Annotated in this window: 47 protein-coding genes, 2 pseudogenes and 1 other annotated feature (1 of these 50 running past the window's edge); of the genes and pseudogenes, 27 read left to right on the top strand and 22 right to left on the bottom strand. The window is 65.1% G+C overall.

Going from position 1 to position 57,671, the window contains the following annotated elements:
- Together FHS96_RS25975 and FHS96_RS25970 are read right to left on the bottom strand one after the other, a co-directional pair.
- A protein-coding gene (locus FHS96_RS25975; protein WP_429598737.1) for a TonB-dependent receptor crosses the window boundary here: on the bottom strand, positions 1 to 1,968 show its 5' portion. Its footprint begins 465 nt before the window's first position; 1,968 of the gene's 2,433 nt are visible here — the first part of the coding sequence; the start codon lies at positions 1,966 to 1,968; the stop codon falls past the left edge of the window.
- Positions 1,969 to 2,319: 351 nt separating this feature from the next.
- Positions 2,320 to 3,042: a dienelactone hydrolase family protein gene (locus FHS96_RS25970; RefSeq protein WP_429598955.1), complete on the bottom strand. Its 723-nt coding sequence runs from the start codon at positions 3,040 to 3,042 to the stop codon at positions 2,320 to 2,322.
- A gap of 379 nt (positions 3,043 to 3,421) precedes the next feature.
- On the opposite strand from FHS96_RS25970, the gene FHS96_RS25965 reads away from it, so the two are divergent.
- The 3 genes from FHS96_RS25965 (at position 3,422) to FHS96_RS25955 (ending at position 8,514) form a co-directional block, all read left to right on the top strand.
- Positions 3,422 to 6,340, top strand: a complete 2,919-nt coding sequence (locus FHS96_RS25965; RefSeq protein ID WP_429598735.1) for a TonB-dependent receptor — start codon at positions 3,422 to 3,424, stop codon at positions 6,338 to 6,340.
- 465 nt (positions 6,341 to 6,805) lie between these two features.
- Entirely contained in the window at positions 6,806 to 7,762 is a 957-nt protein-coding gene (gene epsC, locus FHS96_RS25960) for a serine O-acetyltransferase EpsC (protein ID WP_429598733.1), read from the top strand.
- 47 nt (positions 7,763 to 7,809) lie between these two features.
- Positions 7,810 to 8,514 (top strand): gamma-glutamyl-gamma-aminobutyrate hydrolase family protein, encoded by a 705-nt coding sequence (locus tag FHS96_RS25955; RefSeq protein ID WP_429598731.1) that lies wholly within the window; start codon positions 7,810 to 7,812, stop codon positions 8,512 to 8,514.
- A 33-nt stretch (positions 8,515 to 8,547) separates the two neighbouring features.
- Here FHS96_RS25955 and FHS96_RS25950 read toward each other — a convergent pair whose 3' ends face one another.
- Positions 8,548 to 9,456: a TauD/TfdA dioxygenase family protein gene (locus FHS96_RS25950; protein ID WP_429598729.1), complete on the bottom strand. Its 909-nt coding sequence runs from the start codon at positions 9,454 to 9,456 to the stop codon at positions 8,548 to 8,550.
- Positions 9,453 to 10,397 (bottom strand): LysR substrate-binding domain-containing protein, encoded by a 945-nt coding sequence (locus FHS96_RS25945; RefSeq protein ID WP_429598953.1) that lies wholly within the window; start codon positions 10,395 to 10,397, stop codon positions 9,453 to 9,455. Before FHS96_RS25945 ends, FHS96_RS25950 begins: the two co-directional genes overlap by 4 nt.
- Before the next feature lie 100 nt (positions 10,398 to 10,497).
- Here FHS96_RS25945 and betC point away from each other — a divergent pair, with 100 nt between their 5' ends.
- The 4 genes from betC to FHS96_RS25925 are packed head-to-tail and all read left to right on the top strand — an operon-like array spanning position 10,498 to position 16,830.
- Positions 10,498 to 12,012, top strand: a complete 1,515-nt coding sequence (gene betC, locus FHS96_RS25940) for a choline-sulfatase (protein WP_429598727.1) — start codon at positions 10,498 to 10,500, stop codon at positions 12,010 to 12,012.
- 32 nt (positions 12,013 to 12,044) lie between these two features.
- Positions 12,045 to 14,372, top strand: a complete 2,328-nt coding sequence (locus FHS96_RS25935) for a TonB-dependent receptor (RefSeq protein ID WP_429598725.1) — start codon at positions 12,045 to 12,047, stop codon at positions 14,370 to 14,372.
- Between the two features lie 4 nt (positions 14,373 to 14,376).
- On the top strand, positions 14,377 to 15,558 hold the full coding sequence (locus tag FHS96_RS25930; RefSeq protein ID WP_429598723.1) for an MFS transporter: 1,182 nt from the start codon (positions 14,377 to 14,379) through the stop codon (positions 15,556 to 15,558).
- Between the two features lie 42 nt (positions 15,559 to 15,600).
- Positions 15,601 to 16,830 carry a threonine synthase gene (locus FHS96_RS25925; protein WP_429598721.1) on the top strand — a complete coding sequence of 410 codons (1,230 nt, stop codon included), beginning with the start codon at positions 15,601 to 15,603 and terminating at the stop codon, positions 16,828 to 16,830.
- Between the two features lie 6 nt (positions 16,831 to 16,836).
- Here FHS96_RS25925 and FHS96_RS25920 read toward each other — a convergent pair whose 3' ends face one another.
- Both FHS96_RS25920 and FHS96_RS25915 read right to left on the bottom strand, forming a co-directional pair.
- Positions 16,837 to 16,962: a hypothetical protein gene (locus FHS96_RS25920; RefSeq protein ID WP_429598719.1), complete on the bottom strand. Its 126-nt coding sequence runs from the start codon at positions 16,960 to 16,962 to the stop codon at positions 16,837 to 16,839.
- Between the two features lie 426 nt (positions 16,963 to 17,388).
- Positions 17,389 to 17,571 carry a DUF3606 domain-containing protein gene (locus FHS96_RS25915; RefSeq protein ID WP_429598717.1) on the bottom strand — a complete coding sequence of 61 codons (183 nt, stop codon included), beginning with the start codon at positions 17,569 to 17,571 and terminating at the stop codon, positions 17,389 to 17,391.
- A gap of 1,546 nt (positions 17,572 to 19,117) precedes the next feature.
- Here FHS96_RS25915 and FHS96_RS25910 point away from each other — a divergent pair.
- A complete protein-coding gene (locus FHS96_RS25910) occupies positions 19,118 to 19,675 on the top strand; it encodes an ester cyclase (protein WP_429598715.1) in 558 nt (185 codons plus the stop codon).
- 38 nt (positions 19,676 to 19,713) lie between these two features.
- Here FHS96_RS25910 and FHS96_RS25905 read toward each other — a convergent pair whose 3' ends face one another.
- The 3 genes from FHS96_RS25905 to FHS96_RS25895 all read right to left on the bottom strand — a co-directional run bounded on the left by FHS96_RS25905 (position 19,714) and on the right by FHS96_RS25895 (position 22,291).
- Positions 19,714 to 19,998, bottom strand: a complete 285-nt coding sequence (locus tag FHS96_RS25905) for a hypothetical protein (RefSeq protein WP_429598713.1) — start codon at positions 19,996 to 19,998, stop codon at positions 19,714 to 19,716.
- Between the two features lie 105 nt (positions 19,999 to 20,103).
- Positions 20,104 to 21,332, bottom strand: a protein-coding gene (locus FHS96_RS25900) for an IS3 family transposase (RefSeq protein ID WP_429598711.1) whose coding sequence is annotated in 2 segments (ribosomal slippage) — positions 20,104 to 21,044 and positions 21,044 to 21,332 — 1,230 coding nt in all. Because the reading frame shifts where the segments join, the coding sequence is not laid out codon by codon here.
- Positions 20,937 to 21,051 (bottom strand) — a sequence feature (AL1L pseudoknot). It overlaps the preceding gene by 115 nt.
- Before the next feature lie 461 nt (positions 21,333 to 21,793).
- Positions 21,794 to 22,291: a nuclear transport factor 2 family protein gene (locus tag FHS96_RS25895; RefSeq protein WP_429598709.1), complete on the bottom strand. Its 498-nt coding sequence runs from the start codon at positions 22,289 to 22,291 to the stop codon at positions 21,794 to 21,796.
- A gap of 560 nt (positions 22,292 to 22,851) precedes the next feature.
- Between FHS96_RS25895 and FHS96_RS25890 the strand changes: the two are divergent.
- Positions 22,852 to 23,629, top strand: a pseudogene (locus FHS96_RS25890) (IS5 family transposase).
- Positions 23,630 to 23,635: 6 nt separating this feature from the next.
- On the opposite strand, the gene FHS96_RS25885 reads toward FHS96_RS25890, so the two are convergent.
- A complete protein-coding gene (locus FHS96_RS25885) occupies positions 23,636 to 24,559 on the bottom strand; it encodes a nucleotidyltransferase and HEPN domain-containing protein (RefSeq protein WP_429598707.1) in 924 nt (307 codons plus the stop codon).
- Positions 24,560 to 24,862: 303 nt separating this feature from the next.
- Between FHS96_RS25885 and FHS96_RS25880 the strand changes: the two genes are divergently transcribed.
- The 8 genes from FHS96_RS25880 (at position 24,863) to FHS96_RS25845 (ending at position 34,326) form a co-directional block, all read left to right on the top strand.
- The gene (locus FHS96_RS25880) at positions 24,863 to 25,612 is read left to right on the top strand and encodes a helix-turn-helix transcriptional regulator (protein ID WP_429598705.1); all 750 of its coding nucleotides are present in this window, start codon (positions 24,863 to 24,865) and stop codon (positions 25,610 to 25,612) included.
- A gap of 87 nt (positions 25,613 to 25,699) precedes the next feature.
- Entirely contained in the window at positions 25,700 to 26,317 is a 618-nt protein-coding gene (locus FHS96_RS25875) for an acyl-homoserine-lactone synthase (protein WP_429598703.1), read from the top strand.
- Between the two features lie 229 nt (positions 26,318 to 26,546).
- Positions 26,547 to 27,146, top strand: a complete 600-nt coding sequence (locus FHS96_RS25870; RefSeq protein WP_429598701.1) for a GntR family transcriptional regulator — start codon at positions 26,547 to 26,549, stop codon at positions 27,144 to 27,146.
- A gap of 323 nt (positions 27,147 to 27,469) precedes the next feature.
- Positions 27,470 to 27,679 (top strand): hypothetical protein, encoded by a 210-nt coding sequence (locus tag FHS96_RS25865; protein WP_429598699.1) that lies wholly within the window; start codon positions 27,470 to 27,472, stop codon positions 27,677 to 27,679.
- A 319-nt stretch (positions 27,680 to 27,998) separates the two neighbouring features.
- Positions 27,999 to 28,514: an RNA polymerase sigma factor gene (locus FHS96_RS25860; RefSeq protein ID WP_429598697.1), complete on the top strand. Its 516-nt coding sequence runs from the start codon at positions 27,999 to 28,001 to the stop codon at positions 28,512 to 28,514.
- Between the two features lie 2 nt (positions 28,515 to 28,516).
- Complete coding sequence (locus tag FHS96_RS25855) at positions 28,517 to 29,512, top strand: FecR family protein (RefSeq protein WP_429598695.1); 996 nt, start codon at positions 28,517 to 28,519, stop codon at positions 29,510 to 29,512.
- 108 nt (positions 29,513 to 29,620) lie between these two features.
- Positions 29,621 to 32,185 (top strand): TonB-dependent receptor domain-containing protein, encoded by a 2,565-nt coding sequence (locus FHS96_RS25850; protein WP_429598693.1) that lies wholly within the window; start codon positions 29,621 to 29,623, stop codon positions 32,183 to 32,185.
- Complete coding sequence (locus FHS96_RS25845; protein ID WP_429598691.1) at positions 32,182 to 34,326, top strand: Atxe2 family lasso peptide isopeptidase; 2,145 nt, start codon at positions 32,182 to 32,184, stop codon at positions 34,324 to 34,326. The genes FHS96_RS25850 and FHS96_RS25845 overlap by 4 nt, the downstream gene beginning before the upstream one ends.
- On the opposite strand, the gene FHS96_RS25840 is transcribed toward FHS96_RS25845, so the two are convergent.
- The 4 genes from FHS96_RS25840 to FHS96_RS25825 form a co-directional block, all read right to left on the bottom strand.
- Positions 34,276 to 35,988: an asparagine synthase-related protein gene (locus FHS96_RS25840; protein ID WP_429598689.1), complete on the bottom strand. Its 1,713-nt coding sequence runs from the start codon at positions 35,986 to 35,988 to the stop codon at positions 34,276 to 34,278. The genes FHS96_RS25845 and FHS96_RS25840 overlap by 51 nt on opposite strands.
- Positions 35,988 to 36,569 (bottom strand): lasso peptide biosynthesis B2 protein, encoded by a 582-nt coding sequence (locus tag FHS96_RS25835; protein WP_429598687.1) that lies wholly within the window; start codon positions 36,567 to 36,569, stop codon positions 35,988 to 35,990. The genes FHS96_RS25840 and FHS96_RS25835 overlap by 1 nt, the downstream gene beginning before the upstream one ends.
- Before the next feature lie 114 nt (positions 36,570 to 36,683).
- On the bottom strand, positions 36,684 to 36,815 hold the full coding sequence (locus FHS96_RS25830; RefSeq protein ID WP_429598685.1) for a benenodin family lasso peptide: 132 nt from the start codon (positions 36,813 to 36,815) through the stop codon (positions 36,684 to 36,686).
- A gap of 273 nt (positions 36,816 to 37,088) precedes the next feature.
- Entirely contained in the window at positions 37,089 to 38,102 is a 1,014-nt protein-coding gene (locus FHS96_RS25825; RefSeq protein ID WP_429598683.1) for a hypothetical protein, read from the bottom strand.
- Positions 38,103 to 38,948: 846 nt separating this feature from the next.
- Between FHS96_RS25825 and FHS96_RS25820 the strand changes: the two genes are divergently transcribed.
- Genes FHS96_RS25820 through FHS96_RS25810 form a run of 3 tightly spaced genes read left to right on the top strand, consistent with a single transcriptional unit; the run spans position 38,949 to position 40,785 of the window.
- Entirely contained in the window at positions 38,949 to 39,359 is a 411-nt protein-coding gene (locus FHS96_RS25820) for a DUF6841 family protein (protein ID WP_429598681.1), read from the top strand.
- On the top strand, positions 39,332 to 39,985 hold the full coding sequence (locus FHS96_RS25815; RefSeq protein ID WP_429598679.1) for a hypothetical protein: 654 nt from the start codon (positions 39,332 to 39,334) through the stop codon (positions 39,983 to 39,985). Before FHS96_RS25820 ends, FHS96_RS25815 begins: the two co-directional genes overlap by 28 nt.
- Positions 39,986 to 40,026: 41 nt before the next feature.
- On the top strand, positions 40,027 to 40,785 hold the full coding sequence (locus FHS96_RS25810) for a GNAT family N-acetyltransferase (RefSeq protein WP_429598677.1): 759 nt from the start codon (positions 40,027 to 40,029) through the stop codon (positions 40,783 to 40,785).
- 273 nt (positions 40,786 to 41,058) lie between these two features.
- Here the strand turns inward: FHS96_RS25810 and FHS96_RS25805 are convergent, their stop codons facing one another.
- Positions 41,059 to 41,532: an NmrA family NAD(P)-binding protein gene (locus FHS96_RS25805; RefSeq protein WP_488168732.1), complete on the bottom strand. Its 474-nt coding sequence runs from the start codon at positions 41,530 to 41,532 to the stop codon at positions 41,059 to 41,061.
- Positions 41,533 to 42,176: 644 nt separating this feature from the next.
- On the opposite strand from FHS96_RS25805, the gene FHS96_RS25795 reads away from it, so the two are divergent.
- Together FHS96_RS25795 and FHS96_RS25790 are read left to right on the top strand one after the other, a co-directional pair.
- Positions 42,177 to 44,825, top strand: a complete 2,649-nt coding sequence (locus FHS96_RS25795; RefSeq protein ID WP_429598673.1) for a TonB-dependent receptor — start codon at positions 42,177 to 42,179, stop codon at positions 44,823 to 44,825.
- A 52-nt stretch (positions 44,826 to 44,877) separates the two neighbouring features.
- Positions 44,878 to 45,825, top strand: a complete 948-nt coding sequence (locus FHS96_RS25790; protein WP_429598671.1) for a dihydrodipicolinate synthase family protein — start codon at positions 44,878 to 44,880, stop codon at positions 45,823 to 45,825.
- A gap of 161 nt (positions 45,826 to 45,986) precedes the next feature.
- Here the strand turns inward: FHS96_RS25790 and FHS96_RS25785 are convergent, their stop codons facing one another.
- Both FHS96_RS25785 and FHS96_RS25780 read right to left on the bottom strand, forming a co-directional pair.
- The gene (locus tag FHS96_RS25785) at positions 45,987 to 48,845 is read right to left on the bottom strand and encodes a glycoside hydrolase family 2 TIM barrel-domain containing protein (RefSeq protein ID WP_429598669.1); all 2,859 of its coding nucleotides are present in this window, start codon (positions 48,843 to 48,845) and stop codon (positions 45,987 to 45,989) included.
- Positions 48,846 to 48,932: 87 nt separating this feature from the next.
- Positions 48,933 to 49,802 (bottom strand): SMP-30/gluconolactonase/LRE family protein, encoded by an 870-nt coding sequence (locus FHS96_RS25780; protein ID WP_429598667.1) that lies wholly within the window; start codon positions 49,800 to 49,802, stop codon positions 48,933 to 48,935.
- Between the two features lie 82 nt (positions 49,803 to 49,884).
- Here FHS96_RS25780 and FHS96_RS25775 point away from each other — a divergent pair, with 82 nt between their 5' ends.
- The 3 genes from FHS96_RS25775 to FHS96_RS25765 are packed head-to-tail and all read left to right on the top strand — an operon-like array spanning position 49,885 to position 52,774.
- Positions 49,885 to 51,129, top strand: a complete 1,245-nt coding sequence (locus FHS96_RS25775) for an MFS transporter (protein WP_429598665.1) — start codon at positions 49,885 to 49,887, stop codon at positions 51,127 to 51,129.
- Positions 51,126 to 52,040, top strand: a complete 915-nt coding sequence (locus FHS96_RS25770; RefSeq protein WP_429598663.1) for a 2-dehydro-3-deoxygalactonokinase — start codon at positions 51,126 to 51,128, stop codon at positions 52,038 to 52,040. Before FHS96_RS25775 ends, FHS96_RS25770 begins: the two co-directional genes overlap by 4 nt.
- Positions 52,037 to 52,774 carry an SDR family NAD(P)-dependent oxidoreductase gene (locus FHS96_RS25765; protein ID WP_429598661.1) on the top strand — a complete coding sequence of 246 codons (738 nt, stop codon included), beginning with the start codon at positions 52,037 to 52,039 and terminating at the stop codon, positions 52,772 to 52,774. The genes FHS96_RS25770 and FHS96_RS25765 overlap by 4 nt, the downstream gene beginning before the upstream one ends.
- A gap of 7 nt (positions 52,775 to 52,781) precedes the next feature.
- Here FHS96_RS25765 and FHS96_RS25760 read toward each other — a convergent pair whose 3' ends face one another.
- Positions 52,782 to 53,615, bottom strand: coding sequence for an IclR family transcriptional regulator (locus tag FHS96_RS25760; RefSeq protein WP_429598659.1), 834 nt, complete (start codon positions 53,613 to 53,615; stop codon positions 52,782 to 52,784).
- 111 nt (positions 53,616 to 53,726) lie between these two features.
- Here FHS96_RS25760 and FHS96_RS25755 point away from each other — a divergent pair, with 111 nt between their 5' ends.
- A complete protein-coding gene (locus FHS96_RS25755; RefSeq protein ID WP_429598657.1) occupies positions 53,727 to 54,902 on the top strand; it encodes a mandelate racemase/muconate lactonizing enzyme family protein in 1,176 nt (391 codons plus the stop codon).
- Between the two features lie 266 nt (positions 54,903 to 55,168).
- On the opposite strand, the gene FHS96_RS25750 is transcribed toward FHS96_RS25755, so the two are convergent.
- From FHS96_RS25750 to FHS96_RS25735, 4 genes and pseudogenes are all read right to left on the bottom strand, one after another.
- Entirely contained in the window at positions 55,169 to 55,549 is a 381-nt protein-coding gene (locus FHS96_RS25750) for a hypothetical protein (protein WP_429598655.1), read from the bottom strand.
- A gap of 143 nt (positions 55,550 to 55,692) precedes the next feature.
- Positions 55,693 to 56,016: a type II toxin-antitoxin system PemK/MazF family toxin gene (locus FHS96_RS25745; protein WP_429598653.1), complete on the bottom strand. Its 324-nt coding sequence runs from the start codon at positions 56,014 to 56,016 to the stop codon at positions 55,693 to 55,695.
- The gene (locus FHS96_RS25740; protein ID WP_429598651.1) at positions 56,013 to 56,240 is read right to left on the bottom strand and encodes an antitoxin MazE family protein; all 228 of its coding nucleotides are present in this window, start codon (positions 56,238 to 56,240) and stop codon (positions 56,013 to 56,015) included. Before FHS96_RS25740 ends, FHS96_RS25745 begins: the two co-directional genes overlap by 4 nt.
- 64 nt (positions 56,241 to 56,304) lie before the next feature.
- Positions 56,305 to 56,724 (bottom strand): annotated as a pseudogene (locus FHS96_RS25735) (hypothetical protein); the annotation flags it as partial.
- Positions 56,725 to 56,801: 77 nt separating this feature from the next.
- Here FHS96_RS25735 and FHS96_RS25730 point away from each other — a divergent pair.
- Positions 56,802 to 57,550, top strand: a protein-coding gene (locus FHS96_RS25730) for an IS5 family transposase (protein ID WP_429598649.1) whose coding sequence is annotated in 2 segments (ribosomal slippage) — positions 56,802 to 57,135 and positions 57,135 to 57,550 — 750 coding nt in all. Because the reading frame shifts where the segments join, the coding sequence is not laid out codon by codon here.
- The last annotated feature ends 121 nt before the right edge of the window (positions 57,551 to 57,671 follow it).

Genomic DNA, 57,671 nt, shown 5'->3' with positions numbered 1-57,671 from the left:
TGCGTTGAAGCGAAGCTCGACGCCCTTGATCTCGGCGGCGCCGGCATTGCGGAACAGCACCGTCGCGTTCGCCGGCAACGGGTCGATCTGCGTCGGCACGTTCACGACGAGATTGGTGTAGTCGTAATAGAAGGCGGCGAGATCCACCGTCAGCCGGCGGCCGAACCAGGCGGTCTTCAGGCCAAGCTCATAAGCATCGATCTTCTCCGGGTTGAGCACGAAGATCTGGTTGGCGCGCAACGTCGCGGGACGGGCGCCGGTCGCCGCCAGCGGCAGGCTCACCGATCCGCTGGACGTGCTCGGAATGGTGACGTTGCCGGTGCTGGTGTAGCCGCCCGGCAGCACGCCGTGTGCAAAGCGGAAATAGACGCGCGCCTGCTGGCTGAAGATATATTCGGGCGTGACGTCATAGGTCCACGCGTTGGTCTTCTGCGTCGCGCGCTCAGTGTAGATCAGGTCGCGCGGGCCATAATCATCGATGTTTATCTGCGGCAGGTTCGGAATGAAGGTCGCCGCGTTGCCGACAATGTTCGCAGCGCCATATTGCCAGTCGAAGCTGCTCTTCTCGGTAGACCAGCGCGCGCCGCCGCTGATCCGGAACGCATCGCTGACCTTGAAGCCTACATTGGCGAAAAAGGCGAGGTTCTCGATCCTGTGCTTGTACCAGGTGTCGGTGAATTGCGGCCCGGTGCCCCAGGCATTGCTGGTCGCGGTTGCGCTGCCCGGATCGCCGCGGACATAGCTCGCGACGACGGCGCGGTTCTCGAGCGCACCCTTGAACGCGTAAAGTCCGCCAAGCCAGGTGAAGCGCTGCTCCGAGGGGGAGGCGATGCGCAACTCCTCGCTGACCTGCCAGCTCTCGCCCTCGGTGTTCGACTGGCTGAACGGCCCGCCATTCGAATAGAAACGGCTGTTCTCCGGGATCGCGACCCCGCCCGATTCCTGGCTCAGCTTGTTCTGCTCATAGGCGGTGATCGAGGTGATCGTCGCGAAATCGCCGTCCCAGTTGATCTTCGCATTGGCGCCGCGCGCCTCGAGCTTTTCGGGCTTCAAGTCGGCCGCATAGGTGTCCCGCCATCCGCCGGTCGGGAATCCGTTAGGGTAGACCGATCGCCACGCCTGCGTCGAATTGGTGGTGACGGTGGAGGCGACATAGTTGGTGCCCTGCTGGGGCCCCGAATAGTCGCGGCTGTGCGCGTTGAACAGGATTGACAGCGTCTCGGTGGGTTTCAGCAGAAGCTGGACGCGCGTCGCGACCTCGGTTGCGCCCGGATGATGCTTGCCGGTGAAGCGATTGTTCTGCCAGCCGTCCCAGTCGTTATAGTAGAAGGCGACGCGGCCGGCGATCTTGTCGCCGAGCAGCGGCCCGCCGATCGCGGCTTCGAGGCGCTTCTCGTCGAACGACCCATATTCCACCTGGGCATAGCCGTCCGCATCGAAGCTGGGCGCCCGCGAGACGAAGTTGATCGCGCCCGCGTTGGAATTCTTGCCCCACAACGTGCCCTGCGGGCCGTTCAGTACCTCCACCCGATCGAGGTCGAACAGCGGATAGCCCTGGTTCGAGATGTCCGAGATGTAGACATCGTCATAATAGATGCCCAACGGGTTGATCGTGTTGCTACCGGTATTGTTGGTCCCGATGCCGCGCACGAACCAGCGCGCCCGCGACGGCCCATGCGGCTGCGCGGCCTGTGCGTTCGGCACGAACTGGAGCACGTCGTTGGTGGTGCGCAACTGGTCGTAGCGCAGGATGTCGTCACCCTTCACCACCGAGAGCGCGAGCGGCACGTCGGACGCCTTCTCGGCGCGGCGCTGCGCCTGCACGATAATGTCGCCGCCCACATCGGGCGCCGGCGCGGCTTCCGCCGCAGCGTCGGGCGCCGCATCGGCTTCGTTCGCGATGGCTGCCGACGGCAGGCCGGCAGTGACAACAAAGCTGGCGGTGAAAAGAAAATATGCAGGCTTCACGTTGCGATCCCTACTCGTTGCGCCACGCCTTCCTCGCGCGGCGCGCCCCACCGACCCCGGCTTTCCGATGGCCGCCCAAATAATCCGCTCCATGAGTAGGGAATTTGCTATCGGTCGAAGGGGCGGTGAGCAAGAATAGTAATGCTGAGTATCGCAATAGATTTTGTAATATGTAGTGAATACGTCAGATATGAAGGCAACAATTCACCTTCCGGAAATAGAGTGTTTCCATATACGCAACAAATATCGCGTAGGGCGTGCTTTGCAACTCGCCATACATCGGCGGAGGTTCATGATCTGCGATATTATATATGATCGAGACACAACGCACCTGTGCCACATGGAGTTGGATTAGCGGCCGTCCGATTCAGGTACGAGCATCGTCAAGGCGAAATCGGTGGCGAGTTGAACCGCCAGATCGAGGGCGCGCCGGTCGCGGCCGGGATGATCGGGGCTCCGGTAACTATGATTGCCAGCGATCACGGCAACGCGATCGGGTGCGCCACCATCGGCGATATAGCGATGGAGCAGCGGCACCGGGCAAACCGGATCGGCATCGCCGACGATCCACAGGCGGGGCCGCCGCTCCGCCCCCAATTCCGGATAGAAGCGTGCTGGGGCTTCGGGGTTCTCCTCGGGGTCGCATACCGGGGTCAGCAGGATGGCGCCCTTGACCTCGGGTGTTACGCGCAGGAGCTGCCAGGCGATCACGGAGCCAAGCGATTTGCCCGCGAGCAGGATGCGCCCGCGATCGATCGACGGATCCTTCTGCGCCAGCGCAAGCGCCGTGCGCATATCCTCGATCTCCGCCTTCTTGTCCCGAGGCTGCTGCGCAAAGGGCGTGCCGGCGACCCGATAAGCCCAGTCGAGCCGATAAACCGCAATCCCTTGCGCCAGCAGGCCCTGGGCGACACGCTCCATGATCGGCTGGCGCATGTCATAGCCGGATCCCGATCCAAGGATCACAGCTGGAAACGGCCCGTTGCCGGATGGCTTCTCGACAATAACCTCGATCTCGGCGCCGCGCGGCGTGGCGACCCGGCTCGACTCTTGTGCGAATGCGGCCGTGGTCACTGTCAACAAACACAAAGCGCCCAGCCGGTATCGAACGTTCATATGTGCCCCCTGCTACCTGCTGGACCAACGCCAGCGCTCGGCATGGCGCAGCAACAAGCATGCCAGACACAGCCCGCCCACGGGCGTGTCGGCTTTCACCGTGAAGATGTTGAGAAATGTCACTGCAGCGGGACCCGCTGCTGAAATCTGAGCAGCGCGGCCTCGCGTCGGAATATGGCCGGTCGCCATCTGGCGCTTCACATGCCCGGCCTGCCACCCATTCCCGAGTTCTCTAGCGTATTTATAGTATATATTGTGCGGTGCAAAGAAATCCCGCCACGCCTCCCCTGCCCTGCTGTGCCATCCGCGGCGCACAGCAGAAAATCGAAGGGGAACCATGCACAATCGTTCGTTGTGGACAGGATCGGTCGCGCTCGCGCTGTCGGTCACGCCGTCGCTCGCCACCGCGCAGGACAATCAGGACGGCCCGCCATCGGCCGACGGCGAGATCATCGTTGTCGGCACGCGCGCGAGCCTTGAATCGGGCATCAAGCGCAAGCGTGCGGCGGGCACCGTCGTCGATTCCGTCGTTGCCGAAGACGTCTCGCAATTTCCCGACAAGAATATCGGCGAAGCGCTCCAGCGCGTGACCGGCGTGCAGCTTCAGCGCGAGTTCGGCGAAGGTGTCGCGGTCAGCATCCGCGGCGTCGAACCCGATCTCAACCGCGTCGAGATCAACGGCGTCTCGCTGCTCGGCAATGGCGGCGCGGGTGAGCGCGGCGTCGACTTTCGCGAGCTTGCCTCGGAACTCGTCAAGTCGATCGACGTGTTCAAGGGCTTCACCGCCGACATGACCGAGGGCGGTGTCGGCGGCACCGTCTCGATCCAGACGCGCAAGCCGCTCGACCTGACCAAGCCGCTGCTCGCCGGCACGCTTTCGGGCCAGTATCTCGACGGTGCCGACAAGAAGGTGCGGCCGCGCGCGAACCTGACCGCGGGTAAGAAATTCCTCGACGACCGGTTCGGCATCCTCGTGAACCTCACCTATGATCACAATCTGACGCGCGGCGATTTCCTGCGGAACACCGAATGGGTGCGGCTGGCCGACTTCAACGGCGACAATCGCAATCTGGTGCCGCATCCGATCTACGGCTCGATCCCGACCGTGGCGGGATGCCGGCAGGTGCCACAAGGGCCGGACATGCGCGCGGCCTGCCAGCGGCAATTCTACGATAATTCGCCGCGCACGCCGCGCTATGGTATCTGGACGCGCAACGACGAGCGTGTATCGGCGATGGCGACGCTGCAATATGAATTCAGCGACAATCTGCGCGCGTTCGTCGAGGGGCAATATAATCGTCGCCGCAACCGGCTGATCGACTATAATTACAGCGTCGATCTGAAGTCGACCGATCGCATCGACGCATCCTCGGTAGTCATCGATAAGGACAATAATGTCATCGATCTCGTCACCGCGCCGACCGCGACCGGCGATGCCGCCGGCGCCGGCTCGATCTTCGGGACGAGCAAGCGCGACTTCATCTACCGGCAGAGTTCACGCTATCTTTCGGGCGGGTTCGACTGGACGAGCGAACGGCTGACGGTGACCGGCCTCGCCGTCACCTCGAAGGCGCGGACGGTGAGCGACAGCAAGGTAATCGCGCTGTCGGCGTCGATCCCGAGCATCCGCGTGCGTCTCGATCCCGATACCGGCATCCCGCGCTTCACCTTTCCGGACGGTTTCGATCCGCAGCAGGCGGCGACCTATACCTCCGGCATCCGCCCGGTAGGACCGTCGCTGCAGTACCGGCCCGACGAGGTCGATACCGGCGAGACGCAGTTCAAGCTCGACGCCGACTATGCCTTCGACAACGGCCTACTGAAGAGCATCGAAGTGGGCGGGCAGTATCGGCGATCGACATCGCTGCGGTATTCCGGCGGCGGCTATGTGACGCCGGACGGGACGGTGGTGCCCGGCAATGATCGCACCCAGACGGTGATCATCCGCGACGGCGGCAATGCGCCGCTGATCTGGACGCCCGAGAAGCTGGCCAGCTTCATTGCCGCGTCGAGCGAACTGACTCCCGGCACCTTCTTCGATGTCGACGGGATCGACCGCACCGGCCTGCCGGACGCCTGGCTGTCCCCGAATTTCGATGCGGTCGCCGATTATTTCGACCTCAGCGGCTTCAACCGTGACTGCCTGCGGCTCTGCAACGGCATGGCGCAGATCCCGACGCACGACATCAGCGAGAGCATCGCCGCCGGCTATCTCAAGGCCAATCTGGAGACGACGCTGTTCGGCTTGGCGCTGACCGGCAATGCCGGTGTGCGTTACGTGACCACGCGGACCCACGCGACGGGGTCGAGCATCCGGCGGGAACGGGTGACCGATCCGGCGACGGGCGTGACGAGCACGGTTACGGTCGGCACGCTGCCGGTGACGATCCGCAACCGCTACAGCGACATCCTGCCGAGCGCGAACGCCAATCTCGAACTGCTCCGCGGCCTCGACCTCCGGCTGGGTTATGCCAAGGTGCTCGCCCGCCCCAAGCCGACCGACCTCGTGCCCAACGCAAACTGCCTGTACGACCTGACCGCGGACGGCATCGCCGATGAATCGCTCGACACCTGTTCGGCCGGCAATCCGAGCCTGAAGCCCTATCGCGCCGATCAATATGATCTCAACCTCGCCTGGTATGCGAACCGCGACACGCTGCTCAACGCCGCGCTGTTCTACAAGGATGTGAAGAGCTTCGTGCTCGCGCGGACGCTGGTGCCCGGCGTCGACCTGTTCAAGGATGGCACGCTTTACGACGTGACCCAGCCGATCAACGGCGCGGGTGCGAAGATCCTGGGCGTAGAGCTTTCGGCGCAGACCGCCTTCACCTTCCTGCCCGCACCGTTCGACGGCTTAGGCGCGATCGCGAACTATACCTACAGCAAGGCGACCGACGTCGGCCTGTCGAACACGCTGGATGGATCGGAGCTCGGCTTCCCCGGCCTGTCGAAGCACAGCTATAATTTCGTTCTCTATTACGACAAGGGCGCGATCAACATCCGTGCCGCCTATAATGGCCGCAGTCGCTATCTACTTGCCGCTGCCGAACGCTCGGGCAATCCGGTGTTCCGCGACGGGACCAATTATCTCGACGCCAAGATCACCTATCGCGTGCCCGGCACCGGCATCTCCGCCTTCATCGAGGGCAAGAACCTGACGGAGGAAACCGAGCGCTCCACCTCCGGCAGCATCCGCATGGCCGAGACGAGCTATCCCGGAAAGCGGTTCTTCGCGGGCGTCTCGTTACGGTATTAAGCTGATGATGGTCGGCGGCCGATCAGGTGTTCGGCTCGGCCCCCGACCCACCACTGCTGCATCGGTGTCGTTTGCAAAATGCGCGCCGTGCTGTCCTTAGCGCCGCGCTTCCCCTAGGACATCGCGCCCTGCCCGCTAAAAACACGGAAAGTGGATCGGAACATTCGCCTATCAGCGAATGCCCCCCGGTTGCATGCCGGTTGCGATCAATTCCAGCGACTGCGGATTGCCATCGCCAGCGACCGCGGATGATCGAGATCCCTATTCGCCGCGTCAGCGGTGCGCATTCACCATATCGATCATGCTGGGACGGGCCGAGGCCTGTCGGCCCGGCAGCGACCATGCCGCAACTCGGATCCGATCCCACTTTCACCCCCTCAAGGGAATCTACCGCGACATTTCCCACTCGGTAAGTAGAGAATTAACCGCGTCGTCAGGAAGGCTTGTCCGGAACCGAGAGCGTCGATGAGTGATATTGTACCTGCTGCCTTTGCGCACGAGATCGCGTCCGCCGTGTCCGAACTTCATGTCGCGCGATCCGCGTGGCGCGGCCGCCAGGTCGGCCGGCAGGCAGTAACGCGGTTTCCAGTGCCGGCCACCGTCGCGCGCGCGGTCGACCATCTGGCGGCCGCGCTGTTCCCGGCGCGGCTCGGCAATTTCAGCGGCGGTCCGGCGCGCGAGGATGATTTCGTCGCCGAACAGCTCGCGGAAGGTTTCGCGCTGCTGCATGGCGAGATCGCCGCGGAATTCGCCTATTGGGAAGGTCAGTCGCGCGACCGCTTCGAGCCGGATCATGCCGCGACGATCATCCGGCATTTTGCGACCTGCCTGGCGGATGCGCGGGCGCTGATCGACAGCGATGTCGAGGCCGGCTTCGTCGGCGATCCTGCAGCGCGCAGCGTCGACGAGATCCTGGTATCCTATCCGGGCGCGCTGGCGATCCTCCACCACCGCCTCGCCCATCCGCTCCATCGGCTGGGCGCAGTCATCGTCGCGCGGATGATTTCCGAGCTCGCCAACAGCCGGACAGGCATCGACATCCACCCCGGCGCCACGATCGGGCCGAGCTTCTTCATCGACCATGGCACGGGCGTGGTGATCGGCGAGACCGCGATCATCGGCAGCAATGTCCGCCTCTACCAGCATGTGACGCTCGGCGCGCGCAGCCCGCTCGGGCTCGGCCGGGTCGGCCCGCGCGACCGCCTCGCGCGGCATCCGATCGTCGAGGACGACGTCATCATCTATGCCGGCGCCACGATCCTCGGCCGCGTCACCATCGGCCGCGGCAGCATGATCGGTGGCAATGCGTGGCTGCTGGAGGACGTGCCGGCCGGCAGCGTGGTCGCGCAGCCCCAGGCGATCCGCCTCGACGCCGCCAAGGCCGCCGGCCTCTCCGCGCAGCTCGCCGGAACCTCGGCGTGAGACGATGGGCGCACGCGCCGCGGCCGCCATCGGCGCTGAAGCCGCTCGTGGGCGTGCTCTGCTGCAACGAGGTCGTCGATCGCCCCGTGCAGGTCGTCGCCAGCCGCTTTATCGAGCCGATCAGCCGGATCTCGGACGCCACCGTCGTGCTCGTGCCGGCGCTGCCCGAGGTGCTCGACACCGTGGCCCTCGTCGATCGGCTCGATGGCCTGCTGATGACAGGATCGCGCTCCAACGTGGCGGCCGATCGCTACGGCAGCATTGCACACGATGAAGAGCGGCTCGACGAGCGGCGCGATGCGGTGGCCCTCGCCCTTGCCGAGCGGATGATCGAGGCAGGCCGGCCCGTCTTCGGCATCTGCCGCGGATTGCAGGAACTCAACGTCCTCTTCGGCGGATCGCTGGCACGCGACCTGGGCGCGATGCACCATGCCGAGAACCAACATCTGCCGTTCGAAGCGCTGTTCGAGCACAGGCACGATGTAACCTTGAGCGAAGGCGGTCAGCTCGCTCGGGCGACGGGCGCTTGCCGCGCCAATGTGAACTCTGTTCACATGCAGGGTGTCGATCGGCTCGGAGCCGGGCTGACGGTAGAGGCGATTGCTGTTGAAGACGGCTTGGTGGAAGCCTTTTCGGCCAGGCCCTGCGGCGGCGATGTTCTCGCGGTGCAATGGCATCCGGAATGGAGCGGTGCCGCTGGCGCGCACAACCGAGCGTTCTTCCAGCTTCTCGGCACGGCGCTTCGCGCCTGAAGGCACCGGCGCAGCGCGCCGGTGTGTCGCCCCCTATCGCTTTGCGCCAGACAATGCCCGGCTCTCCTGACCGTTCACTGAGCGGGGTGGATCACCGGCCAGCGTTACCCGCCGAACCACGCGATGGGCCTTGCCATAGTCGTCGATCGCGTAGTGCTGGGTCGCGCGGTTGTCCCAGATCACAACGTCGCCCGGCGCCCACCGCCAGCGCACGGTGTTCTCGAGCCGGGTGATGTGGCTCTGGAAAAGCTCGAACAGCCTTTGGCCATCCGCCTGGCTGTGGCCGATGAAGCGCTTGAAGAAGCTGCCGAGCACCAGCGCGCGTTCGCCGGTTTCCGGATGCACCCGCACCAGCGGATGCTCGGCCTCGATCACCGTGGCGGCGAACACCGACTGATAGGCATCGAGCGCGGGATCGGCACTGGTCTGGTTGGCGGCATAGTCATAATCGTTGCTGTGCACCGCCCACAGACCGTCCGCCAGCACCCGCAGCGCGTCGGGCAAGGCTTCATATGCGCTCACGCAGTTCGCCCACACCGTATCGCCGCCGAAAGGCGGGATCGCAACGGCGCGCAGCACCGACGCTGCGGGATAGTCCGGAACGAAGGTGACGTCGGTATGCCAGCTGTTCGCCTTGCCACCGCGATGGGAATCCAGTTCCAGCAGGAACGCGCCGCCATCTCCGGGAAGCGTCGGGTGAACCACCGGCACGCCGAACAGGGTCGCGAATGCCTGGTGCGTTTTGTCGTCGAGATGGCCCTGGCCGCGGAAGAACAGCACCTTTTTCGCCAGCAGGGCCTGACGCAGCGCGCCGACGGTCGCCGCGTCGAGATCGCCATTTAGCCGGATGCTGCCGATTTCGGCACCGATCCGTCCGGCGAGCGGCGCGATCGTCAACGCCCGGTCGGAAGGAGCGCATCCGGCGGTTGCGTGCTCGATCATGAATATCGTCCTGCCTGAATGTCGACGCCGCGGCGCCCGATCCCCTGTTCGTCCAGCAGCCATGCCGCGATCCGCTCGACGACGTCGTTGCGGCCGTCTCCGGCCGGCTGGACGATGTGATAGCCGCGCTCGCTGGCCAGTGGCTGGTCCGTAAGCCGCACGAGGCTGCCATCCGCGACGAACGCGTCGATCAGCGGCGTCCAGCCGATGCCGACGCCCTGCCCGAGCAGCACCGCCTGGAGAAGGATCTGGTAGTTGCTGAACGTGACCTCATGATGCTTCGGCGGCGGCTTGGCGCCGACGCCCTCGAACCAGCCGTCCCAGTCGAACCAGCGATCGGGCCCCCCGCTACGCAGGTGGAGCAGCCGTAAACCGGCGATGTCGTCCGGCGCCATCGGCACGGAGCGGGCACCCAGATAGCTCGGCGCGCACACCGGATAGATGCGCTCGGGAAACAGCGGCGTGGATCGGCAGTTCCGCCATTCGGCCTTGCCGAAAAGGATGCCGATATCGAACTCGTCCTCACGCGCCTCGACGATCGACTGCGCGGTGACCAGCCGGATCTCGACCTCGGGCATCAATTCGATCAGCGCTGCGATCCGCGGCATCAGCCACCATGCTGCGAAACCGAAATCCGTCAGGATCCTGATCGTGCTGCTGCCCCCGAGCCTGCGCACCGAGGTGATCCCGTCGGACAGGGTGCGAAGCCCCTGCCCGACCGACTGCCGAAAGACTTCACCGGCGGACGTGAGTGCAACCCCGCGGTGACGACGATCGAACAGCGAGACACCGAGGTCGGCCTCCAGCTGCGAGATATGCTGGCTGACCCCCGCCTGGGTCATCAGCAGTTCCTCGGCGGCGGCCGAGAATTTGCCGTGGCGCGCCGCCGCCTCGAACACGGCGAGGCTTCGCAGCGGCAACCGGCCGAACCCCTCTGACATTAACGTCACTTATCGCAACCTCAATAAAACAGGGGCTTCACCGCCCTTTCGCCCCACTCTAGTTAAACCCCATTAAGTGACTAGACAATATGGGTTGGCGGTGAAGAAGCTGAACTTTCTCCTGTTGATGGCCGACCAGATGGCGGCGACGGCCTTGCCCTTTCTCGGCCGTTCGCCGGTCAGGGCGCCGGTGATGACGGGCCTCGCCGCCTCGGGAGCCTTGTTCCGATCGGCCTATTGCAACAGCCCGCTATGCGCGCCGTCGCGCTTTTCGATGCTGTCGAGCCAGTTGCCGTCCCGGATTGGCGCCTATGACAATGCATGTGAATTCCAGGCATCGACGCCCACGATCGCCCATTATCTGCGCGCTGGCGGCTATCGGACGATCCTGTCGGGCAAGATGCATTTTGTCGGCCCGGACCAGCTCCACGGGTTCGAGGAGCGGCTGACCACCGACATCTATCCCGCGGATTTCGGCTGGACGCCCGACTGGTCGAACTTCGCGCATCGCCCGACCTGGTATCATTCGATGGACTCGGTGCTGACCGCTGGACCGACCGTTCGGACCAACCAGCTCGATTTCGACGAAGAGGTCGTCTTCACGACCCGGCGCGCGCTGTTCGAGATCGCGCGCGGCAGCGATGACCGCCCCTTCTTCCTGACCGCATCGCTGACCCATCCGCATGACCCCTTCGCGATCCACCGACGCTACTGGGATCTTTACACGGACAGCGAGATCGAGGCGCCACGCGTGACGCAGGAGGCAGGGGGCAGCGATCCCCACTCCCGGCGGCTTCGCCACGTCTGCGGCAACGACCTCGAGCCGCCCTCGGAGGCACAGATCCTCGCTGCGCGACGCGCCTATTACGGATCGATCAGCTTCGTCGACGAGCAGATTGGGCTGATCCTCGAAACGCTCCGCGAAACCGGGCTCGCCGAGGACACGGTGGTCATCCTGTGCGGCGACCATGGCGAGATGCTGGGCGAGCGCGGTCTCTGGTACAAGATGAACTTCTTCGAGGGCGGCGCGCGCGTGCCGCTGATCATCCATGCCCCGGGGCGGTTCGAGCAGCGCGCGATCGACGCCAATGTGTCGCTCGTCGATCTTCTTCCCACATTGCTCGAACTCGCCGAGCTGCCGGCGGCTGAGGCCGCATCGATCGACGGCCGCAGCCTGCTGCCCCACCTGACGGGCGATGCGGGGCATGACGAGGTTCTGGGCGAGTATCTCGGCGAAGGCGCGATCGCACCGATGGTGATGATCCGGCGCGGCAGCCACAAGTTCATCCATTCCCCTGCCGATCCGGATCAGCTTTACGATCTCGCCTCCGACCCCGACGAGTTGCGCAACCTGGCCAGCGACACGGCCGAGGCCGGGCTGGTCGCAGCCTTCCGCGCCGAGGTGGCTGCCCGCTGGGATCTCGCCGCGATCGAACGTGACGTACTCGCCAGCCAGGGGCGACGGCACCTCGTGGCGGAAGCGAATGCAACCGGCAGGCTCCATGCGTGGGACTTCCAGCCGAACCGCGACGCATCGCGCGAATATGTCCGCAGCCACATGGACCTCGAGCTGATCGAGGCCGCAGCCCGCTTTCCGCGTGTGCGCACGCAATGACCGGCATCAACGACAATAAAGAAGGGGAAACCATGAGCCCGACCAGCAAGAAGGCGGCGCTACGCGCCGCAAGCCTCGGCGCGATCGGCGCCATGATCCTCGCCGGCAGCGGCGCGCGCGCCGCGGCGCCGGCCGACGACGCCATCGAACCCGTTGCCGCGGGCGACACCGGTGGGGATATCATCGTCACCGCGACCAAGCGGTCGGCAAACGTGCAGGACGTGCCGCTTTCCATCACCGTGCTGGGCGGGGAGGCCATCGCCGAACGCCAGCTTCGCGACGGGCTCGGCATCGCGCGCCAGACGCCGAACCTGGCCGCGGAATCCGCGATGGGTGCGGCGATGCCGCGCTATCGCCTGCGCGGCATCGGCACCAACGACTTCACGCCGACGGCGACCTCCGCGGTCGGCATCTATCAGGACGAGGTCTTCATCAGCGCCGGCTCCGCGCAGAGCGAACCGCTCTACGATCTTGACCGGGTGGAGGTGCTGCGCGGTCCGCAGGGGTCGTTGTGGGGGAAGAACACCACTGCCGGTGCGATCCATTTTGTTACGACAAAGCCGACCGAGCACCTCACCGCGCAAGGCCGGCTCGTCTATGGCAGCGACGATACGCGCGAGGCCGAGGTCGGCATCGGCGGGGGCCTAACCAACGGCGTAACGGCGCGGGTCGCGGGGGTCTACAAGCATCGCGACGGCCAGTATTTCAACGATTTCACCGGCCGGGAGGCGGGTGGCTATGAGATTTGGGATCTGCGCGGGCAGGTGCATGTCGATCTCGGCGCCACCGCGGGCCTGCTCGTCAAGGTTCATGGCGGCGAGACCGAGCAGCGCCAGCCGCTGCAGCATGTCGGTCTGCTCGCTGGGGGCACCGACTTCGACGGCTATGCCGAACGCGACGACAAGCGCGCGCTCAGCAACAATGGTTCGGATTATACCCGCGCCCGCCGCTTCGGCACCGACGCGCGGCTCGACGTCGATCTCAGCGGCGTGAGCCTGATCGACATCGCCGCCTATGAAAAATCGAGCTCGCTGATCTTCTCGGACGACGACGCCAATCCCATCTCGCAATATCATGAACGTTATGGCGGCAGCTCGGACACGTTCACCAACGAGTTGCGGCTGGAATCCGCACCCGACGGGCGCTTCAACTGGATTCTCGGCGCCTATTATCTACATGACAAGACCAACAGCTTCGGCCAGCTCGGGCTCTACAGCCCTGTCAATTTCGGCGTCGACGGGGCGGCCTACGACTTCGACGTGAAGACCGACAATGTTGCCGGCTTTGCCAGCCTGAGCTTCGAGGTCACCCCGCGGCTGACCCTGACCGCGGGCGGCCGCTATACCTGGGAGAAGAAATCGATCGAAGGCGTCGCCTACGACTACCTGACCCAGTCGGGCGACGTGTTCGACACGAGCGTGCCCGGCCTCGTCTATATCGACACCGCGCGCGGCATCTATCTCGACGCGGCGGGTGCGCCGATCGCGGCGACGCCGTCGAGCCGGTCCTGGAAGAAGTTCACCTGGGACGCGTCGGCGGACTACAAGCTGACAGACGATGTCCTGCTGTTTGGCCGCATCGCCCGGGGCTTCCGCTCCGGCGCATTCAATACCTATATCGTTAGCCCTGGCGACCTGGGTGTCTACGATCCCGAGACGCTGACCTCCTACGAGGCGGGCTTGAAGACGAGCTGGTTCGACCGGCGCCTCACGCTCAACTTCACCGGCTTCCACTACGATATCGACGACATGCAGGTGACCGTGCTGCAGAGCGTCGGCACGCGAACCCAGAATGCTGCCTCGGCTACGGTCGACGGCTTCGAGATCGAGGCGGAGGCACGGCCGATCGCCGGGCTGCGGCTTGGCGCGGGCTATGGCTATCAGGATTCGAAGTACAAGAACTTCACCAACGCGTCGGTACCCTTCCCGATCAACCAGGGCGCGCCGCTCGATCTCTCCGGCCAATCGCTCGAACGTGCGCCGAAACACACGCTGAACCTCAGCGGCACCTATGAGCAGCCGATCGGGTCGGGTACGCTGGTGTTCAACACCGACTGGCGCTTCACCAGCCGATACAGGTTCCACACCTGGTCGGACGCGACGAACATCAATCCAGCGCCCTTCCTCGCCGATCCCGCGATCCGTGCGCTGGTGCGCGACGCGTTCAGCCAGTCTGCGCTGTGGCTGGGCGATGCTCGCGTCGCGTATCGCCGCGAGGGCTGGGAGGTCGCCGCCTGGGTGAAGAACCTGACCGACCGTCAGTATCGCACCAACACGTTCGGCATGTTCTTCAACCGCTCGATGAGCACCTATCCGGGCGAACGGCGAACCTATGGTCTCTCGGCCGCCTACCGTTTCTGACCCGATGCGTGCCGCCAGCCGTCACAACCTCGCGCTCAGCTTCGCCGGCATCGGCGCGGCGACGGCGGCGGCGCATATCGGCAACAATTTCACCACCTATCTCGTCGGCGGTCTCATCGATCGCTTCGGCTTCAGCCCTATCCAGATGGGGACGTGGAGCATGGCCGAGACCCTCGCCTATGCGGCGGCGATGTTCCTCGTCGCACCCCGTGCGCAATGGCTGAACGGGCGGGCTCTGGCGATCGTCGCGACCTTGATCGTTGTCGCGGCGCAGTTCTCGTCGGCATGGATGGCGGACTTCGTACCGCTGCTCGGCGGACGCATCGCCACCGGCTTCGGCTTCGGACTGATGAACAGTGCGGTCAATCTTGCGGCCGGCCGCACCGATCATCCGGCGAAGGCGATTTCCGCCGGCATCGCCGTCCAGACCGTGCTGTTCGCAGCGGTGAACATCGGCCTGCCGATGGTCGGTGCCCGCCACGGCGTGAGCGGCATGTTCGTGGCGCTCGCCGGATTGTCGGCGCTGCTCGGACTGTTCGCGCTGATGCTCCCGGGCGGTCCGAGCAAGGCGCCTGAGACCGTTGCTGAAGGCCAGGCAGTGCAACCTGGCCTGCTGGGACGGGATGGTGCGCGGGTGCTGCTCGCGATGGCGCTGTTCGCCTTCGGCAGCCTCGCGATCTGGCCTTTCATGGAGCGCGCCGCCCACGCGATCGGCCTGCCCGCCACGACGTTCGGCCAGTATCAGAGTCTCGCGACGTTGCTTAGCGCACTCGGCAATCTCGGGCTGGTCGCGGTGGTTGGCCGGCTGCCGCGGGCCTGGCCGATCGCGATCGCGCTGGCGACCTGCGGCTGCGCCTGCGCGCTGCTGACCACGGTCGCAGCACCCTGGGCGTTTGCCGCGGCGCTCATCACCTACAATGTCAGCTGGTTCATCACCTATCCGCTGCTGCTCGGACTCGCCTATTCCGCCGACGGCGCGGGGCGGCTCGCCGTGCTGACCACCGGCACCTGGCTTTTGTCGCAGTCGCTCGGCTCGCTGGCCGCGGGTACGATCGCGCAACTCTTCGGCGGCTATGCGCCGGTGGGCCCGCTCGGCCTTGCCTTCTGTCTCGCCGCGATCGCAACCGCCTGGCCGCTCGCCCGGCGCATCGATCGTTTCACCGCCGGCAGCAGCAGCGGCAACTGAACCGGGCTATCGTGCCGCGGGGCGCCGGGATAGGCTCGTGCCATGACGGTCAACATCAATCTCACCGCCGATCGCCCGACGTTCGTCGCCCATCTCGAATGTTCGCTGACGGGTAAGCGCTATTCGAGCGACACCGTTCACGGATTGTCCGACGCGGGGCGGCCGCTGATCGTCCGCTACGATCTTGAGGGCGTCGCGGCCGCGGTCACGCGGGACGACATCCAGTCGCGGCCCACCGACATGTGGCGATGGCGCGAACTGCTGCCGGTGCGGTCCAGCCGGGATATCGTCAGCCTGGGCGAGATCGAGACGCCGCTCATAGCGCTGGACGCTTCGGGTGGCCCGAATGTGCTCGTCAAGGATGAGGGCCGCCTGCCCACCGGCTCGTTCAAGGCGCGCGGGCTGGTGATGGCGGTGTCGATGGCCAAGGCACTCGGCATCCGCCGCATCGCCATGCCGACCAACGGCAATGCGGGTGCGGCGCTTGCGGCCTATGCGACGCGATGCGGCATCGAGACGATCATCTTCTGTCCCGACGATACGCCCGAGATCAACATTCGCGAGATCGCGTTCCAGGGCGGCCGCGTGTGGCGGGTCAACGGCCTTATCGACGATTGCGGCGCGATCGTCGGCGAGGGCGCTCGGCAGGGACGGTGGTTCGATGCGTCGACGCTCAAGGAGCCCTATCGCATCGAGGGGAAGAAGACGATGGGCCTGGAACTGGCGGCGCAGCTCGGCTGGAGACTGCCCGACGCCATCTTCTATCCCACGGGCGGCGGCACCGGGCTGATCGGAATGTGGAAGGCGTTCGCCGAACTCGAGGCGCTTGGCTGGATCGGCGCGAAGCGGCCGAAGATGTTCGCCGTCCAAGCCAGCGGCTGCGCCCCGATCGTCAAGGCGTTCGAAGACGGCATCGAGCATGCCGAACGATGGGAGAATGCCCACACGATCGCCGCAGGCATCCGCGTGCCGCGCGCGGTCGGGGATTTCCTCATCCTGCGCGCAGTGCGCGAGAGCGGCGGCCGCGCGCTGGCGGTCGACGACACGGCGATCCTCCAGGCCACGGAAGATGCCGCACGAGAGGACGGGTTGCTGCTCTGCCCAGAGGGTGGCGCAACGCTCGCCGCCTATCGCCAGGCCGTGGCGCAAGGGCTGGTCGATCGCGCCGAGAGCGTCGTCCTGTTCAACTGCGCGACGGGGTTGAAATACCCGATGACCGAGGCGCCCAATGCGCTTGACCGTACCCGACCAATCGATTTCGACGCGCTGTAGCCGCGATCAGTCGAAGAAGGCGATGGTGCGGAACTCGATGCATTCGCGCTGCGGCGTTTCGGGCGGTGTCGTCGGATCCTCGAAGCCGCTGGGCGGGGCGAAGCGGGCACTGACGAAGCGGAATCCCAGCACTTGATCCGCAGCGCTTCTTCCGGCTGGAGATAAGGGATGTAGCGCCAGCGGTGCGCGGAATTGGACGCCACGTCTTAGGTCTCTCTCCGGCGCGTCCTTTAGAATGCTTGGAAAGCGATCCGACCAGTCGAGGCCCTATCGTGTGTAGGCGCGCGCCTCGCCGCCCCCGACCGCCACCAGCGTCCGGTAGCCATCATATTTCATCTCGTGGAGCCAGCGATCGCCGGCTGGAACGGCATCGACCAGCGTGGCAAGCTGGACTGGGCGGAAGGGCGGCGGATTTGCCGCGGCTGCGGCAGCCCGGCCGCCCTTCCTTTCGCTTCGGGATCGCTCTGGTCGCCGTGCGCGCCACGAGCGCTATGCCTTCTGCTTCATCCCCACGAGACTCCTGTGGCCGAGGAGTCGTTCCCATGGGTGGGGCGGCGGCTACTTCAGCTTCTTGGCGGCGGCGTTGAGCTTCTCCCGGTCGCTGCCGACTTTCTTGATCAGATCCTCGGCCTGCTGCCTTGTGATGCCATGCTTGCGGGCGAAGTAATTCACTTCATAGCCTTCGCCAGCGGCGACCCGGCGCCGGTCAGCGGCGCCGCGTTTCGACTTATCGTCAGCCATGATTCTCTCCTTCTCACGCTGAATCGATGAGACCACCGCGGGTTCCGCAGACGATGGCATCATTGATGAGAACGGTTCGTCTGCACATCATCCGAGCGGGCCGTATAAACCATCGCCCGCCATGAATGGGCGTCCTTGCGAGCGTGCCGCCAGCGCGCCTGTTCCGCCTGAGCATCTGCCGGCGCAGGATGAACCGGGCTCTGATCGGTTCTGCGCGGGTCAGCCTGGCAACTCGGCCACCCGCCGATAAGCACTCCTGCGGTATAGTGGTGGGCGGAACCGCCTGCGTGCGATACCGATGCGCATCATCACCGTCGCGAAATCAGATGCTATGTCGCGGGAAGCCCGCATTCCGCGGACACCTGCCGATGCGAATAGTCGGTGCCCGGACGCGCATTGAAGTGAAAGATGCTGGCGTTCGTTCCGCTCGGCGCCGCACGAACATGTCAACTCGGGGTCAAGAAACCAGCTTGATGGCCCGCGGCGATGCCAGGATCGGGCACGCTGCTGAAGCGCTTGCGGAGTCGATCATCCAGATCTGAACAAGAGGAGCGCCCTGTGACAACCGACGCAAAGGCGAAGGGCCGCCCCTCGCGAGGCGGCCCTTCCATTGTCTTTGCCTTTGCGGCCAGCTTAGTTGAGCCGGACCCTCGCGGTGGAGGCCATGCTCATTTCAGGCGCCGCAGTCGGCGTGGGACAATGAGACATTCGACCACCTCCTTTCCGTTGTTGAACGATGATCCGGATATGGGACGGCCGCCGCGAAATTCAATCTGTCTACCGCTCGCCCGTCGAGATGAGACGGCAGGCGGCACTACGAATCGAGCCCTGGATCTCAATCCTTGCGGAGGAGGACGCGATCGCCCCGGGCAGCAACAAGGCGCGGACCGACTCCTCCTCACCGTTCTCGATGGACTCGCTCTTCAGCGGGTTCTGCCTTCCGAGGCAGCGGGCCTTGAGGTCGAAACGTCCGTCCTGAAGGGTGCGACTGCCGCGCTCGTCAGGATCACTGTTTAGTGAACTCGCATGACCTCAGACGCGTTCGATCCAACCCCAATCAGCGGCTTCGACGCACCGATGGTTCCCTTCCGCTCAGCCGGAGCGCGCGAGCTTACCTGGGCTCGAATGCTGGTCAATTGCCCCGCCCGCGCCTTACATGCTCAGATCGGTCGACGAAGAAATTCGATCCTGCTGCTTCACGAAGTCTGCGAGAGGTTCACTGCACGGCGGCTCCTGACATTCGCGCAGCCATCTTTCGTTCTTGCATTCGTACCTAGCGAATGGTGTGGGGCCGGCCGGTCATCTTGGCAATCGAGGCTGCCCTCAGAAGCGGGCCCTCCAGCCGCATTTTTCTTCGGTTCAATGAATGCAAGCGGGGATTCTCGGTTACGTCGAAGACCTCCACCTTCGCTCCGGCGTTCCGCTTTGTGCAACAAAGCTGATCACTAGAGGACGCTACCGCGCCTCAAACAGGAATGGCATCGTCGGGTCATCCCATCGATGTCCCCGCCCGGTCATGCAAGCATTCCGGAAAGAGAGAACCGCAATGGAAGAAAGCGATCTTGTAGCCGTGTGGGAACAGCATCTTGGTGCGGAATTGGTCGGGAAGGATGTCGACGCCACGATGTCCACCATGGTTGCCGATCCTTACGTAAACCACGTCCCAACGATGACCGGCGGCGTGGGTGCCGAGGAATTGCGCCGCTTTTATGCCAACCATTTTATCACGGTGCAGCCGGATGACATGGAACTGGCGCCGGTCAGCCGCACTGTCGGACGCGATACGATCGTGGAGGAGATGGTAGTCAGGTTCACGCATGACCGGCGAATGGACTACTTCCTTCCTGGAGTAGCACCGACCCACAAGCGTATCGAAGTGGCCGCCGTCATCGTTGCGCAATTCCGATTTGGGAAACTTGCGCATGAGCATATCTATTGGGATCAGGCATCGGTGCTCGTCCAAGCGGGATTGCTCGAGCCAGGCGACTTGCCGATCGCTGGTGCGGAATCGGCTCAAAAGGTTCTTGACCCAAGCCTACCCAGCAATGGGCTTATGCACCGCGAATGGAGCGAAAGCGAGCCACACCCAAAGGGTCAAGCATAAGACGAAGGTAATCGCTACTCTTCAAATGAGCGCTGCGGTCATGCGTTCTTGCACTCGTATCGGGCCGTGATGGTGTAGAGCCGGCCTGTGGGCCGGCCCGTTATCTCGACGTTCGACACGATTCCTAGAAGTCGGGCCTTCCCGTCGCACTTTTCTTCGGCTCGAGGAGCGCAAGCACCCGTGTCGTTGCTGACCGTGCTGTTGCACATGACCGTAACGATGCGCGATCTGTGCTGGGCAACTGGCGCGTTGGCCTGCCCCGCGCAGGCGCCTGCAACTGGGGTCAGCATAAGAGCCACCGCGCGCGCGGCGATACTGATCATCGGTGTTCCCTCCTATTTTGAGACATACACTCGCTGGCGCCCTGGCGTTCAGCACAGGGCACGCGATGAAGCGTCCCGGGTTTTCTGGAGGCTATGCAGTTTGACTCATGCAGCCATATCGAGGGTTTCGATAGCCGCGTAGTAGTTTGCTTCAGCCTCGGCGGGTGGGATGTAGCCGAGCGGGCCGAAGAGGCGATGGTTATTGTACCAATCGACCCAGCTGAGCGTTGCCATTTCCACCGCAGATGCGCTCGGCCAGGACCGCTGGCGCCAGATGACCTCGGCCTTGTAAAGGCCATTGATTGTCTCGGCCAAAGCATTGTCGTAACTGTCGCCAACGCTGCCGACGGATGGCACCAGGTTGGCCGCCGCGAGGCGCTGGGTGTAGTTCATGGCGAGGTATTGAACGCCCCTGTCGCTGTGGTGAATCAAGCCGTCATCCGGGCCGGGTCTGCGGGCGTGGATCGCCTGCTCCAGGGCATCCAGAACGAACCCGGCCGTGGCTGAAGTGCTGACCTTCCAACCCACGATGCGCCGCGCATAGGCATCGATCACGAAGGCCACGTAAACGAACCCTGCCCAGGTGTGGACATAGGTGAAATCGACTAACCACAGGGCGTTCGGCCGATCTACACGAAATTCCCGGTTCACCTTGTCGAGCGGGCATGGCGCCTTGGGATTGCTGACGGTCGTGATCGTCTTCTTCCCGCGGCGAATGCCGGCCAGCCGCATGCTACGCATCAGTCGCTCGACCGTGCACTTGGCGACATGAAGGCCCTCGCGCCGCAACTGATGCCAGACCTTGCGCGAGCCGTAGAGTCCGAAGCTGGCCTCGTGAACGCGCCGGATCTGCTCGCACATGTCGTCATCCCGGCGCGCACGGGCGGAACGCTTCCCCGGATCGGCAAGGCGGGTCGCGTGTTCGTGATAGGAGGACGGGGCGATCGCCAGTTCGCGGCAGATCGGCTCGATACCCAGCTCCTCGCGATGGACGTCGATGAACGACATCATCATCTCTCGCGGCGGTCGAGCTCCGCCATCGCAAAATATGCCGACGCCTTGCGAAGGATCTCGTTGGCTCGACGGAGCTCCTTGACCTCGCGCTCCAGCAGCTTGAGCCGGGCCTTATCATCGACGCCCTGCGCCGCTGGTGCCGCCCGTCGGCCCGCCTCCGTGCGGCACCAGCGGCGCAGCGTCTCGGCCGTGCAGCCGATCTTCGAGGCAATCGAACTCATCGCCTCCCATTCCGAGCCGTAATCCGCACGGTGCTCGCCAACCATTCGAACCGCTCGATCACGGACCTCAGGCGAAAATCTGTTTCCCATCTTGCTCATACCGGATGCTCCTTCTCACAGTTCGGAGCCTCCGGAAAACCCGGGACGCTTCACCCGCAATGGCAACAGACCGGAAGCGCTTGGATGACGGGCGCGGCATCACTGACCTATGATATCGCGGGCGTGGAGGAAGTTGGTCCGGTGGTTCCTGCCACTACCGAACGGGCCCAGTCCGACGCGGTCAAAACCGCCAACGTCCAGGTGCAAAATCGGCATGCGATCGCTCCGCGAGAGAGGGCACTCGGTCACCGGGTCGGCTGGGCTCGGGGCAGAATGGTCGATGCGGGCGTTCATTCTCGTCCTTTCAAGGTCAGCTCGCCCCTTAGGTACGAGGAGCCACCTGACGCCCGCGCTCATCCGCCTTGAACAACAATGGTCTACCCGCTGCGATGAACGGCGCAGCCCCGCCAGGTTCGACGACTGCGGGAACAGGAGGTCCCGTCATCGGGAGCAGACCGCTCTCAGATATTGGTCTCCGATCCGTCGGGATTAGCCTTGATGAGGTACTCACCGCTCTCCCGGAAGCTGCGGACGGTCGCGAACGTATCTTCCATGAACTGCACGTAGGATAGCTTGCCGCCCTTGCCGCGCGCCAGCACCGCGAAGGGTGATGTCACCGTTTTGCCCAGTACCATGGATGTGTAAGTGAAGGTGCCAAAGATGGCAGCGCCATTTTCATTCTCGAAGCTGTCCTGGATTTGGAAATCGTCGGTCGCCCAGTAGCGCCCAACATCGACAAATGTCTGAACAAGGCCCTCCGTGCCATGGTTCGTTCCGGCCCAGGGCATGATCTGCTTTAGTTCAGGATGGCTATAGTTGAGTGATACGTACACGAAGTCATCGGTCGTAAATCGTTTGACCAAGTCCATGTCGGTTGGGTTGGCCAGGATCGATTGCAGTACCGCCAAGGGTGATGCCTCCGACGCGGGCTCAGCCATGGAGTGTGAATCAGCGGACATCGGGGATTCTCCTTCGGTTGTTGTAAGAGCTCGAGATTGAGTTCCTTCACGCCGGATTCGCGGGCGATGACCAGCTGGCCTTGATGAGGGCCTTTCAGCCCACCACGCAGTCGGTCACCATCGTCATCTCCATTCGGGACGTTGCCCTAAACCTCTGAAGCCATTCCAGAGAGAAGGTGCCATCGCATTTCCGAATGCGGTAGCGTCACGTCCTGCTATGCTGTGTTGCGCACTTGGGAACACAGCATAGGAATCGAGGAACTGCGGACGTTCGTGGAGGTCGCGGATGCGGGCGGAGTCACTGCTGCGGCGCACCGCTGGCGGCGAAGTCGATCGTTGGTGGGGGCCTGGCGCACCTGGAGGCAGAATTGGGCATTCAGCTGCTCGCGCGCACGACTCGAGGCGCTGACGGAGGCCGGGATCACCTTCCGGGACCTTGCAGCAAGTTTCGGACACGACCGAAATGAGGCTGTCCGAAGAACAACAACAAATTTCGAACAGGAGTTCATCGGCTCTAGAGGCTGTTATGGACCTGAGTCCGAAAGGACTCAAAGGGTTGGATGGCGATTGTCCGTAAGCCTTATCCATCTGATGTTTCCGATGAAGAATGGTCGCTGATCGTGCCGTATCTGACGCTCCAGCGTGAGGACGCGAGGCAGCGCGAGCACAGCCTGCGTGAAGTGTTCAACGGCCTGCGCTACATCGTGAAGACAGGAGCACCGTGGCGCTGGATGCCGAACGACCTGCCGCCTTGGGCAGCAGTGTATCAGCAAACGCAACGCTGGCTGGCCGCGGGTTGCTTCGAGGCTCTGGTGGATGATCTGCGCGCCGTGCTGCGCCTGGTTACGGGGCGCGCTGCCGAACCCAGCGCCGCGATCATCGACAGCCGGACGCTGCGCTCTACGCCCGAGAGCGGCGAGCGGGCCGGCTATGATGGAGGCAAGCGCAAGAAGGGGTCGAAACTCCACATGGCGGTCGAGACGCTGGGGCATCTGCTCGCGCTGCATGTGACGCCGGCCAGCGCAGAGGACCGCGGCGAGATCGAACGGCTCGCGCGCACCGTGCAGGCCGTCACCGGCGACAATGTCGATCCGAGGCAAAACGGGGCTTCGCTCTCCTGCCGCGCCGCTGGGCGGAGCCTGCCAAGAAGGTTCCGACGATGCAAAGCATCGTTGGAAGGCAGGCGGAGGGCGTCGAGCGATCATTCGCCTGGGCAACCCGTTTCGCCGCCTCGTGAAAGACTATGAACGATACGCGCACACTCTCGCGGGGCTGCACGTCGTCGCTTTCGCATGCATAATGATAAAGCAAGCGGCTGTCGTCTCCGCTGGTTCGTAACAGCCTCTAAGCCGCAGCGGATCGCTTGAGCGCTTCGATGCGCTCTGAGCATATCACATGGACAACTTGACCCAATTCCTCGACGCGGCCGGCAAGCCATACAAGTTGCTCTAAACTAATCCGATAATGCTTCGAGTATCGCGCTTTAACATAGGCATCCTTCAGCTTCTCAAACAGCGTTCGGTCGGATCTTCGTTCCCGTGGCCAGACCTCAACCAAGCGTCGATCCAAACGTTCAGCCTGAGTACGAAGAAACACGAGGTTGTGAACGTGAGGCGTATAGAACGTGCAGACCAGAAGCATGCAATGGTAAAGACTTTCGACTGCTTGATGGAGTTCGAAAGCCGCTGGCTTCAAAAAACCTCTTTCAATCGCATGCTTTGCTAGCTCATAGCGCTGCATCGCTATTGAAAACCAATCCTCGAAATATTCCTCTGCCAGGGCGAAGGCCTGTTCTGGCGTCTTCGGCTTCGGCTCATGAAGGTCCGTATCGCCATATGCGTAGAGCGCGATCCCGTCTCGCCGCACATCCATGAAGAAATAGCGTCCGTGCGCCAGCCCGTCGTTCACCTCCTGCAGCGTGTGAACGATGAAGTTCACCGGCGTCCGGATCGTACCGGTGATGCCATATTCGCGGATCAACCGATCCTCGAGCTTCGCCCAGTATTTGACATGATCAACCAGACGCTTGTCGTTGACGATGATCAGCAGATCATAGTCCGACTTGTATCCCTTGGCGGTGAACGGTTCGTCCACCCAGCCCCCGCGGGCATAGCTTCCGTAGAGGATAATTTTCTCGATGCGGCCCTTCTTCTTCCATTCGTGGCGGGCCAGGGCGAGCGCGTCATCGAATTCTTCAAAGATGATCTGAACCACCCGCTGGAGTTCGCGTTGCTTGTGCGCTGGCAGATGGTCGAGATCGGTCCGCATTTGTTCCTTCTAGCGAAATCGGCAGCATGTTGCCACCTCCGCGTACGCCGAATGACAAATTTCCGGATGGAGTTTCAGGCAATTTACGGGCATATGTGCGCCCCAACTGCTTGCAAAATAGTGACTTATTCGCCGAAGGGCTTGATTGCGCGCGTCGATGCCGCTTAACTCACCGGCAGGAGAGACCTGATCGGTCAATACTCGACGGCGCCTGGATGAAAACCGGGTGGCCGCCGACTTCAGCGGAGCGATGGGCACGGCGTGCGGGTCGACGACGCCCCGTGCCATCGAGCGATTGTTGCGATGCGTTTGAAGCTGATCGAGGAACTGACACATCTTCTTACCCAAGCCCGGGGCAAGCAGGATCTCGCCTACGCGCTGGCAGCGGCGGCATCCCGAATGGGGTTCGATCATTTTGCTCTGGCCTACGATCCGGTGTTCGGCAGGGATCCCGATGCCCGGCTTCTCGTCCATGATTATCCGGAAGCCTGGGCCCGCCGCTATGTCGAGTTCGCGCTTGATCGCTACGACCCCGTTCGGCGCGCCTGCCAGTGGGCGCTGAACGGCTTCGCGTGGCGGGATCTCGGCGCGCATATCTGCCTGTCGTCGGACGACCGGCGCCTGTTGTCGGCCTGCGCGAACCACGGCCTGGCCGACGGCTTCACCGTGCCGCGGCATCTGCCGGGCCTGGCCAGCGGCGCGTGCACCTTCGTCGTGCGTCCCGGCGTGCGGCTGCCCGAGGACATGCTGGTCGTCGCCGAAGCGGTCGGCGCGACGGCGCTCGGTGCGGCGCACCGCCTCGCGGGCGGGCTGCGACCGCGCCGGCGCATGTTGAGCCGGCGCCAGCGCGACTGCGTGCTGTGGTCGGCGCGCGGCAAGTCGGTGCCGGATATCGCGACGATCCTCGGCATCGGCCGGGGCACTGTCGCCTATCATCTCCGCCTCGCTCGCGAGCGCTATGACGTCCACAGCTCGGAGCCCCTGGTCCTTTCCGCGATGTTCGACGGCGCGATCGGCTTTGCCGAGGTGCTGCCGTGGATCGCGACGAACTGAGCAGAACCTCTCCGAGTCAGGAGATTCCGGCGCCTCCGGCATGATGCTCTGCTGGCGACTTCCGCAACCCGCACGGAGTCGCCGGACATGCTCTCGTTCCTTCCCGCCGATGCGGCCCGCCGACACGTAGTCGAGGCGATGCTCGCCGCCCGCAAGCAGGTCTTCATCGACCTGCTCGGCTGGGAGCTTGCCACGGTCGGCGAGCATTTCGAGGTCGACCGGTTCGACGACCGCGAGGCGGAGTATCTGATCCTCGTCGACGACGGGGGGCGCCACCGCGCGTCCGCGCGCCTGCTCCGGACCGACCGCGCGCATCTGCTCGGCGACCATTATGCCCATCTGTGCGACGGCCCCATTCCTCGCGGGCCGTCGATCAGGGAAATCACCCGCTTCTGCCTCGACCGCAACCAATCGGCCGCGGAACGCCGTTCCGCGCGCAACCAGCTTGTCTCCACGCTTGTCGAGCATGCACAGGCCAACGCCATCACGGATTATGTTGGGGTGGCTGAGATCGACTGGTTCAGCCAGATCCTCGGCTTCGGCTGGCGCTGCCTGCCGCTCGGCCGCGCGAGGCGCGAGGGCAGGATGACGCTCGCCGCGCTCCATATCGAGATCGGCGAGACGACACTGGCCCGGTTGCGCAGAGGACGGATCTACGAACCTCTCACGCTGAACCTGGTCACCGTGCGCGGCAGCGCCCAATGATCCCGCACTGCCGGACAGCAACAACCGCCGGCGATCGGCGAAGCGTCATTCGGTTCGACGCCGCGGCAACGGTACCGTGGCGAGACCGACGCGCAGCCAACGAGGATGACCGTCGTGGAGTCCCCCTGCCTCCCTCACACCACGTGGCCAACACCCCGGGGTCCTTGCCCGTGCCTTGCCACACGCGCGAGACCACCGGCGCCGAGTTACTATCGCGGATATCGCTCGGATGAGCCCGACGCAGCTGCTCGAGCCGACCTATAGCGTCATCCGGCGGCACCTCGTCGAGGGCGCCTGGCCCGCGGGTCACAGGCTGGCGACGAGTCATCTCGCCGAAGAATTCGGCGTCAGCCTCAGTCCCGTCCGCGACAGCCTCAACCGCCTCGCCGGCGAGGAACTGGTCGACTTCATGCCCGGCGTCGGGTTCCGGGTGCCCGCACCCGACGTGGTCGCGCTGACCGACATGCTCCAGTTCCACCTCATGCTGCTGACCAGCGCGCTGTTCGACCTGGACGGCAATCCGCTCGTACCTGCGCCTGCCGGTGAGCGCGCAGCCGATACCGCCACCCTGTTCCGGCAGATCGCCGACCGCTCCGGCAACGCGGAGCATGTCACGGCCGTCGTCCAGCTTGGCGATCGGCTCGCTCCCTATCGCCTGTGCGAGCCGGCGATCCTGGGCGAGCCCGAGGCGGAGGTCATCGGCCTTCGGCAGGCGCTTGCGGAAGCCGCGGCCCCATCGACGCTCGTTGCTATCCTGACCCGTTATCATGATCGTCGGATCGCCGTGGCGGCTGACCTCGTCCGCCTCCGCGCCATGCCCCGGAGCTGATCCCGAACCGCAGATCCCCACGCCAAAAAAAGAGGGCCGAGCCGTCACCGGCCGTCCCTTTGCAAGGTTTAGGAGAGTATGCCTGAAAGGCGCCCTCCTTGTGCGGCGCAGCATGAATCCGTGCAAATGCAAATTTCGAGAGAGCAGTTGCGTCGCCATCCTCGGTCGCGCGAAAGCAGCTGATCAACCCGGCACAGGAACGATGATCTCGGTGCGTTGAAGTCTTGGCCGGCGCGATACAGCAGAACCGGCTCGACAACCGCGGCAGGTATAAAGCGAGCGACATCGGCGTCATGGGAGTGGACGAAAGGACCCTCCCTTCCATGGACATCCGACTGAACCGCGCCGCAGCCCTGATGCGCGAGGCGCTCACGCTGCTGGACGACGCGGCGGCCTGGCCCATCGCAGCCTGGCTGCAGCTTGCGCTGGACCGGCTTGAGGGGCACGGCACCGCCGGGCAGGATGCGGCCTCGATGGAACCTCAGGCAGTGCCGGACCACGGACGACTGCCGCAAAGCACACGCAGCCATTGATCCAGCGGCCGCGCGATCATCGTCGCACGCGCAGTCGCGCCCGGCTTGTCACGCCCGCATTCAGCAGTCATGCTTACAGGGCAGCTCGGTTATCGCTGGCAGACGACGCTGTGGGCTGATCCCGCCAGGCCTATGCACGCCGGTCCGCCAAGGACCGGCGGCCGTACCGGACAAGGGCGCCCGCGCCCGACGGCGGCACTTCCTGCTGATCCTCAAGCCGGTCTTCGCCGGCCGTCGGGTCCTGCCTGCTCCGGTCCGATTCCATGCACGCGTGCAACGACGAATGCAGGCTGTCCCGTGTGGCGCCACGGATGGCATCATGAGCGGCAAGCCCGAGGATGGCGCGCACCGTGCGGGTGCCACGCTGCTCGACACGCTCTTCCGCACCGAGGCGCCGCGCCTGCGGCGCTATTTCAGCCGCCGGCTGCGCGGCGGCGACGAGGCGGGCGACCTCGTCCAGGAAGCCTTTGTCCGCTTCGCCGACGCGGCGCGCGAGAAGCTGCCGTCGCGCCCCGCCGCCTATCTGCAGCGGATCGCCACCAACCTGCTGATCGACCGCGCACGCCGGGTCCCGATGCTGCTCGACCCCGACATCGATGTGGCGTCGGCTCCGGGACAGGAGGACGCGCTTCTGGTAGACGGGGTGATGCGGGTCTACCGTACGGCGCTCGACGCGCTGCCGGAGCGGACGCGCACGATCTTCCTCCTCTACCGGGTGGAAGGCCTCGTCTACAGGGAGATCGCCGAACGGATGGGCATCAGCATTCCCGCGGTCCAGAAGCATATGGCGCGCGCGCTCGAGCATCTGGCGCGCGCACTGGCCGATGAAGGCTGAGCGTGCCGGCATCAGACAAGACACGGCTGCGCGAGGCCGCCGAATGGTTCGCCGCGCAGCATGGCCCCGACGCCGCCGCAACCCAGGCACAGTTCGAGACATGGCTGGCGGCAAGCGAGCGCAATCGCGAAGCCTATAGCCGCATCGCCGAGACCTTTAGCCTCGGCAAGAAGCTGAAGCCGGGGGGCGCCGCCGTCCCTGCAGCACAACCGCCCACGCGGCGGCGCGCGCGCAGGACGGTCGCGGCAGCCGCACTGGGGGTGGCCGCGGTCGGTGCCGTGCTGCTGCTGGTCGCGCCCAACCTGTCGACACGCCCGTCCTCCCCTGCCCAGCCCGTCGCCGCGGCGCAGCCGCTCGCGACGCCGAGGGGGCAGATCCGGCCGTTCCGGCTCGCCGACGGCTCGGTCGTGACGCTCGATACCGACAGCCGGATCCGGGTCGCCTTCACCCTGGCCGGTCGCGATCTCTGGCTCGAGCGCGGCCGCGCCCGCTTCGACGTCGCGCATGACGGCCGCCCCTTCACCGTCCGGGCCGCCGGCGGGTCGATCGTCGCGCGCGGCACAATCTTCGATGTCCGGCTCGGCGCGCACCGCGTCGGTGTCAGCCTGCTGCGCGGCGCGGTCGACGTGATCGCACCGCGCCAGGGTGCGGCGGGACCTCGTATCCGCCGCCTTCGACCGGGCGAGACGGTCGCGATCGGCTCGGACGGCGTCGTCGCGCTTGCCCCCGCGGCCGCCGCCACGGTCCGTCAGGATGCCTGGCCGCAGTCGCTGCTCGAGTTTGACGAGATCCGGGTCGGCGATCTTGTCGCCGAGGCCAACCGCTATGCCACCACACCGCTTAAGCTGGCGGACCCCGCGCTTGCCGAGCGGCGTGTGTCGGGCACCTTCCGCGTCGGTGACGCCGAGCGCCTCGCCCGGAGGCTCGCCGCGCTGCTCGATGCGCCGGTTTCGCGCGCCGCCGACGGCCACATCGCGCTGGGTGAGGCAGCGCACTGAAAAAATGTTGATCGCTGCGGTTTAAATCGCGGCAGAGCGAACGTCGCTGCCCCTGATCCGCCCGGACTTATCCCGGCGGCCGACCCGGGGGGCCCCATGCGATACCGATTGACACTTCATGCCCTGATGCTTGCCGGCTGCGCCATCGCGGCCCCGCTCCACGCGCAGACCGCGGAGCCCGTCGCGACCTATGATCTCCCCGCGCAGGAGCTTGGCAGCGCCTTGCGCGCGATCGGCCGCCAGGCCGGCCGGGAGATCATCTTCGAGGCGGATGCGGTCGACGGCCTGCGCGCCCGCCCCCTGCGCGGGCGCTGGACGGCGCGCGACGCCGTCGCGCAGCTTCTCGAAGGCACCGGCCTCGAGGCGCGCAGCGAGGATGGCGCGATCATCATCCGGGGGCGATCGCAGGCGGCGGCGCTAGACCGGGGCACCGGCGCCGACATCGTCGTCACCGGCACCCACATCCGCACGAGCGAGCCGGTGTCGCCCGTCCGCACCGACAGCCGCCGCGACATCGAGCGGCGCGGGCGGACGACGCTCGGCGACTATATCCGCGACCTGCCGCAGAATTTCGGCGGCGGCCAGAATCCCGGCATCGTCGGCGGCGGTGTGCAGGGCGGCAACGAGAATCTCGCCGCGACCTCGGCGCTCAACCTGCGCGGCCTCGGTGCCGATGCGACGCTGACGCTGATCAACGGCCACCGCGTCGCTTATGACGGTGCGGTCCAGGGCGTCGACATCTCGGCGATCCCGCTCGCGGCGCTCGACCGGATCGAGATCGTTGCCGACGGCGCCTCCGCGCTCTACGGCTCGGATGCGGTCGGCGGCGTCGCCAATGTCATCCTGCGGCGCGATGCCGAAGGGTTGTGGACCTCGGCCCGTCTCGGCGGCGCGACCGACGGCGGCAATTTCCAGCAGCAGTACAGCGCGGTATCGGGTGCGCGCTGGCAGGGCGGCGGCTTCATGGTCGCGGGCGATCTCAATCGCTCCACCGCCATCGACGCGGGGCAGCGCAGCATCACCCGCGCGCTCGATCCATCGAAGACCCTGTTGCCGCGCCAGCGCCAGGTCTCGGGCGTGCTCACCGGCCACCAGACCCTTGGCGCGGCCGAGCTGACGCTCGACGCGCAGTACAGCCGGCGAACCAGCTTCATGGCCGAACCGCTCTCCACGACGGCGGACGCCCGCATCGACGGCAATGTCTATGCGCCATCGGCGGAGAGCTGGTCGGTGACCCCCGCGGTCGGCTTTGACATCGCCGCGGGCTGGCGCGCGCAGCTGATCGGCACCTATGGCCAGAGCCTCACAAAGGCGCCGGGCGAAGCCTATGCCGGCGGCGCACTCGCCTCGACCAGCCATGTCTTCTACGACAATCGCCTGGCGACCGTGGAACTCCGGCTGGACGGCACACTGGTCGATCTGCCCGGCGGCCCGCTCGGGTTGGCGGTCGGCGGCGGCTATCGCCGCTTCACGCTCCAGTCCCGGTCGCGGATCGAGGCCGGCGAGATCGTCATCCCGCTGCTCAACATCGACCGGCGCGAACGCGTGGCGTTCGGCTATGGCGAGCTGGCGCTACCGCTGTTCGGGCCCGCCAACCGGCGGCCCGGGCTCGACTTCCTCCAGCTGACCGCTGCCATCCGCTACGAGCATTATGCCGGGATCGACGGCGTCGCATCGCCGAAGTTCGGGGCGGTCTGGCGGCCGGTGCCGGACGTCACATTGCGCACCAACTGGGCGCGCTCGTTCAAGGCGCCGACCTTCTACCAGCGCTACCGCACCTATCAGGCGCTGCTCGTCCCCGGCAGCGATTTTGGCGAGACGGGCCCCCTGCGGGACCGACCCGTCCTCTACCTCGCCGGGGGCAATGCGGATCTCGAGCCGGAACGGGCGACGAGCTGGACAGTCAGCGCCCGCTATGCGCCGGCCGCGGTGCCCGCGCTGCGTCTGGAGCTGAGCTGGTTCCGCATCCGCTATCGCAACCGGGTCGCCAATCCGATCGCCTCGGTGCTCGGGCTGTTCCAGAACCCCGTCTATGACAGCCTGATCACCTTCGATCCGGATGCCACGCTGCAGGCCGCGCTGATCGCACCCGCCGGCGGCGCTTTCGGCCTCCAGAACTTCACCGCTGCGCCCTACGATCCGTCGACCGTCTATGCCGTGGTCGATGCGCGGTCGCAGAATAGCGCCAACCAGGCGATCGACGGGATCGATCTCAACGCAGCCTATGCGTTCAGCCTTCGCTCGGGTGGCACGATCGACCTCACCGCATCCGCGAGCCGGCTCGACAGCGACCGTCGCCTGATCGAGGGCCAACCCGCCCTCCCCGCCGCCGGCGTCCTCTTCTACCCCCCGCACTGGCGTGCACAGGGCGGCGCCGTCTTCGCCCAGGACGGCGTCACACTGTCGGTCTTCGTCAACTATCTGGCGGGTGTCCGCGACAACCGGATCCAGCCCGAGGAGCGTGTCCGCGGCTTCGTCACGACCGATCTCGTCGCGAGGATCTCAGGACGCGGCATATTCGAGGGCGTCGATCTTACCTTGGCGGCGATTAACCTGTTCAACCGCAAGCCCGCGGTGATCCGCACCAGCCGCGCGGTCGACCCGCCCTATGACTCGACAAACGGGTCGGTGGTCGGCCGTATGCTCAACATCACATTGGCCAGACAGTGGTGACGCGCGCGGTTCGCTGCGGGCTCGCCATCGCCGCACCGCTGATGCTCGCCGCCGGCAGCCCGGCGGCGGCCTGCACGACGCTCGACTGGACGATGGTCGCCGCCGATCCGGCGCGGCGCCCGCTCATCGCCGAAGATCTCGTCAGACTGCGCGACGTGGGACCGCTCGGCGATGATCAGCCAGCGCACCACGCCCTGGCGCTTTCGCCCGACGGCCGCCATGTGGCGTTCCAGCTGCGTCAGGCCGATCCCTCCACCAACGGATACTGCCTCGCGCTCGTCGTCCTCGCGACTGCGGGCGACCGCCCGCCGGTCTTCGCGGACAGGGGCGGCGAACTGATCAGGGGTAGCGTCGACGCGGGCGTCGAGCCCGTCCGCAGGACCGGCGTCCCTGCGATCATCACGCCGCACTGGTCAGCCGACGGCCGCTTTCTCCTCCACCTGCGACAGGACGCCGGCATCGTTCAGCTCTGGCGCTCCGATGCCGAAGGCCGGGGCAGCCTCCCGCTGACCCGCTTCGCGGACGGCGTGCTGGACGTCCGGCTCGACGGCGGGCGCGCGATCCTCAAGCTCCCGGGCGATCGTACCGCTGCCCGCGCCGCGCTGGCACAGGAAGCGGCTGTCGGCTTCCACCTGGATGGGCGCGTCATGCCGCTGGACGCGACGGCACCGGCCGTCCGTGTCGAACCGGACACGCGCTTTGTCACGCTGGATCTTGCAACGGGCGCGATGGCTCTGGCGACGGCAGAAGATGCGAAGCACTTCGACGGTGCCGAGGACGTCTCGCCGCGGCCGGCGGCTGACATATGCCAGGCAATCACACGTCCGGAAGGCGCGGGGGTACCGGTCGCGACCCGGATCGTCCTCGCCTGTCCCGGCGCGCCGCTGCGCCCCTGCCTTGCGCCGGAATGCACCGGCTCCAGCGGACCGCTGTGGACCGGGGACGGCGGCCGGGTCGTCCGTTTCGCGCGCCGGGAGGGGTGGGCGCGCAGCACCACTGCGGTCTATGAATGGGATCCGGCGGCCAGCCGGCTCCAACGGCTTTATGCCACCGATGCCCTGCTCATCGACTGCCGGCCCCATCGCGAGACCGCGCTCATCTGCCTGCGCGAACTGTCACTTGCGCCCCGCCATCTCGTCCGGATCGATCTTGCCGATGGCAAGGTAACGACGCTCGCCGACTTCAACCCGGAATTTCAGCATATCGCTCTGGGCGTCAGCGAGCGGCTGCCGCTGCGCAGTTCGGTAGGGCTCGAGGCCTTCGCCGATCTTGTGCGTCCCGTCGGCTATGTGGCCGGCCGGCGCTACCCGCTGATCGTCGTCCAATATCAGTCGCGCGGTTTTCTGCGCGGAGGCACCGGCGACGAATTCCCGATCCAGCTGTTCGCTAACAATGGCTTCGCCGTTCTCAGCATCCAGCGCCCGCCGCCGGCCGCGGTGACCGCACGCCCTGCCGACTATGTCGAGATGGACCGGATCGGCCTCCAGGATTTCGCCGATCGCCGCAATGTCCTCTCCGTCGTCGAAGCCGCCGTCGACCGGATCGTCGCGCGCGGCACTGCCGACCCGCGCGCCATCGGCATCACCGGTCTCAGCGACGGCTCCTCGACCGTCCAGTTCGCCGCCCTCAACAGCCGGATCTTCTCAGCCGCGATCGTCAGCGGCTGCTGCTGGGAACCGGGGCAGACCGCGCTGCTCGGGCCTGCCGCCGCCTCGATTTATGCGCGGATTGGATGGCCGGGCGTCGCCGAGCGTGCCGATGCCTTCTGGTCGAGGCTTTCGATTGTCCGCAATGCCGATCGCGTCGCCATGCCGATGCTCTTCGAAATGGCGGACGAGGAGTTCCGCGCCGCCCTGCCGAGCTTCACCGCGCTCCGCGAACGCGAACGGCCAGCCGACTTCTTCATCTTTCCGGACGAGCATCACATCAAATGGCAACCGGCACACCGGCTCGCCGCCTATCTCCGCGGCCTCGACTGGTTCAACTACTGGCTTCGCGGCCTCCTGCCGGCCGACCCGCGAAGACGCTCGGAAGCGTCGCGCTGGGTCGAGATGGACCGAGATGCCGCCTGTCGGGCCGAACGCGGCCGGTCAGCCGCCGCCCCAGTGTCGCGCCCATGCCTCGGTGTCGAGAAGCAATAGGATCCGCACATAGTCGTCGCCGCGCATTATCGCCTGCTCGGTCAGCGCGGCCTCGAGCGCGGGGCGGGACACGATCCCGTGTCGCGCAAGCAGGCCGTCGAGCAGCATCGCCCGAGCGTCGCGCAGCCTGGTGCGCAGAATGGCGACGGCGAAACTGTCGGGGCCACCCTTGCCACGCCGGCCGATGATGTCGCGTGGCAGATCGCCGGCGAAGGCCGCACGGGCATGGGCGCGGTTCCGGCCGCCGGCACAGGCCTGCCAGCTCGGCACGGCCAGGCAAGCCTCGACGATCGGCTGCGACAGCAACGGGTGCACTGTCGTGAACGGCAGGCGCCGATCATGGACATCCATATAGGACTGGGCACGCACCAGCATCGCGACGTGCGCGATCTTGCCGAGCAACGCGTCCGCAGGGCGCCGCAGCCAGGGATGATCCGCCGGACGGGCTGTCGCGGCGGCGACCGCATCCTGCGTCAGGAAGCGTTGGTCGCCGGTCCAGCCGGTGCGCGAAGGCGACAGCAAGAGACGCAGGCCGTGCCTGAGAACCGTCCAGCGACTGGCACCGGTGAGCGTGCCGATGTCGGCCAGGGTCGCGGCGACGCCGCTCAGCGATGGCGCGGCGCGGAGTCGGTCGACGACGGGACGGGCAGAGCGGGTGAACTGGAAGACATTGTCGCCGCCCACGCCCGTAAAGAAGGCGCCCGCCCCTTCCCCGCCGATCATCCGCCCGATGACCGCATCATAGGCCTGGAGCTGGGCGCGGCCCCCCGGCCGCGGACGATGCGCAACACTCGATCGCGCGATGTCGACCGCGTCCAGGTCATAGTCCGCCTCCGCGAGCGCAATGCCCAGGTGCGCGGACAGCAGGCGGGCATAGCGCCGCTCGTCGCCATGCGGATCGCTTGTGGAGATGGTGACCGCATCGACCGCGGGTCGCTGGGCGAGGGCCACGGCGACGATCGAGGAATCGAGCCCGCCCGACGCTCCGATGAGGATGCGGCCGAAGCGCGTTGACCAGCGGGAGACGCAGTCGGTGACGACCGCGCGCAGCGCCTGCGGCGACGGCGGCGCGCCGCCGACATGGTCCCAAGGCGTCCAGCGCATCGCCAATCGCAGTTCGCCGTCTCCGAGCTCCATCGCCATGCCGGGCAGCAATTCGCTTACCCCCGCTATCGCAGTCGGTGGTTCGAGCAGATCGGCGAAGACGAGCGATCGCGCCAGTTGCACCCAGTCGACTGCCGGGGCGATGATGCCGGCGTCAACGAGCAGGCCGATGTCGGACGCAAACGCAGCGATGCCCCCACGGGCGGCATGATAGCAGGGCAACTGGCCCGTGGGATCGCGGAAGATCTCGTGGCCGTTCCGCGTAGCGCCGCACGCGACATAGGCGCCCCAGCATGTGCGCTGCAGCTCGGCAAGGCGCCGCCCTGCCCTCGCCCCGGCGCCATGCTTCACGTCTTCATTGCAGCGATCCCGCTCGAAAACGTGCCCGATTGCCATGCCGTCGGCCAGACGAAGCCATGGGGCGTCCCTGCCCGCGAAGAGGCTGACCGCTGCAGTCTCGACAAGAAGGTCGAGCCCCTGCGGTCGCCGAAAGGCCGCGGCGGCGGGCGGCGGATGCCCCCTGCCCTGGCGCACCAGCAGGAGATAGCGCATTGCCATCAGAGGATCAGGATCGGAGTGTAGAGACGGGTCCGCTCAATCACGTCATTGTCGACGCGGGTGCCGGATTGGACCCAGCAATGCGCCGCGAACGGGTCGAGCTTGACCCCCAGCACCAGACGCGGATGCGCGCCCTGCCGTAGCGCCAGCGCCCTGAAGGCGAGCGACCGCGCAAGGCACTGGTCGGCTTCTCCGAACCACGCGGCGATGCTGCCGAACGCGCCATGAAGCCGCGCGAGGCCATCCGGGCGAGACGCCGTGACGCTTTGCCGGGGCGCGCGGCCGGCTTCCACCGTCATAACGCGCTGAAAGGACCACCGACGCAGCCGTTGCTGAAGCCGCCACTGTGACCAGGAGGCGCTCAGCAGCAGGTCCGCAGTACCCTGTCCGGGTCGGAGTTCCTGCTCGGCCGCCGCCAGCCCCGCCGGCGCTACCGCGCAGAGGCTGCCGGAGGCGTTGAGGATCGCCGCGCGCCGGAGCGCTGCGAGATCGTCGGCGGCGATGGCGCGCTCGCCCGCGACCAAGCGGCAGAACGAAGCGTCGAGGCGTTGCGACAGGCAGAAATAGCGGTCGGCCTTCATGTCGAGGAAGACATGGCGGTCGCCGACGCGACAATAGGACACAGGGTGGAGAGACGATGCCGCCATGGTGCGCCGGTCGGGTGCGCGCAGCGCGGACCGCGCGCACCCTCCCCGTCATTCGTCGGAAATGCCGGCGAGCGGCTGGAGCGTCGTGATGCTGTCCATCACGCGCGCACCATTGCCCTTGGTCTCGACACTGGCGACGCCCAGCTCGATGACATCATTGTCCTGTTCGATGTCCGTCATATGTACCTCCGTAACAGTTCAAAGGCGACTCGATCAGTCGCTAAAGAAATGTCACAGAATGGCGACATGCCTTCCACATTATAATGTTCAAATTTCTGACTGTAGTTTGAGTGTGACCGGGAAATGAAAAGCATGCGTCGAGCGGCACGCACCAGCGCCTTTAGCTACATGGCCTGGACATTTACGCCGGAGCCCGGTCACGGCGGCGAGGATGGGCGCGGCACTCAGCCGATGACAACATTATAATCGTCCGAACTGGTGAATTTTCAGGCCTTAAAAAATGGGAGGCCGGGACGGTGCCGACACGCGCTGCCCGATTCGCTCGCTGGCTCGATCAAGTCCCTGCGTTTGTCGGAAGCCCCGCATGGTTGGCGCTTGTGCACGAGTGTCGGTGAGCGACTGAAGGAGAAGCGGAGCCGCCTGCCGTCGTCGGTCATGATAGCTCCGGACCGCCCGTCGCGCGCTGGCGAGATCGCCCGAGCGAAGATCGCTCTCGAGCGCTTCGGCTTCGTCGGAAAGATCGTCGAAGACTTCGGGTTCGCCGGTCCGATAGGGTGCCACTTTGCTCGCGGCCAGCGTCATGGCGCGATCATGACTTGCACTCATCGTTGCCTGTGCGGCCAAGACGAACAGCTGTCCGATCTGCCGATGCACGTGGCGGTCGACAAGCTCCATCGGTCTCATCGGTCGGCACTGCCCGTCGACCGCGAGCAGCAGGAGCCGTTCCTGCCAATCCAGCATCTGCACGAAGTGGCTGGCGCTCGCCAGTGGAACGACGAAGCCGCGGCCTTCGTCCTGGTCGACCAGTCCCGTCCCCGCTATCCGGTGCAGGGCCTCGTGCCATATCTCTGGAAAAAGCCCGGAGCGCTGGGCGATGTCGGTCGGGTCGAGAACTGCGCGGGAGGGAAGCCCCCCCTGGATCATCAGGCGCTCCAACGCCGCCTGGGCGACAAGACTGTCGTGGGGTGTCATCCGGACTCCGTCAAGCCAGCGCGATCTCGGGTAATTGAACCACAAGTCGCGATGACAGCCCATCTCCGAACCAGCAGAGATTTTTTTCAAACCCCAGGGTCCCTGATGCGCGAACAGCAGCCCCGCAGCACCTGCGGCCGCTCGCAAGACGTTGGGCCTTGTGCAGCGGGAGCTGGCTCTGGCGCTCGACAGCGGCGAGGGCTTCATCGTCGTACCGGTAGCGGGGACGGCGACCGCCCATCGCGGCACGGCGTTGATCGCAGGAACGGTCATCTGCGGCTGGTCGTGACGGCGGCCTGGCAGGTTGACCATCATGCTTCCGGCGCGTTGCCACCTGGCGGGCAGTTGCAGGGCGGCCGGACACGATCAGTGGACAGACTTGTGGATCAAGCTGTGGATAGCGTTGCCGACCAATGCCTTTAGCTTAGAAGGGACTGCTTTCAGCCAAGCGCAAGAGCGCATGTTCGTGCTTTTGGGTTCAGTTTCCGATGGTCGAAGGTCTCTTAGCCCAACGCCGACAGCGGCGAAGGTGAGCCTGGCCTCCACCGCGAGAGGCCGGCTCGACCAAGCTGGCCGCGGAGGCCAAGACAATGAAAGGGTCGTCGCGAATGTAGCGGCCCCTCGTTTTTAAGCCGGTCGCAATGCCGCGTTCCTTTCCGCAGCGAGCATCAAGGCGGTCGCGACTGTGAGCGCGACAAGCTCGCCGCGCGTCTTCTCCTAGGAGACGGGATCGGCGGGCTTGCGTGGCTTTGCCTGTATCAATGGCGGCGTCTCGGTGTCCACCTGAGCATCCCCACGAGCACCTGAACCGGAAAGCTGGTAGACAGGACGTGCATGTACGACCATTGTAACCAATATGACCGTTGATCTCGAAATTTACGTAGTTTATGTGAAATCTACTGAACCCGATATAGCGTGTGCGATCTGTTTCAAGATCGATAGATAACTGGATGATCGGGACCGCAGAACCGAATTATATGTCAGTTGATCAACGATCACCAAGGGTATGTATCAAGCTCGTGGTGCGTTTCGCGACCAATCCTGGCATGGCGTTCAACGCATTGTGAAGCCGCAGCTCGCGAAGGCAGACGTCCCCGTGGGTCATTCGTTAGCGGCTTGATTGCGCGCCGCCAACCACCCCAACCATCTGCTAGGATCGAGATGCCCTTTCACGACGAAATTGCAGACTTTTTTCGCAGCTACGTCGATGCTTTTACTCGTGAGGATGCCGACACTCTGAGCGCGTTATGGGACGCGGTTGGGCTGTTTCCCACGCTTGACGGCAACTTCGCCATGCCACGACCCGCGTTCCGTGATCATTGCACCACGCTGTTCGCATTCTATCGAGCTCAAGGCGTCGTTCGGACGGAAGGCGCACTCCTGTCGGCCGCCGAGCTTTTCCCTGGCGTTGCCCAAGCGCGCATGGCCTATCGCATGATAGGCGCCGACGACGCTCCGGTGGCCGAGTGGGAGCATGTCTATATCCTACGGCGCACCGACGTCTGGCGCGTCTCGCTGACAATAGCCGATGGCGAAATGGCAGCTTGGACAGCCAAAGGCGTTCAACTCTGATCGAAGTTGCCGCTCTCGACGTCGCTCTCAACCCAGCGTTTGGCGTAGTCCCCTCCTGGAGTGGTGCGCCGGACGAGGGCGAAGCGCAGATCGCGCCCTTTCCGACGCTTGCGGACCCGCTCGTCGCCGATATGGCGCAACGCCCGTTCAGCGAGGCACTGAGCCTGTTCGACGGCCCCATGACGGATCGCCACCATGTCTCTATGGAAACATGCTGGATTGCAGAGATGGAAGCCGCATGCATTGAGGTACTCGTGCGGCAGGCAGAGCGACGACCCTCGCCTGCCTGTGCGATCGTCACGCATCAGTTTCACGGCGAGGCTGAGCGCGTGCTGCCCCAGGCGACTGCGTTCGGAATTAGACGCAGCGATACCCTGGTGGAGATCGTGACGCACCTCGCCGATCCGGCGAGTACGGCCGAACCGGCTTGGGCAGTCGAGACGATTACTGCGCTGGCACCGTTCGCACTGCTTGGAGCCTACGCAAACCTCCAGGCGCCCGGCGATCCCAGGGCGGGCGAGGCGTATGGTCGGAATGCAGCTCGGCTGAGGGCATTGAAGGATTGCCACGATCCAGACGGACTGTTCAGTTCCACCATTCCTCTTCCAACGAACAAGGGAGCTTGACGGGGCCCCGCCCCGCCCATTCCGGAGCCAGATGAACGTCCGTGGCGAGCGTGATCCAAGGCCAACCCGTTGGTGGGCGCCCCACCTGTGCGACGCCGATTCATATCGGTCGTAAAGAGCGCAGCATCGCAGACAGCATCGTGCGGGTTCTCAGCAACGCGCATCTTTTTCAATTCGGCCCTGTTAGGGCTCGCATCACGGTGGCGCACGACGCCACGCCGAGGAAGGTTTTCGCAGTGTCATCGACGTTGACTTGGAGATTTGCCGAACCGCAGGATGTGGACGCCATCAATGCGATGACGGCTCGCTCGATACGCGCCTTGCATTCTGACAGTTACGAGGAACGGATCGTCGAAGAGGCGATCTCTCATGCCTACGGAGTCGATTGGCAACTCGTCCGTGACAGGACCTACTTCGTCGTAGAGATTGACGGTGATCTCGCGGGTGCCGGCGGCTGGAGCTATCGGGAGACCATCGCCGGCGCGCATGGGCCGAATGACATCGCCGCGCCGGAGCTTGACCGGTCGCGCGATGCGGCTCGGATCCGCGCGTTCTACGTCGACCCCGCATTCGTCCGGCGCGGTGTGGGCGCCCTGCTTGTGCAAGTCAGCGAAAAGGCTGCGCATCGCGCCGGATTTAAGAAAGCCGAATTGACGTCCACGCTACCTGCGGTTCCGTTCTATGCTGCGGCGGGGTACCGCGAGGCTGGCGCGTTTGACATGTCACTTCCCAGCGGATCGCTGCTTCGCCTGATCAAAATGGAAAAGGCCCTGTCGCCAAATATGCTCCAGGTTGAATGATTATTCGGAAGCGCGCAGGAGGGTGGTTCTTGATTTATGAACATTCGCGTCGAGGCGCGGCGCCGATGGCGGCGGGCGGTACAAACTGAACGGCCTTTGGCTGGCCTGGATTGCACCGCTGGCGCCGGGTGAAGCGCCTGATCCCAGGGCGAGCGGCATCTGATAGAGGCGCTTGCAGCACGGCCGGTTGATCGGCGACTGCCGATCGGCTCATTCATACTCCTGCGAATTGTACTTCCGCTGACCCGCCCGCGGCGCCGCTAGCGGCCATCCTCACCTCAAAGCAACATCGGCAACCCCCGCCTGGAGCGCCCGGCGCAACAGGGAGGCGCCCTCCGTGTCCAGCCAGCTGTCGAAGCTATGCAGACCCGGCACCAGCGCCCGCAGCGCTGCGATGTCGGCGTTTGCGGAAATTCGCCCGCTGTCGAACAACCTCGCGAGGTCGCCCAGAAAGACGTTTTCAGCGAGCACGTTTTCGGGAAAGCGCTGGTAGCCTATCTCCTGGCCCGCAGCGACACTGAGGCTGGCTTCCAGCTGCCGACCCGTGATCTCGGCGCCGGCGACCTCCAGCCTTTTACCTGCGAAGCGCTCGGGTCGGGCGAAGATCGCCGCGACGACATTGCCGATGTCGGCTACTGCTACGAACTGGGTGGGCTGATCCGGCTGCGTAAAGTAGGTGAGGCAATGCTGCTCCAGTCCCAGGCCCGGGAGCATCAGCAACTCCATGAACGTTGCGGGCCGGACAATGGTCGCCCATCCTCAGCGAAGCGATATGGCGCCGATCGCGAACTTGCTGTCGAAGTGACCCATCGCCGTCGAGACGCTCCCCGTGTACCGCGACGGAGCTGGAGACGAAGTGGCTGACGGCGGCGCTCCGAGCCGCATCCGCTATCGTCGTACCGAAGGCGATCTCGTCGGCATCGCTTGACGCCGTAAACGCGGATCAACCGCAGACCACGGATATCGAGGCGGTGCTGCTTGCCATGTGGTCCGATATCGTCGGAGAACAGGGCATCCGTGCCCGCGCCACCGTCGTGCGCTGGTCGACGATGCGGCAGGAGACATCGTGTTGCGGGCAACGGCACGCATCATCGCGTCGATGGTGAAGCAGCGGCTCGCACCGACCGGGCTCTATAGCATCGCTCACGACATCGGCCCGCGACACTGCCCCCACCGCCGCATCCCGCGTCTCGGCAAGGGCGCGCGATTATCTCCTAATCCAGGATTCGATCAGCGCCGGAACCGCTGAAGAAGCCTTTCCGACGGTGTCCAGACCAGTCAGGGCGGCCGGTGCCCTGCACGCGCTCGTCGCAGACGCGCGATTCCCCTTTCCCAAGACGAGTATTGCTTCTATAGATATGTCTATAACAGCAACGCGGAGAGGATTCGGCATGCACAGGGGCAAGCGCGCGATACTTCTGGGAACCTGCCTGGCAGGGCTTGGAACACCGGCGTTCGCGCAGGACGCGGCAGCGCAGTCCGAGGCGCAATCGCAAAAGCAGACCGAAGACATCATCGTCACCGGCGTGCGTCGCAGCCTTGAGGAAGCCCGCACGATCAAGCGTGATTCCGCGCAGTTCGTCGATGCGGTGGTAGCGTCCGACATCGGCGCGCTGCCGGATGCCAATGTCGCCGAATCTCTCGCGCGCGTGTCCGGCGTGCAGATCGATCGCGGCATCGGTGAGGGCACCAACATCGCGATCCGCGGGCTTCGCGAGAATGTGCTGCTCTATAATGGCCGTGAGATTTTCGATTCCACCGGCCGCGGCGGTACCGGCGTCGACGAACTGAGCACCTCCACCTATGGCCTGCTCTCGCTCGTCCCGTCCGAACTCGTCTCGCAGCTCCAGGTCACCAAGCTGGCCGGTGCCGACCAGATCGCGGGCGCCCTGGGCGGGATCGTCGACATCGGCACCCGCACCGCGCTCGACAGCAAGGGGTTCCACCTCACCGCCTCGGCCGGCGGCGTCTATGACGCCCTGCCGAAACGGATGGGCTATGAGGTGTTCGGGCTGATTTCGGACACGTTCGCCAACGATACGATCGGCGTCCTGCTCAGCGTATCGCGGTCGCAGCGCTATGTCGGCGAACAGGGGCTCAGCACCTTTTCGGGCTATGGCAGCTTCACAGCCGGCGGCATTCGCCGCACCGGCCACACCGATGTGCGCGCGCAGCAGATCGAGGATGATCGCAGCCGCACCGGCGTCTCCGCCGTGGTCCAGTGGCGGCCGGATGCGACCCTGGAGGTGAAGGCCGATACCTTCTACAGCCGCCTCGAATCCGATCGCGGGCGTTACTGGCTGGCGTTCAACCCCACACAGGGGCTGCGCGATGCGATCTATTCGGATGAGAATGTCCTCCTCAGCGGCACCGCGGTCACCACGCCCAACACCAACGCCGCCTATTTCGGCATCACCAGCGAAGTCTGGTCGTCCGCGCTCAGCCTGCGCTACGAGGCGACCGACGCGCTCACCCTTTCCGGCCAATTGTCCTACGGCCTGTCCACCGCGACCTCGTCACGCGATTATATCCGCCTCACCCTGCCGGCCTCGGCCAACCGGCCGATCGCCTTCGATCTGACCGAGGGCGCCTATGGCGCCTATGATCTCGGGGTCTTCGACCTGACCGATCCTGCGGGCATGAACGTGGCCCTGCTCTATGACGATAATGGCCATGTCCGCACCCGCGACATCCAGGGGCGCGGCGACGCGACCTACCGCTTCACCTCGCCGGTCTTCGAATCGGTGCAGTTCGGTGCCCGCTATGTCGGCATGGAAACGAGCAACCGGCCGGAAAATGTGCTGCTGCGGCCGAACCTGCCGGCATCGGGCTTTATCAACTATCTCAGCATATTCGAGAATGACGATTTCCTGCCGGGCGACTTCGCCGGCCTGCCCCGATCCTATCTGATCGGCGGTGCGGATCAGATCGCCTCATGCCGCAGCTTCACCGAATTCCCGCAAATCTCGCAGTCGCCCGAATGCCTCAATCCCAGCCAGTCGCTGTCCTCGCTCGGCAACACCTATGATGTGCGCGAGGAATTCTGGAACACCTATCTGAAGCTGAACCTGCGCGCGGATCTCGGCTTCGCCGAATTCCAGGGTAATATCGGCCTGCGCTATATCGGGCGCGATCTGACCTCGGTTGGCTTCGTGCTGGATTCGAGCGGTGTCGCCTCGCCGACCACCTTCCGCCGCAGCGACGATGATTTCCTGCCATCCGCGGTCGCGCGGCTGACCTTCAACGACAATCTTGTGCTGCGGCTCGGCTACGCCAAGGTCCAGGCCTTTCCGCGCACGGGGTCGCTTACCAATGGCGTCTCGCTCAACAATGATGCCGTGTTTGAAAATGGCGTGCAGATCCAGCCGGGCACCGGAGGCGGCGGTTCGCCGAACCTCGATCCCTATGAGGCGACCCAATATGACGCCTCGCTCGAATATTATTTCGGCTCCGATGCGCTCGTCTCGGCCGCCTATTTCTACAAGGATGTTGCCAGCTTCCTGATCTCCTCCACCTCGGCGGAGCGCTATGGCAATGTCGACTTCCTTATCGGACGCCAGATCAACGGCGGCAACGGCAAGATCCAGGGTGTCGAACTGCTTTACCAGCAGCCCTTCACCTTCCTGCCCTCCCCCCTTGATGGCTTCGGCATCATCGCCACCTATTCCTACATCGATTCCGAAACGCCCTTCACTACCGCCACCGGCGAAAGGCTGACCTATCCCGGCCTGTCGAAGAACAATGTCAACATCATCGGCTATTATGAGAAGGGGCCGCTCAACGTCCGCCTCGCCTATAATTGGCGCGATCGATTCCTCGGCGGACTGAACGGCGCGGCGGGCACTGCGGTGTACAGCGACACCTACCAGGATCTGGCCGGTTCGATCCGCTACAACATCAACGACAATGTCGAACTGCGCGTCGAGGGCATCAACCTGCTCGAATCCCGGCAGCGCACCTTCGACCTCTATTCCGATGCGCTGCGCACCAACGTGACCTTCGGTCGCGTCTTCAAATTCGGCGTCCAGGTCAGTTTCTGACGACGGTACGTTTTACATACAGCAACACATCTTCACAAACGAGGTTCACAGGATGTTGAAGGGCATCATGCCCGTCCTGCCGACGATTTTCGGCCAGGACGGCGCCATTGACGAACGCGGCACGCAAACAGTGCTCGATTATGTCGTGGCGGCGGGTGCGGCGGGTGTCGTGTTTCCCGGCCTCGCCAGCGAATATGATTGCCTGAGCCATGACGAGCGGATGCACCTGACCGCGCGGGTCGGCGAATGGCTGGGCGGTCGCGTGCCGTTGGTGATCGGCGCAAGCGCTACGAAGCAGGACGATGTCATCACCCTCGCCCGCGCCGGTGCCGCCGCTGGCGCCGCCGCGGCGATGATCCTCACCCCAAGCGATCTCGCCGGCGACATTCCGGCGATGGCGCGCTTCTATGCGGCGGTGCATGCCCAAGCCGGGATCGCGATCATGGTGCAGAATGCCCCGGCACCGATGGGCATAGGCCTGCCGCTCGAACGCGTCGCCGAACTCGTCCGCGCGGTCGAGGGCATTCGCTACGTCAAGGAAGAGGCGGCGCCCTCCGGCCAGCGGATCACGCGACTCACCAATCTCGCCGGAGACAGCCTCGATGCAGTCTTCGGCGGCGCCGGCGCACGCTATCTGATCGACGAACTGCTGCGCGGCGCGCGCGGCTCGATGCCCGCCTGCGAAATCACCGAACTGCATGTCGCGATGATGGCGCGGTTCGAAGCCGGCGACGAAGCCGGCGCCCGCGACCTGTTCGAACGCACGCTGCCCCTGCTCAGCATGCAAGCGATCTTCCGCTGGCGGCTGACCAAGGCCGTGCTGATGCGCCGCGGCCTGATCGCCAGCGACCATGTCCGCGCGCCCGGCCCGGCGCTGGACCGGCAGGACCGAGCGGAACTCGACACGCTGCTCACGCGGCTGGGCGACCTGCTGCCACTCGATCGCGTGCCGGGGTCAGCGTCGGCTGAGGGCAAATCGCCCGCCAATCTTAACCTCTGAATGCGGATTCCAGCTTCAAGGCAGAGTGCCTCGCTGTCCGCCTATGTCGTCATGCCGAAACAAGTTCGGGATGACGCATTTGGAGCAAAGTGCGGCGACCATCCGTCATCGATACGAGCCTTCGCCAAGCTAAGCGGACTCTTAAGGCGAACGGCCGCACCCTAAACCTCGCCCCCCAGCCGGCGCAGTTCAACCGCCGCCCCTGCCTGACCATGATCATCGATCGCACGCAACGAAACGCGCCCCGGCGCCGCGCCGGCGAGCAGCGCGATGCCCGAGGCGGAGCGATTGATCCGTACCGTCCGGCCGTCGAGCTTCGCCTCGTAGGCCGCGGCATTCGCCACCGGATCGAACGCCAGCATCGTGCCGCCGGGCATGGCGACGACGAAACCGCGCGCCGGTGCCGGCAGTCCGCCCACCCCTTGTGCGATCGCCGGGATCGGGGCCGTCCATGCACTCCAGAAGCCCAGCCCGTTGCAACGTCGCATCCGCAGCCGATACGCCTTGTCGTTGGTCACGCCCGGAATCCGCGTCGTCCCGCGCGTAGAGGCGCTGACCACGCGGGAGGCACCCCCGGCCTCGGTCAGTTCGACGTCATAGAGATAGTCCGTTCCCTCGCTCGCGTGATGGACGATGATCGCACCGTTCGCCGGCTCGACCGCCCACACCACGGGCGGGAGCACCTCATGATTGGTGGTCGCCCGGACTGCTGCGGAAAGCCCGCTTTCGCCGGCATCATTCACCGCCACGAGGCGCAGACTGTAGGACTTGCCTTGGACCAGGTCGCCGATCTCGGCGAAATCATTGATCGTCGGGGCGGAGCGCGTCTCGCCATCGGGGCCGCTGCAGATCAGGACATAATCCTCCGCGCGCGGCACCCGATCGAACACCGCCCTTATCGTTTTCGCAGAGCTGTGGACGGCGCGGATCGCGGGCGGCGCCGGCGGCTGGAGGTTGCGGGTAACCGTCAGCACCGAAAAGCCGGACGGATCGACCAGATCGACCGCGAACGCGGCGCCCCGGCGCGCTGCCGCCGTCCTCAGCGTGACTGCGGCCGCGCCGGGGTCGAGCGCCGGCACGTCGAGCACGCCGGCATCGACCGGTTCACCCACCACCCCCAGCACCCGCCACAGCAGGCGCCAGCCGCGCAGCTTATAGGCGGGCAGGTCGTCCGCCGCACGCGGCGCGAGGGTGATCGCCCAGCCATCTGCCTGCGGCGCGACCGACAATTCGCGGACCGGCGCATGGGCGGTGCGATAGGTGTAATAGCTGCGCTTGGGCCGGCGATCGGCAGTCAGCACGCCCCAGCTTCGGTTCTGCGACGGCGCGGTCGGCGGGCTGCCCGGGCCGCCCGCCCACGAACTGCGATAATCCGCAAAGGTCCACAGCGAACCGCCCATCACATAGGGGCGCCCACGCATCTGCTTCAGGAAGGTGTCGGCCATGTTGCGGGCGCGGTTGGGATCCTCGCCATCCAGGCTGTCGCCATATTCGGACAGGAAGATCGGCTTGCCGGGGTGGAGCCGGCGCGTCTTCTCGATCCCCTCAGAAAGATCGCCATAGGCGTTCATCAGGATCATGTCGCAGAACTGGACGGGGTCGTCGGCCTGCCGCGCTGCCGAATGGGTCACATAGATCGCCATGCGGCTCGGGTCCTGCGCCCGCGCGCGCGCGATGGCGGTGCGCACATACCCCTTCACGCCCGGATTCTTGTCGTAGAAACCGATTTCGTTGCCGACGCACCAAGCGATGATCGAGGGATGGTTGCGGTGGGTGTCGATCAGCCGTTCGAGCCAGCGTGCTGCCACCTTCGATTCTGCATCGACCAGCGCGTTCTGGCCCCAGATCGGCACCTCGTCGACCGTGAGCATCCCGACTTCATCGAGATAGTCGAGAAATTCACCGGGCAGCGGGAGATGCGAGAGGCGCGCCATATTGGCGCCCAGCATCTTCATATGGTCGATGTCCGCCCGGATGCGCGACGCCGGCAGCACCGATCCGGTGCGGCGATCCTCGGGCACGAGATTGAAGCCGACCGCGCGGACCGGCTCGCCGTTCAGCAGCAGGCGATCGCCGTCCACCCGCACCTCGCGAATGCCGAAGCGGTCGGCAAGCGCGTGCACCGCTGCCTCGCCGCGCATCAGCACGACGTCCGCTTCATAGAGGTTGGGGGCATTGAAGTGCCACAGCCGCACCTGTTCGGCCGAGAGATCGGCTTCGAACGTGAAATCCAGTTCCTTCCCCGCACGCTTCGCCGGTTCGTCGGGCGGAGATTCCCAGATCGCGACGCCGCCGCTGCGGATCGTCAGTCGCGCGGTGAGCCCGGGATCGAGCGCGGCGTGGCAGACCGCGCGGGCATCCACGCGGACCCGCGCCCGGCCGGTGGCAAGATCCGGCACCGAAACGATCCGCACCTGCTCGATCCGCGACGGCGCGGTCACGTCGAGGGTCACTGGGCGCCGGATGCCGCCCCAGTTCCACACCGCGCCCAGCTTGAAGCGATTGTCCGCCCGCACCGTCAACTGGTTGCGCCCGCCCGCCGGGGCGAGCATCGCGAGATCGATGTGAAAGGGCAGATAGCCCATATCGTTGGTGCCGATCTCGCGCCCGTTCAGCCAGACCGTGGCATGGTTGTAGATGCCGTCGAACTTCAGCCGGACGAGCTTGCCCGCCCATGCCGGTTCGGTCGCGAAGCTGGTGCGATACCAGGCCTCGCCAATATAGTCGGCATGGTGGTTGAGCATGTCCCACACGCCGGGGACGGCGATGTCCTCCCAGCCCGATTCGTCGAGCGACGGCGCCGACCAGCCATTGGCAACACCCTGGGAATAGGGATCGATGCGGAACTTCCAGATGCCATCCAGCGAATGCTGCGCGGCCGTCGCCGAACGGCTGACGCGCGGCGGCGCCGCGATGGCACTGCCGGCGCCGCCGGCCGCAAGCGCCACTGGCACCGCCCCCAGCGCCAGTACCTCGCGCCGGGAGGGGGCCGTCGCAGAAATTATGGGTGTCGATCGCATCCTCGCCTCCGCACTGTCTTTTTCCCGTGCCTATAGGCGGCCGAACGGGCCGTCAATATTGATGCTAAGATAGATATATGTCCCGGGTCAGCCGTAGAGCGGAACGGTCAGTCCGGGTGTTGCGCAGGCATAGGCCAGGATCGCGCCGGCGGGGGGAGAACGAGAGAAATCAGGGGGCGTTTTGGTGGTTGCCGTGGTGACAAAAAGGGTGCGTCGATCGGCGCCACCGAAGGCACAACTTGTCGGCCGTTTCGCTGGAATATCTATCCAACCCAACAGCTTACCATCCGGCGAGAGTATCGCGATGCCCGCCCCGTCCCACATCGCGCAATAGAGACGCCCCTCAGCGTCGATCGCCATCCCATCGGGCTTGCCACGGCTGCCGTCGAATTGGTGCAGCACCCGGCGCGGGCCGACGATGCCGCGTTCCATATCGAAATCATAGCGATAGACGATGCGCGGTACGGTATCGATCAGGTAGAAGCTGTGACCGTCCGGGCTCCAGCCCATCCCGTTGCAGATGTCGAACCCCTCCCCCTCGCGCCTGATCGAGCCATGACCATCGAGGCAGAACAGCGCCCCCTCCCCGCTCGCGCCCGCCTCGGACCGCGATCCCACCCAGAAACGCCCGCGCGGATCGCATTTCCCGTCATTGAAGAACACCCCGTCCGTCACCGACGAAGAGATGCGCCGCACCGCGCCGTCCGCTGCCACCCGCGCCAGCCCGTCCGCCAACGCAACGATCGCACCCCCGCCCCGCGCCGGCGCCGCCGATCCGACCCGATTGTCGAACCCGATGCTGGTCAGCGCCCCTCTATCCGGATCCAGCACATGATAACGCCGCGCCGGCCCATCAACGAACGCCAACCGCCCCTCCCTCGCGATCCACGTCGGACACTCCCCCAACTCCGCCCCCACATCCCAAAACCGAACAAAACTCGCCCCGCTCACCGTCATCCCGATCTCCATATGTGTGTTGCTATAATTGCAAATTGCATTAGCATCGTCGATCGAGAAGACGAACAGCGGGGAGCAGAGGGTGCAGCTCAGGACGTCATGGCCGCGATTCCGCTGGGTTGTCGTGGCGATGCTCGCGGGCGCGGCGGGGCTCAATTATCTCGACCGGCAGACGCTCGCGTTGATGGCGGGCGATGTCCAGGCAGATCTCAAGGTCGACGATGCTGGCTATGCGCTGCTCGTGAACGCCTTCCTCGCCGCCTATATGAGTGGCGGGATCATTTCGGCGTGGATCGTCGACCGGATCGACGGCCGGCGCGCGATGGCGCTGTTCGTATCCTGGTGGTCGGTGGCGACGATGCTCTCCGGCGCGGCGACCACGGTGTGGCACATGGCGGCGACGCGTTTCGCGCTCGGCGTCGCCGAGGCTGGCGGCTGGATCGCCTCGCCACGGCTGGTTCAGCAATGGTTTCCCCAGCGCGAACGCGCGCTGGCGATCGGCATTTATTCCTCCTCGGCGCATTTCGGCGCCGCCCTCGCGCCGATCGCAATTACCGCGATGCTGCTCAGCGTCGGCTGGCGCTGGACCTTCGTGGTGACCGGACTCGTCGGCCTCGGCTGGTTCGCGCTGTGGATGCTGCTGTTCAGGCAGAAGCGCACCGTTCCGCTGACTGAAAATGTTCCGGAAGCACTGCCATCCCCTGATGCCGGACAATGGCTGGCGGTGCTGCGCACCCGCCCGGTCTGGACGATCGCGGCGGCGAATGCGCTCACCAACCCGGTATGGTTCTTCTACCTCTTCTGGTTTCCCAAATATCTGGTCGAGGAGCGCGGCCTTGGCATCGCGGCGATGGGGCGGCTGAGCTGGATCGTCTATGCAGCGGCCGGGGTTGGCGCGATCCTGGGTGGCATATTGTCCGGCGCGCTGGTACGACGCGGCATGGCGCCGGCACGCGCAAGGGTGACGGTGATGGCGATGGTCGCCTTGGTCGCGCCGGTGGGCGCGCTCAACGCGCTTGCGCCCGCGGTCGGGATCAGCATCGCACTCGGCGCGGTCGTCGCGCTGGCGCACACTGCCTGGGTGACCAACCAGACCGCGCTGTTCGTCGATCTCTATGACGAACGCCAGGTGGGCAAAGGGCTGGCGATCAGCAATCTCGTCGCCGGGCTGGTGACGATGGGATCGACCTATCTGGTGGGCCAGTTGGTGGCCACGCTCACCTATCGCCCGATGTTCCTGGTGATCGCCATCGCCTATCCTCTGGGCCTCGTCTTCGCCTGGCTGGCGATCGCAAACCGCGCCGCGCCGCGCGAGGCGCTGGCATGATGCCGATCCTCGCGATCGAATGGGGCACGGCGCGCCTTCGCGCGCGGCTGATCGAGGACCAGTCCGTTCGCGCGACCGAGGAGGAAGAGGTGCGGCTGGCCGACCTCGACCGTGCGTCGATCGCGAAGCGGATCGCCACGCTCGCCGACCAATGGCCGGATGGCGCGCGGGGCGGCATCCTGCTGAGCGGAATGATCGGATCCGCGCTCGGCTGGACGGAGGTGGCGCGGATCCCCTGCCCCGCCAGCGCGAGCGCCATCGCGCGCGGCGCATGGCGGGATCGCATCGCCGGCCACCCGGTCAACATCCTTCCCGGCCTTTTCTGCCGCACGCGCTTCGGCGACCCCGATGTGCTGCGGGGCGAGGAAATCGCGGCGGTCGGCGCGCTCGGACGGATCGGGCGAGACGCGGCGACCCTGGTCTGCGTGCCGGGCATGCATGGCAAATGGCTGCGGCTTGCAGACGGCTGCATCACCGACTTCCACAGCGCGATGACAGTGGAACTGCACCGCGCCATCGCCCACGGCACGATCCTCAGTCCGCTTATGCGCGACGCGCCAGACGGCGGATCGGCGGCCTTCGCGCGCGGCGTGACGCTGGGCGCGGCGGGCGGCGGCCTCGCGCGGCTGCTCTTTTCCGCCCGCGCCGCGGTGCAGGCGGACATATTGGACGCGGCGGATGCCTCCGCCTATCTGTGGGGCGTCCTGATCGGCGCCGATATCCGCGAGGGCATTGACCGCAATGCGGGCTCATGTCTGGTGACGGGCGCACCGGCCGTCGCGCCGCTTTTCGTGGGAGCGCTCCGGATGCACGGGATCGCAGCGACTTTGCTGGACGATGATGCACTGACCGCCGCCGGCTTCGCCATGCTTGCCGCGCAACTGTCCGCGCCGGCGGAGCAGCGTGGATGAGCGGACGGCTGGACGGTCATGTCGCACTTGTCACCGGCGCCGGCGGAGGGATCGGCGGCGCCATCGCGCGGTCCTTCGAGGCGGAGGGGTGCCGTGTCCTCGCGGTGGACCTGAGCCCGCCCACCTGCGGCAGCGAGGCGCTCGCGTGCGATCTCGGAGAAGAGGCCGCAATCGATGCGCTGGCCGCCACGCTCGCACGGCGAGCGATCGTGCCAAGCATCGTCGTCCATGCCGCCGCCATCGGAGACCGTCGCGCGAGCGAGGCGACCGATGCCGCCTTCCTCCAGCGGATGTTCGCGGTGAATGTCGGGGCGGCGGTGAAGCTGGCCGCGCTATTCGGCCGGGAGATGCGCGCGCGCCGGCGCGGCAACTTCCTATTCCTGTCATCGGTCAACTCCACCTTCGCGACGCCCGGGCTCGCTGCCTATGCCGCGTCCAAGGCGGCAATCGACAGCCTGACCCGCACCCTGGCGCTGGAGTTCGCCCCGGACAATGTCCGCGTGAACGCGATCCGTCCCGCCTCGATCGACACGCCACTGCTCCAACGCAGTTTCGACGGAACCGAGGACGCGGCGGCTGCGCGGCAAGCCAATATCGCGCGTCACCCGCTTGGACGGCTGGGCACGCCCGAGGACGTCGCGGCGCTCGCGCTGTTCCTCTGTTCGGACGAGGCGAGTTGGATCACCGGCGTCGACTATCTGATCGACGGCGGTGCCGCGATCACCCGGCGCTAGGTGGGCTTCACACCGCGACGCGATAGTCGAATGCCGGATCGAGCGGCTCGAACGCGCTTACATCCTCGACATTCCGGCGTCCGATATCCTCGGCGGCATCACGCAGCGCGTCGAGCAGCAACGGCATAGTTTCCTCGGGGATCCAACCCGACAGCCCGATCGCGGCATAGCTGGTTTGGCCGACGGTGATCGCGACCGTATGCTGCTCGCGCTCATCCTTCACGCGCAGACGCGCATGGCCATCGGCACGGACCTTGTGCAGCGCCGCCAGCAGTGCATCCGGGCTGGCATAGCCGGGGATGTCGCGCCCGTCATAGGTGGCGATCACCTCATCATCCTCCAGCGCGGCAAGCAGCGCCATGCCGATGCCGCCACGCGTCGCCGGATAGAGGCCGATACGGCCAAGCGCATCGGTGCTCGGCATGGTCGGCGGGGCATGAAACAGATAGCTGACATTGTCGCGCCACAGCACGCCCATAGCCACTGTATGGCCGAACCGCCGCAACCCTTCGAGCGCGGGGAGCGCGCGACGCAGCAGCCCCGAGGCGAACAGACTCTGCGCCGCGAGCACCGTCATGCCCGCGCCCGCGCGATACTTCCGGTTGGGCGTCTGCCGCGCGATGCCGAGATAAGTCAGCGTCTTGAGCAGGCGATTGACCCGCGTCGTATCCAGCCCGACGCGCCGGGCGACCTCGCGGCACCCGACCGGCTCGGTCGAAATCGCCAGCGCCTGAAGCACGGTGATGCCATCGATCAGGCTCTGATTGGGCTGGGCCCCCGCCTTGGCGCTCCGGATCCGCTTCGCCGCCGATCCCGATTCTCTCTCATCTGTTGCTGTCATGGTGAAGCTTTATAGCGGCTTCGCCCAGCAGTCCAAGAATAGCGTAGGGGAAACGATCATTTTGTTGCTATATAAGCCATATAGTCCTAGGACAGAAGCAGGGGAGAGATCATGGCCAGCACCGACGGTATCAGCACGATCGATGTCTTCGCAGTGCGGATTCCGCAACGAGAGACCTATCTCGGCGGGCTGGGACCGGGCGAAAGCGTCAACGCGCAAGGCTATTTCGTTCGCCGCGGCAACCGGACGATCTACCCAGCCGAGATGCGCTCCGTCGTGGTGCGTGTCACGTTGACGTCGGGCAAGGAAGGCTGGGGCGAAACCTATGGTCTCGTCGCGCCACGCGTCATCCACGCGCTGATCGAGGATGTGATCGTGCCGATGATTGCGGGGCGCAGCCCGTTCGACGTGTCTGCAATCTGGGATGATCTCTATGATTTGATGCGCGTGCGCGGCTATACCGGCGGCTTCTGGCTGGACGCACTGGCGGCGGTGGATATCGCGCTGTGGGATCTGGTGGGGCAGTTGGCCGGACAACCGCTGCATCGCCTGCTCGGTGGCGCCCACCGCACCCACATCCCGGCCTATGTTTCCGGCCTGCCGCGGCCGACGCTGGCCGAGCGCGTCGATCTGGCGCGTAACTTCGTCGATCGCGGTTTTGGCGCGGTTAAGATCGCGGCGGTGGTCAGCCATGACGGGGTGGAACGCGAAGTGGAAGCGTTGCGCGCCGCGCTCGACCCGAACATCGCGCTGATGGTCGACTGCCACTGGATGTATGCACCGGCAGAGGCGATCGCGCTCGCCGGGCGGCTTGCGCCCTATGGCGTCAGCTTCATCGAGGCGCCGTGCAAGACAGAGGATGTCGCCGGCCTCGCAGAAGTCGCCGCCCGATCGCCGATCCCGGTCGCCGCCGGCGAGGAATGGCGGACCGTGTTTGACGCCCGCGCCCGACTGGACGCGCGCGCGGCATCAATCGTGCAGCCGGAAATGGGCCACACCGGCATCACCCAGTTCCTGAGAATTGCGCATTACGCTCAAGCGCATCACGCCCAAATCGCTCCGCATGCGACGATCGGTACCGGTATCTTCCTTGCCGCCAGCCTGCACGCGTCGGCCACATTGCTGTCTCTGCCCTGGCACGAATATCAGCACAGCCTGTTCCACGAGGCCGCAACCTTGCTGGGGGGGGCGTTGCAATGCGCCCAAGGCAGCTATGCCGTGCCCGAGGCACCGGGCATCGGTGTCACGCCAGGCGCCGCATTCTGGGATTGTGCGGAACGCCTCTGACGCTCGTCGCCGGCCGTGCCGACATCACCCTGAACTGCTGCGTGCAGTTCCGTCCGATAAGAAATTTTATCGGATAGAACTGGACGCCTGGCTGTCGCGCTTGTCGGTTTTCCTGAAACAGTGAACTTACGGCTCGCGTCCCGCTCAGCGATGACCCGCACCCGATACAGTGGACGTTGTTCCCGAAATAGCGGACGATGGTGCCGCAACGCGTCCATCTGATCCGCCGGGCGATTTTTGTATTTTCCGTGATCTCCCGGCCGTGGCTACTCGGCGTTGGGTGATGTGGTCCGGCGCTCGATGTCATCCCAGATCTTGATCAAAACTGCGTTGTTGTAGCGCTCAGCAAAACTTCTGATGCCAAGCTTGACGAGATCGTCGGTCATCGTCTGGATAATGCCGACGTCCACATCTATCGGACTGTCGTCAGCCAATGTCATCGAGATGACTTGTGGGGCGAGGCGGATCAGCATCTCGAGCCTCGTGTCGTCGTCGACGGCTTCCATCGATGGCCGGTGGTGGCTCTGCAGACGTTGAGTGACAACGTCCGCGATCAGCGCCGCAGAGGCATCACGTGGATCACTGCCGTCCTGAATCTTCGCCAGCACGTGCAGTGACATCTGATATTCGCTCGGCGTGACTGCCATGTATTTCCCGTCAGGTCGTCGGTGGGCTTCGAGGAAGTCTCCAACGTTCCATCGGTTGATGCGCTCGACGAGCCTCTAGCGAAGCTCTGGTGCGGTTGAAGGCGTGTGCGGCGATCGGTCCGTTGCGTCACTGCCCGGTTCGGTCATGCGATTCCAAGAAAAAGTGCAAGCGATCTTGAAACCTGCAGCATCACTTCAGCGCCGGCTCGGCCGAATGGCAAACCGATCTTGTCGCGCTTCACCGACATCGCCTTATCGATCATGATCTGAGACGGGCGTCGCAGGCCGTTGTCAGCCGACGGGTTGAGCGGGATCCTGATCAGCGGCGCTTCCACCAGCGTCGATGAAAGGAGCAGCAGGGTGATCGTGCCAGTTTCTCCGAACTGGTCCGCCTGCACAACCAGGGCGGGCCGAGGCTTACCGAAGTCGTCGGGCAGTGCGATCGTCACCAGGTCGCCGCGCCTCACGCGTCGTCATCGCGATCGTCGAGATCGATCAGCGCCGCATCGAGGAAACCGTCAAGCTCGCGATCCGCCGAATCCGCAGCCGCGGCAGCGCGAGCCTGACGCCGACATTCTTCCGCAAATCCGGGTCGACGCGTGTCAGGTACCCAAATCTGGATTGGCCGGAGTCCGGCGGCGCGGAGCGCGTCCCTGCGCTTCTGAACCCGATCAGTGACTGGCGTAGCCATGGCGACATTCCTTCGTTACATGTAACATAATCATGCTGGCTGGCATTGCAAAGGCCAATGTGGCTCATCCAGCCGCCAACCTGCCGGCGTTGAAGTCGGCGATCCATTCTTCCATCGTCGGCCGCTCGGTCACCGGGATCAGCGCTGCGGCATCCTGGAAGCGGATCAGTTCGGTGGGCGCGTTCCGCCAAATGTCGTCGACTTCCTCTGGCGAGAGCAATCGCTCCGCGCGGATGAAATGATCCGCCCTGGCTTCGAACGGGTAGACCGACGCCACAGGCCCTCGACGGTGTGAAGCCGCGGCGCAGCGCGTGCTTCGATCAGCACGATGAGACGAAGGCACCACGCCGGCAGTTCGCGCACCTCGGCCGGCTTGATCGCCCCCGCAGAAGAAACATGAGCTTTTGGGCGGCACGGGCAAACCCGCTTCGATAATGCGAGCAACGCTCCGCTCGCGGGTCCAGCCCCATTCTCGCAAAGGATATTAGGCCGTAAACCCATTAACCGGCTTGAGCTTTGGCCGTGTGCGTGATTCAGCCTCCTCGTTGACGAGGAGGTTGAATGGCGCGGCGACGGTACGAACTGACGGATCGAGAATGGACGATCATCGAGCCATTGTTGCCGAACAAGCCGCGTGGCGTTCTACGAGTTGATGATCGTCGGGTGCTGAACGGCATTCTCTGGCGGTTCCGGAGCGGCTCGCCATGGGCGGAGATCCCGGAGCGCTATGGGCCGCCGACGACCTGCTACAACCGGTTCGTTCGCTGGCGCAAAGCCGGAGTTTGGGACCGGCTGCTGGCAGCAGTTTCCGCGGGTTTCGACGGTGAACTGGTCATGATCGATTCCACCTGCGTACGCGTTCACCAGCACGCGGCGACGGGTAAAAAGGGGGATCCGGAGATCGTCGCATGGGACGTTCCCGGGGCGGCCTTACCAGCAAACTCCATGCTCTTGTCGACGCTGAGGGACGTCCTGTCAGCCTGCGACTGACCGGTGGCCAGGTTCATGATGCCCGGGAAGCCCCGGCACTGATCGAGGTCGTGCCGGAAGGCGCCACCCTCCTGGGTGACAAAGGTTATGACAGCAATGCCATCCGCAAACAGGCGGCGGACAAGGGCATCTGGGCCAATATTCCCAACCGATCCAACCGCAAGGAGCGCTTCGCCTTCTCGCCATGGCTCTATCGACAGCGCAATCTCGTCGAACGCTTCTTCGCCCGGATCAAGCATTTCCGCGGCATCGCAACTCGATATGACCGCTGTCCCGACAACTATCTTGCTGCCATCAAGCTCGTTTGTACGCGGATCTGATGTACGGCGTTATGAGTCGAGCCCCTAGCACTACTTTGGCACATTTATAACCACTGGGTTCGTGAGGCGCTCGTTACAGTAGGGGCAGCGCCGCGGCGGTGGCTGAGCGAAGAGGTTGAGG

It is taken from the genome of Sphingomonas zeicaulis, from assembly GCF_050433225.1.
In the GTDB taxonomy this organism is placed as follows: Bacteria; Pseudomonadota; Alphaproteobacteria; order Sphingomonadales; family Sphingomonadaceae; genus Sphingomonas_D; species Sphingomonas_D zeicaulis.
This window is presented reverse-complemented; position numbering and strand designations above follow the sequence as displayed.

Bases quoted from the DNA above. Each gene is read 5' to 3' on its own strand.
- FHS96_RS25965 (WP_429598735.1), top strand. From the start codon at position 3,422: ATGCACAATCGTTCGTTGTGGACAGGATCGGTCGCGCTCGCGCTGTCG.
- epsC (WP_429598733.1), top strand. From the start codon at position 6,806: ATGAGTGATATTGTACCTGCTGCCTTTGCGCACGAGATCGCGTCCGCC.
- FHS96_RS25950 (WP_429598729.1), bottom strand. From the start codon at position 9,456: ATGATCGAGCACGCAACCGCCGGATGCGCTCCTTCCGACCGGGCGTTG.
- FHS96_RS25945 (WP_429598953.1), bottom strand. From the start codon at position 10,397: ATGTCAGAGGGGTTCGGCCGGTTGCCGCTGCGAAGCCTCGCCGTGTTC.
- FHS96_RS25935 (WP_429598725.1), top strand. From the start codon at position 12,045: ATGAGCCCGACCAGCAAGAAGGCGGCGCTACGCGCCGCAAGCCTCGGC.
- FHS96_RS25930 (WP_429598723.1), top strand. From the start codon at position 14,377: ATGCGTGCCGCCAGCCGTCACAACCTCGCGCTCAGCTTCGCCGGCATC.
- FHS96_RS25925 (WP_429598721.1), top strand. From the start codon at position 15,601: ATGACGGTCAACATCAATCTCACCGCCGATCGCCCGACGTTCGTCGCC.
- FHS96_RS25915 (WP_429598717.1), bottom strand. From the start codon at position 17,571: ATGGCTGACGATAAGTCGAAACGCGGCGCCGCTGACCGGCGCCGGGTC.
- FHS96_RS25910 (WP_429598715.1), top strand. From the start codon at position 19,118: ATGGAAGAAAGCGATCTTGTAGCCGTGTGGGAACAGCATCTTGGTGCG.
- FHS96_RS25905 (WP_429598713.1), bottom strand. From the start codon at position 19,998: ATGATCAGTATCGCCGCGCGCGCGGTGGCTCTTATGCTGACCCCAGTT.
- FHS96_RS25895 (WP_429598709.1), bottom strand. From the start codon at position 22,291: ATGTCCGCTGATTCACACTCCATGGCTGAGCCCGCGTCGGAGGCATCA.
- FHS96_RS25885 (WP_429598707.1), bottom strand. From the start codon at position 24,559: ATGCGGACCGATCTCGACCATCTGCCAGCGCACAAGCAACGCGAACTC.
- FHS96_RS25880 (WP_429598705.1), top strand. From the start codon at position 24,863: ATGCGTTTGAAGCTGATCGAGGAACTGACACATCTTCTTACCCAAGCC.
- FHS96_RS25875 (WP_429598703.1), top strand. From the start codon at position 25,700: ATGCTCTCGTTCCTTCCCGCCGATGCGGCCCGCCGACACGTAGTCGAG.
- FHS96_RS25870 (WP_429598701.1), top strand. From the start codon at position 26,547: ATGAGCCCGACGCAGCTGCTCGAGCCGACCTATAGCGTCATCCGGCGG.
- FHS96_RS25865 (WP_429598699.1), top strand. From the start codon at position 27,470: ATGGACATCCGACTGAACCGCGCCGCAGCCCTGATGCGCGAGGCGCTC.
- FHS96_RS25860 (WP_429598697.1), top strand. From the start codon at position 27,999: ATGAGCGGCAAGCCCGAGGATGGCGCGCACCGTGCGGGTGCCACGCTG.
- FHS96_RS25840 (WP_429598689.1), bottom strand. From the start codon at position 35,988: ATGGCAATGCGCTATCTCCTGCTGGTGCGCCAGGGCAGGGGGCATCCG.
- FHS96_RS25835 (WP_429598687.1), bottom strand. From the start codon at position 36,569: ATGAAGGCCGACCGCTATTTCTGCCTGTCGCAACGCCTCGACGCTTCG.
- FHS96_RS25830 (WP_429598685.1), bottom strand. From the start codon at position 36,815: ATGACGGACATCGAACAGGACAATGATGTCATCGAGCTGGGCGTCGCC.
- FHS96_RS25825 (WP_429598683.1), bottom strand. From the start codon at position 38,102: ATGATGGTCAACCTGCCAGGCCGCCGTCACGACCAGCCGCAGATGACC.
- FHS96_RS25820 (WP_429598681.1), top strand. From the start codon at position 38,949: ATGCCCTTTCACGACGAAATTGCAGACTTTTTTCGCAGCTACGTCGAT.
- FHS96_RS25795 (WP_429598673.1), top strand. From the start codon at position 42,177: ATGCACAGGGGCAAGCGCGCGATACTTCTGGGAACCTGCCTGGCAGGG.
- FHS96_RS25790 (WP_429598671.1), top strand. From the start codon at position 44,878: ATGTTGAAGGGCATCATGCCCGTCCTGCCGACGATTTTCGGCCAGGAC.
- FHS96_RS25785 (WP_429598669.1), bottom strand. From the start codon at position 48,845: ATGCGATCGACACCCATAATTTCTGCGACGGCCCCCTCCCGGCGCGAG.
- FHS96_RS25780 (WP_429598667.1), bottom strand. From the start codon at position 49,802: ATGACGGTGAGCGGGGCGAGTTTTGTTCGGTTTTGGGATGTGGGGGCG.
- FHS96_RS25770 (WP_429598663.1), top strand. From the start codon at position 51,126: ATGATGCCGATCCTCGCGATCGAATGGGGCACGGCGCGCCTTCGCGCG.
- FHS96_RS25765 (WP_429598661.1), top strand. From the start codon at position 52,037: ATGAGCGGACGGCTGGACGGTCATGTCGCACTTGTCACCGGCGCCGGC.
- FHS96_RS25760 (WP_429598659.1), bottom strand. From the start codon at position 53,615: ATGACAGCAACAGATGAGAGAGAATCGGGATCGGCGGCGAAGCGGATC.
- FHS96_RS25755 (WP_429598657.1), top strand. From the start codon at position 53,727: ATGGCCAGCACCGACGGTATCAGCACGATCGATGTCTTCGCAGTGCGG.
- FHS96_RS25750 (WP_429598655.1), bottom strand. From the start codon at position 55,549: ATGGCAGTCACGCCGAGCGAATATCAGATGTCACTGCACGTGCTGGCG.
- FHS96_RS25740 (WP_429598651.1), bottom strand. From the start codon at position 56,240: ATGGCTACGCCAGTCACTGATCGGGTTCAGAAGCGCAGGGACGCGCTC.